We start from the raw sequence: 57,671 nt of genomic DNA on the forward strand, positions 1-57,671 counted from the left end.
AGGTTCCAAATGAATTATACACAGAATGAAAAGATTGAGCAAGTAACAGATTCAACAATGGTTGTCGGAGTTGATATCGGAAGCCAGATACATTATGCAAGAGCTTTTGATAACAGAGGACGCGAACTTACAAAACGTATTTTTTCTTTTCATAACGATCTGGAAGGGTTCAATTCTTTCAGCCTTTGGGCAGAGACACTTAAGACTGAGAATAAAAAGATTGCAGTTCTGATAAGAGACCTGGTATACAGCCGTGACGGGATCATGAAGCAGCACAACATATCTGCAAACAGGATTCAGAGATGGCTTGCAATACATTTCCCGGAATATCTGGGATTATACACACGATTTGATGCAATAAGCGGCCTGACAGTGCTTGAAAAAGCACCATTGCCAAAAGATGTGATCGCACTTGGAGTAAATGGGATCCGAAAGATCTGGCATGATAAAAAGATGCGTGGCAGAGGAGTTACTGAAGATAGGGCAAAGACCCTGGTTGAAGCTGCGCACAACAGTGTTGGACTTGACGGAGGGATTGGAACAAAAAGTGAATTATATATGCTGCTCAGGTTTCCAGCACGGTTTATCTTTGCGGAGAATCGAAGACAAGTACCGTCTGGGCATCTATTGATCTGAAGCAGCGGCAGCTTTTTGATCTGGATTAAAATTTACATAATCTTTATTTGATTATTTGAAAAAACAGTGCTATAGTAAAGTTGGTTCCGGTAAACGGATGATTTATGGATCCCAGAAGAGGACCGGGCGGAACCAAATTACTGTTGACCGGTCAGGATCTGGATCAGGAAAGAAGGAAGAGGGAAAAAATTGCGTAAAAAATCACATATACTGTTAGGCAGATACCTGGCTGACCAGATGTCTGAGGTGTACAGTCTCCAGCAGCACAGAAAAGCGTTTTGCCTGGGCAATATCATGCCTGATCTGAAACCATCGTTTCTCACCACCAGACATGAGTTTTTCGGAACATTCGATCACCTCCAGAATAAGATGAGGGCGCTTGTCGAGAAGAACCCGGAGGAAGAGAATGCCAGAGTATACTGGAGAAGATTCGGTGAGGTCATGCATTATATGGCTGATTATTTTACTTTTCCTCATAACAAAACATACAAAGGAAATCTTGCAGCACATAATTCTTATGAAGCTGAGCTGAAGAACCGCCTGAGAGAATGTATCCTCAGCGGCGCAGCAGACAGCCAGCTGGAAGAAGCGAAGCAGTTTGAAAGCTTTGAGGAACTTGTGGAATATATCCGTGAGCGTCATGCATATTATCTGGAAAGCCCGCGGTGCATTGCCGATGACATCCGTTTTATCCTTCGGGTGTGCTATCAGGTTGTACAGGGGATTTTTCAGCTCTGTGTCAGAAAACAGTTTCATATGGGCGGACAGCCGGCAGTGACTGTCTGACAGTATATAAAAAGCCGCAGTGTGTGAGAGCACTGTGGCTTTTTTACGTTATGGTAAACTCTAAAAAATCTTACAAAAATGTGAATAAAAAGTGAAAAATAGATGAATTGAAGGAGATATCCTACCAGAACAGTTGATTTCACGATTTTCGTATGCTAAAATAAATTGAATTAAACTTTAAGTTATCAAACGGTTTAAGGCAGACCTTTATTATAGGGGAAGTAAAGGGATGTTCAAGGAAAGAAGGGAGCATCTTAATAAATATGAAGAACAAGTACCTGAATAAGTTTTTTTGCATCACGATGTTATCAGCTATGGTACTGGCAGTTCCAACCGGAGTAAAAGCCGCCGAGGAAGCAGATAATGTTGTTGCTGAGGAAGGTGTTTCAGGAGACGGGAGCGAGGTAAGTGAACCGGAACCAGAAGTTCCGACAGAACCGGTGCCGACAGCTGCACCGGAACCGGAAATAACTGCTGCACCTGACCCGGAACCAACTACAGCGCCGGAGCCAACAGATACACCGGCACCTGCGCCGACGGAAACACCGGAGCCAACTGCAACACCTGCGCCGACGGGAACACCGGAGCCGACAGCGACACCTGCACCAACGGCAACACCGGAACCGACAGCGACACCTGCACCAACGGCAACGCCGGAGCCAACCGCAACACCTGCACCGACGGCAACACCGGCCAGGGATGACTCTGCAAAGGTACAGGCGGTGATCCGGAAGATCAAAGCACTGGCAGGCAGAACGATCACAGCAGCAGATAAAGCGGAGATAGATAGCGTACGTGCAGCTTATGAGGCACTGTCTAATACAGAAAAGGCCAAGGTTACGAATTATAAGATCCTGACTGAGGCAGAAGCCAAGCTTGCAGCTGTCGACAAGAACGACAGTGATAACAAAAAAGGCAACAAAAAAGATAACAAAAAAGATGATAGCAGCACGGAAGATAACAAGAATACAGAGATCACAGATGGAAATAACGCCACAGCAACACAGATCGGAGATCCTGTTTATGTGACAAATATGGTATCCAATCTCCATGCGGGCAAGGATTTTTATCTGGATAGTCTTAAGAGCAATTATCATCTGTCCTTCTCCGATGATTTTGCTTCTGTAATGGAAGAGATCGAAAGAGAATATAAAGAGAAGAACAAGCTTACCGATACGGAGAATACACTTCTGGTAAGAAACTGGCAGGATATCCTTGCTGTTTATATTTACGAAAAGAGCAAAGCAGGAGCAACGTCATTTACATTGGATGCATCCTGCAAGGATGATCTGGCAAGGATCTTTGCGGAGATGAACCCCATCGTCAGGGACAAGCAGGATATTACCAAGATATCCTACGGAAATCGTAAGATCAACTACTACATCAAGAAGAACAATATTGCAAAGGAAGACAGAAGCGTCCTTAAGAAATATGTGGAAACAGACTGTAAGCTTCTCTGTGCGGTAGTTACCGCATCCAAAGGCTTTGTCCGTGAAAGTGTGGGAGACAATGTTTCTGAGGATCGTGTAGATGTTATCACCGCAGCGTATTCACTGGTTGGTAAGGTCGGATATTTCTGGGGCGGTAAATCTACGGTGATCGGAGAAGATCCAAGCTGGGGCTCCGTTGAGAAGGTATCTGCAGACGGCAGCAGAAGCTCCGGTACGCTCCGTGCATATGGTCTGGACTGCAGCGGCTTTGTTACCTGGGCAGTGATCAATGGATATAAGGATCAGGGAATGCAGGCAGCAGTTGGAGACGGAACCTCTGACCAGTGGGAGAAGGCCGGTGTTGTCAGCGAAGCAGATGCACAGCCAGGAGATCTGGTATTCCAGAGAGGACCGGAAGCAGGAAGCAACAACCACGTTGGTATCCTGTGCGGAAAGACGGATTCCGGCGACTGGATCGCAGTACATTGTTCCTCAAGCAAGAATGGTGTAACGGTTGGTGAGGCATACAGTGCAAGCTTCCGTTATATCAGAAAGCCATCCTTCTATCAGGATACAACAGCGGAGGAAAATGAGACCACAGCTACAGAGAATGATGTTCTGACAGAGGAGAGTGCAGAAAAGCTCCTCACGGATGTGGTTAGATCTGATGCACTGAAGGATGCACTGGCATCCGGTGATACTGTTTCCAGTGACCTTCTTGCAGATTTTAAGAATAAGGCTTTGCAGGAGGATGAGGAAGAAGATGAAGTTGAGACGCTGACTCTGGATCAGGAGACCATGGACGATGCAGTGGATACATTTGATGATGATGTAGAAACACTGGAAATGGAAAACTAAGGGACAGCGATTGAAGATAAGGGCAGTCTCCCACGGGAGGCTGCCCTTTCTTACAATCGCTGCTTCAGACATAGGACATGATATTATGAAAAAAAGAAATTTCTGCCCCATGGCAGCCGCAGTGCTTACAGCTGCAGTGATCCTTCAGCCCTTTAGCGCTTCGGCAGAGGCACTGGATCAGATCTGCTCCATAGCAAAGAGCATTATTTCAGGCGAACCAAAGGAAGTAGAGGAACTGCGTCAGATGGAGGTTGCCCAGAGCGAAGAAGGGCATCAGGAATATTATTTCAAACAGCTTACGGAAGAAGAGCAGAGAGTATATCGGGAGCTGCTGAAAGGAATCCGTGCCCGGGAAAAGGAGTTTTATCTGACAATCTCCGATGATGACAGTATTGACAGAAGCTATCATGCAGTATTGAAAGACCACCCGGAGATATTCTGGGTCCACAATCGTGAAAAAATCTACAAAACTACGTATTCAGACAGTGATTACTGCGTTTTTACTCCGGGCTATACTTATACAGACGGCGAGATCGATGAGATACAGACGGCGATGGAGCAGAGCTTTCAGGAGGTCAGAGCCCTGATCCCGGAGGATGCCGGTGACTACGAGAAGGTACGCATTGTTTATACGTATGTGATTGACCATACCCAGTATCAGACAGGGGAGGATGATCAGAGCATAGCAGGTGTTTTCTGGAAAAAATCCGCAGTCTGTGCCGGATATGCAGGAGCTGTCCAGTATCTTCTGGAAAGGCTGGATATTCCCTGTATTTATGTGGACGGAAGCACAAAAGGAAGTACAGAGGGTCATGCATGGGATATTGTAAAAATTGGCCAGGAGTATTATTATGTAGATGCTACCAATGGGGATCAGCCGGATTTTCTAAATGGAGATGCCGCACAGCTGGAAGAGCATAAGACGATCATTTACGATTATCTCTGCCCTTTCCCGGAAGAATATGAAAAAACCTATACACCATCGGAAGAACTGACAGTTCCGGCATGTACTGCGAAGGATCTGGATTTTTATGTGCTGAACCAGGGGTACTTTGAAGATTACAGCTGGCAGGATATATATGATTATTGTAAGATGAGACTGGATAATGGCGCGGCTGTTGTGCGTTTCAAGTTTGGCGGTCAGGAAGCTTTTTCCGAAGCCTGCCAGGAACTGCTGGATGATGGCGTGGTACAGAATGTGGCACAGTATTATATGAAACTTCACGGACTTGGTCAGGTGGAGTATCATTATGGAGTGATGGATAATTTTTATACCATATATTTTATTTTCTGAAACATCTTTGGGAGGATTTCCGGAGGTTTTGGAAAGAGAGGAGTAAGTTATGAATATGGATATGTTGTCAAGAGGATTTGACATACTGCAGAGAGCAGGAGGTATGGAACAGATCAGCCAGCTGATGGTGATCGTATACGGAGTGCTCTGTGTCTTCGGGCTTTTGAACTGTATCCTGGGATATCGTATCCTCCGGTTCTGGATGATGATCTTTGGATTTATCATCGGAGCAGGTGCCGGTTTTGGTGTGACCTATATGTCCGGTGTTCAGGATAAAATGGTGATCGTAGGTGCAATGGCGGGACTTGGAATCGTACTGGCTGTTGTTTCGTTTTTGATCTACAGGGCAGGAATCTTTGTACTGGGATTTGGTATCGGAATAACATTGAGTATCTATCTGATCCATCCGACCAGTTCCTTTTCCTTTTTCCTGTGCATCCTTATCGGCGTGGGACTGGGAGTACTTGCCATGCGTTACGCGAAAGGCGTGATCATTGTCGGAACCAGTATACTGGGTGGTGTTCTGGCAGGATTATCCATTGCAAAGATCGCAGGGCTGGCGCAGTTTCCATATGGCGTCGGTATGGCAGCGGGAATTGTGATCCTTGGTATGCTGATCCAGTTCGCCATCAACAAAGACCGATACGATGAGGACGAGGACGATGACGAAGAGGATGACGACGGTGGAGCTCTGCCGGAGGAGACCAGGAAGCCGGCAGGAAGGGACCGTAGAGGAAACGGCCGTGAATACACCTCTGACCGTAACAGGGACGATCGCAGATATATATCCGAAAACCGGGCAGACGATGACCGGGAAAGCCGGGGTGAAAGACGTTCCCGCAGATCATCTGACAGAGAAGAATACAACTCTGACAGAAGAGAAAGAAATTATGCAGACAGCCGAAAGAGATCCGGAAGCGAAAGAAACAGCAAAAGTGGTTACACTGAAAGAAGAAGCACTTCCGAAACCTCCGGCAGAAACAGAACCTCCGGCAGAAATTATGCTTCGGATGACAGAAGAGGCCGCAGATACAGCCAGAGCAGCAGCACCAGGGAACGAAGGAATGCAGGAACGGGAAGCAGATCCCGCTATGCAGATCCGGAGGATCATGAAGAATATGATCGCTTTGATGAGCCGGAAAACAGGGACAGCTATGAAGATTTTGAAAAACTGCAGCAGAAAAGACGCCGGATGGATATTGAAAATATGGCGGATTTTGATGAGCAGGAAGAATATGGAAATTACAGGAATGACCCGGATCTGATGAATGATGAGGATCTGGATGAGCTTGATGAGTGGAAAGACAACTGAGAAAAATCCGAGGAGTGACAGAAATGGGAAAAGAAGCCAAAACAAACGCGATGAGAATGCTGGATCGAAAAAAAGTAAAATATGAAGCAATCGCATATGACTGTGGAGAGTTCATAGATGGGATCCACTGTGCAGACATCACAGGAGCCCCTCATGATCAGTCCTTTAAGACCCTGGTCATGGAAGGGAAAAGCGGCGGCTACTATGTGTTTGTAGTTCCGATCGAGAAAGAGGTGGACCGTAAGGCAGCCGCAAAGTCTGTAGGCGAAAAAACAGTAGATATGATCCATGTAAAGGATCTTACAAAGATCACGGGCTATATCCGCGGAGGCTGCAGCCCTCTTGGAATGAAAAAAAATTATCCGGTGGTGTTTGACCAGTCTGCCGAAAACTTTGATGAGATCTATGTAAGTGGTGGAAGAGTAGGCCTTACCCTGAAGGTACCGCTTAAAGATCTTCTGGATGTAACACAGGGCAAGCTTGCTCCGATCACCATGGAGTAAGCGCATATAAAACAGATAAAAAAACTCCCCTGACTGCCTGTAAAGGCGGAAGCAGGGGAGATTTTTTGTTACAGAAGCATGGGATTTAGTTATCCTGTGCGTCCTCTTCGTTAACCTGGAATACGTGACGCTTCTTGGCCATTTCGTCGCTGGCAAGATACTCGTCGTAAGTGGTGATCTTGTCTACCAGCTTGCCGTTAGGAAGGATCTCCATGATGCGGTTTGCAGTTGTCTGTACAAACTGGTGATCGTGTGAGGTGAAAAGGATCACTCCCGGGAATTTGATCAGTCCGTTGTTCAGTGCTGTGATAGACTCCATATCCAGATGGTTGGTTGGCTCATCCAGGATCAGGATATTGGCACCGGAGATCATCATCTTGGAAAGAAGACAGCGAACTTTTTCACCACCGGAAAGAACACGGACACGTTTTACACCATCCTCACCAGGGAAAAGCATACGGCCAAGGAATCCACGGACGTAGGTTGCGTCCTTGATCTCGGAGTACTGTGTCAGCCAGTCGGTGATAGTAAGGTCGTTATCGAATTCCTGTGTGTTATCCTTCGGGAAATATGCCTGGGAAGTGGTAACGCCCCATTTGTAATTTCCTTCATCCGGCTCCATTTCACCTGTAAGGATCTTGAAGAAGGTTGTGATGGCCTGCTCGTTGGCGCCCACAAAGGCAACCTTATCTTCACGACCAAGAGTGAAGGAAATGTCGTCCAGAACCTTTACTCCATCAATGGTCTTGGACAGATTTTCCACCATGAGGACCTCGTTTCCGATCTCACGGTTCGGGCGGAAGTCGATGTATGGATATTTACGGCTGGAAGGACGCATGTCATCCAGCTGGATCTTTTCCAGGGCACGCTTTCTGGAAGTCGCCTGCTTGGATTTGGAAGCATTGGCGCTGAAACGGGAGATGAACTCCTGGAGCTCTTTGATCTTCTCCTCTTTCTTTTTGTTGGCCTCTTTCATCTGCTTGATCAGAAGCTGGCTGGATTCAAACCAGAAGTCATAGTTTCCGGCATAAAGCTGGATCTTGCCATAATCGATATCAGCAGTATGTGTGCAGACCTTGTTCAGGAAATAACGGTCATGGGATACTACGATAACCGTATTGTCAAAATTGATCAGGAACTCCTCCAGCCATTCGATAGCAGGAAGATCCAGGTGGTTGGTCGGCTCATCAAGAAGAAGGATATCAGGATTTCCGAAAAGAGCCTGTGCAAGAAGAACCTTGACCTTCATACTACCGGTAAGGTCTGCCATCTGTGTATAGTGGAACTCAGTGTCGACTCCGAGACCGTTGAGAAGAGTAGCAGCATCGGACTCTGCTTCCCATCCGTTCATCTCTGCAAACTCACCCTCAAGCTCGCTGGCACGGATGCCATCTTCGTCTGTGAAATCTTCCTTTGCGTAAATGGCTTCTTTCTCTTTCATGATCTGATAGAGTCTTTCATTACCCATGATGACAGTATCTAGAACCGGATAAGCATCATATTTGAAGTGATCCTGCTGCAGGAAAGAAAGTCTCTGACCGGGGGTGATCACAATGTCGCCCTTGGTAGGCTCAAGCTGACCGGAAAGGATTTTGAGGAATGTAGATTTTCCTGCGCCGTTGGCGCCGATCAATCCATAACAGTTACCCTCTGTAAATTTGATGTTAACGTCTTCAAACAGCGCTTTTTTTCCAACGCGCAGTGTGATGTTATTTGCTGAAATCATATCATACCTCTTTTTTCATTAAATAAATATCGTTTCAATTACATACGAAAGCATTACAATCGTTTCCTATTGTACCGTAAACTGAAAAATTTGCAAGCTGTATTTTCCTTTTTTCGGCTAAATAAAGGAAAAACAGGGGATTACTATGAATCACAGGAAAATAATAACCTTTTATTATATAAAAAAATGGGTTATACTGTCGTATGTGGTAATGAAGTATTCCGGGGATATGGATATCCGGCTCTCTGGCACATCAGAAACACCCAGGAACGTGGCAGATCGGATGGAATGCGGAAACTATCATAAATCAGCAGCTTAGTTGAACAGAAGAGAGGTTAAAAATGTTTATCACCAGAGAAAGCGATTATGCGATGCGGGTTATCCGCGCATTGATGTGGGAGCCGCGTTTGAGCGTCAGCGAGATCTGTGAGAGGGAATCGATCACAGCACCCTTTGCATACAAGATACTGAAGAAGCTTCAGAATGCAGGGCTCGTGGAAGGATACCGCGGAGTTCATGGCGGTTACGCGCTGAAGAGAGATCCGGAAGAACTGTCATTATATGAGATATACAGTGCGATCGATCCGGATATGTCCATCATTGAGTGCCTGAACGGCACATATCAGTGTCCAAGGAACGGACAGGACGGAGTTCCCTGCCATGCACATGATGAGCTTCAGGAGATCCAGGATCAGCTGTGGACAATGCTCCGTCGGAAATCCATGAAGGATCTTTTCGGAAAAGAGGAGAAGTGATTCCCGGATGTGAGTTGGGATAAGCGTATGAGATGATAAGGAGAGCAGTTTGGAGAGGAAAAATTCCGAACAGCTCTTTTTTATTTGTGAAAAAGATAACGGCGTTTGTACAGGATAATATACAAAAAACAATGAAAGAAAATGGACATAACTGGGAATCTATGATATAATAACCAATGGAATTTTAGGCCTTCATAAGCCTAAATAATATATTTTTTAACAAACCTTTAAGGAGGAAAAAACAATGGCAAGAAAGATGAAAACCATGGATGGTAACCATGCAGCCGCTCATGCATCATACGCTTTTTCTGATGTAGCTGCTATTTACCCGATTACCCCTTCATCTGTAATGGCTGAGGCTACAGACGAGTGGGCAACTCAGGGAAGAAAGAACATCTTTGGACAGGAAGTACAGGTTACAGAGATGCAGTCTGAGGCAGGTGCAGCAGGTGCCGTTCACGGTTCTCTGGCAGCAGGTGCCCTGACTACAACCTACACAGCTTCCCAGGGTCTTCTGCTTATGATCCCGAACCTTTACAAGATCGCTGGTGAGCAGCTTCCGGGAGTTATCAACGTATCTGCCCGTGCACTTGCTTCCCACGCACTTTGTATTTTCGGTGACCATTCCGACGTTATGGCCTGTCGTCAGACTGGATGTGCAATGCTTTGTGAGTCTTCTGTACAGGAGGTTATGGACCTTACACCGGTTGCTCATCTTGCAGCAATCAAAGGAAAAGTTCCATTCATCAACTTCTTCGACGGATTCCGTACATCTCATGAGATCCAGAAGATCGAGACATGGGACTATGAAGATCTGAAAGATATGGCAGATATGGACGCAATCGCAGAGTTCCGTAACCGTGCTCTGAACCCGAACCATCCATGTCAGAGAGGTTCCGCTCAGAACCCGGATATCTTCTTCCAGGCAAGAGAGGCATGTAATCCATATTATGACGCTCTTCCGGCAGTTGTTCAGGAGTACATGGACAAAGTTAACGAGAAGATCGGAACAGACTACAAACTGTTCAACTACTACGGAGCTGCTGACGCTGAGCACATCATCGTAGCTATGGGTTCCGTAAACGATACCATCGAGGAGACAATCGATTACCTTATGGCAGCTGGCAAGAAAGTCGGTGTTGTTAAAGTTCGTCTTTACAGACCATTCTGTGCACAGGCTCTTATCGATGCAATCCCGGATACAGTTAAGCAGATCTCTGTTCTTGACAGAACAAAAGAGCCAGGAGCTCTTGGCGAGCCTCTGTATCTTGATGTTGTTGCAGCTCTTCGCGACAGCAAGTTTAGCGATGTTAAGATCTTTACAGGACGTTACGGACTTGGTTCCAAAGATACAACACCTGCACAGATCGTAGCAGTATATGAGAACACTGAGAAAGAGAAATTCACAATCGGTATCGTTGATGATGTTACAAACCTTTCTCTTGAGACAGGCGCACCACTTGTTACAACACCAGAGGGAACAACAAACTGCAAGTTCTGGGGACTTGGAGCTGATGGTACTGTAGGTGCTAACAAGAACTCCATCAAGATCATCGGTGATAACACAGACATGTACGCTCAGGCTTACTTCGATTATGACTCCAAGAAGTCCGGCGGTGTTACAATGTCTCACCTTCGTTTCGGTAAGAAACCGATCAAATCCACATACCTGATCCACAAAGCAAACTTCGTTGCATGTCATAATCCGTCCTATGTTAACAAATATAACATGGTACAGGAGCTTGTTGACGGAGGTACATTCCTTCTGAACTGTGCTTGGGATATGGAAGGACTTGAGAAACATCTTCCAGGACAGGTTAAAGCTTTCATCGCTAACCACAATATCAAATTCTACACCATCGATGGTGTTAAGATTGGTATTGAGACTGGCATGGGACCAACACGTATCAACACGATCCTTCAGTCCGCATTCTTCAAACTTACAGGAATCATTCCTGAGGAGCAGGCTATCGAGCTTATGAAAGCTGCTGCTAAAGCTACTTACGGACGTAAAGGTGATGACGTTGTTAAGAAGAACTGGGCAGCTATCGATGCCGGTGCTAAACAGGTCGTAGAGGTTCAGGTTCCGGAGAGCTGGAAGAACGCTGAGGACGAGGGACTCTTCATGTCTCACGCATCCCACGGTGCTCAGGATGCTCAGGACTTCGTAAACAACATCCAGTGCAAGATCAATGCTCAGGAAGGTAACAGCCTCCCAGTATCTGCATTCAAGGATTATGTAGATGGTACAACACCATCCGGAACAGCTGCATATGAGAAACGTGGTATCGCAGTTAACGTTCCTGTATGGGTTCCGGACAACTGTATCCAGTGTAACCGCTGTGCATACGTCTGCCCGCATGCTGCAATCCGTCCGGTTGCTATGACAGCAGATGAGACAGCTAACGCTCCAGAGGGAATCAAGACACTTCCTCTTACAGGAATGAAAGACTATACATTCACAATGACTGTATCCGCTCTTGACTGTACAGGATGTGGTTCCTGCGCAAATGTCTGCCCAGGAAAGAAAGGCAACAAAGCTCTTGAGATGGCTCCGCTTGAAGCTAACACAGAAGAGCAGAAATTCTTCGATTACGGTGTAACACTTCCTCAGAAGGAAGACGTTATCGCTAAATATAAAGAGACAACTGTAAAAGGCAGCCAGTTCAAACAGCCGCTCCTTGAGTTCTCCGGCGCTTGTGCAGGTTGTGGTGAGACACCATACGCTAAGCTGATCACACAGCTCTTTGGTGACAGAATGTACATTGCAAATGCTACAGGATGTTCCTCTATCTGGGGTAACTCTTCACCATCTACACCATACACAACAAACGCTAAGGGACAGGGACCTGCATGGTCAAACTCTCTGTTCGAGGATAACGCAGAGTTCGGTTATGGTATGCTTCTTGCACAGCGTGCGATCCGTGGCGGTCTGAAAGAGAAGATCGAAGACCTTGTAGCTAACGGAACAAACGAGGATGTTAAGGCAGCTGGTCAGGAATGGCTGGATACTTATGCTGTAGGCGCAACAAATGGTGCAGCTACAGAGAAACTCGTTGCAGCTCTTGAGGCTTGCGGATGTGACAAGGCTAACGAGATCCTTGCACAGAAAGACTTCCTCTCCAAGAAATCCCAGTGGATCTTCGGTGGTGACGGATGGGCTTACGATATCGGATTCGGTGGTGTTGACCACGTTCTTGCAAGCGGACGTGACATCAACGTTATGGTATTCGATACAGAGGTTTACTCCAACACAGGCGGACAGTCTTCCAAATCTACACCGACAGGTGCGATCGCTCAGTTCGCAGCAGGCGGAAAAGAGACTAAGAAGAAAGATATGGCATCTATCGCAATGAGCTATGGCTATGTATATGTAGCACAGATCTCCATGGGTGCTGACTTCAACCAGACTGTAAAAGCAATCGCAGAGGCAGAGGCATATCCGGGACCATCCCTGATCATCGCTTACGCTCCATGTATCAACCATGGTATCAAGAAAGGTATGAGCAAAGCTCAGACAGAGGAAGAGCTGGCAGTTAAGTGCGGATACTGGCACAACTTCAGATTCAACCCGGCTGCTGAGAACAAGTTCAGCCTTGATTCCAAGACACCGGATATGGAGAACTATATGGACTTCCTGAACGGTGAGGTTCGTTACAATTCTCTGCAGCGTCAGAATCCTGAGAAAGCTGCAAGACTGTTTGCTAAGAACGAGTCTGAGGCTCAGGCTAGATATGAGTATCTGCAGAAACTTATCACTCTTTACGGAGCAGATAAGAAAGAAGACTAATTATTGATCAATAGTTACTGTTTATACAGTGTGCTTGCTGATTAAGCATTAGGTGACAGGCCTGCGGTGTTTAGCGCACCGCAGGCCTTTTTTCATATACAGGAGAGACATATATGAAGAGAATTTTTTCGAAGGAGAAATCCCGGAAAGAGAAAAAAGCAGATTTTTATATTCTGTATACGATTGTTTTTGCGGCGATCTCGCTGTTTATTTACAGTTGTTTTTATTTCAATGGAAAATCCCTGATCTGGAGTCATGACGGTGTTCCGCAGCACATCAATGCATTGGCCTATTATGGAAAATATCTGCGGAATGTTCTGCAGACGCTGGTGACGGAGCATAAGCTTTCCCTTCCTATGTGGGATATGCATATCGGATACGGTTCCGATATCCTTACAACACTTCATTATTATGCGATCGGTGATCCGCTGACCTTACTGTCCGTTTTTGTACCGGAAAAAGACACAGAGATCTTATATGAGATTCTGATCTTTCTCCGCATTTATCTGGCGGGTATCACATTCAGCATTTACTGCTTTTACCGCAAGAATCCCAAACAGGCCACATTTCTTGGAAGCCTTGTTTATATTTTTGCAGGATGGACCATTTATGCGTCCATGAAGCACCCATATTTTTCCAATCCCATGATCTATCTGCCGCTGGTCCTTATGGGAATTGAAAAGATTTACAAAAAAGAAAAGCCATACTTTTTTATCTGTGCGACGGCTGTAGCGGCAATGTCTAATTTTTATTTCTTTTATATGATCAGTATCTTTATGGTGCTGTATGCAGCTTTCCGGTATTTTGGAATATTCCGCAAGCGTTCAGTAAAAGATGTATTTCAGTGGTTCCTGAAATTTGCTGGCTTTTATCTGGTCGCACTTATGATCGCTGCACTGATCTTTTTACCTGTGGTCATGACTCTGTTTGGAACAGAGCGCTTTCAGGCGCAGAATTATGTGCCGCTGTTATATGACCGCATTTACTACGAAAAATATCTCGGCTGCCTGATCGGCGAAAATATGATCCAGTGGGGAGTTGCTGGATATTCCGCAGTCGCAATGGCAGGCGTGTTTGTGATCTTTTCCAAAAAGAAAAAATATACGGGACTGAAGCTGGGCTTTGTGCTTCTGAATCTGTTTTTGCTGATCCCCTTTGCAGGTCATGTACTGAATGGATTTTCATACGTGTCCAACCGATGGATCTGGGCGTATGGAATGCTGATCGCATATATCCTGGTACAGGCATATCCGGAACTGTTTACGCTGGGCATCAGGGAAAAACGACGGATATTTGTGATGCTGCTGATATATGGCGTGCTGGCACTGTTTTCAGAATCCGCCCGTACGGAACGCAATATCATGGCACTGATGATGCTGGTCCTGGCTGTGTTTACAGTGGTTTCCTACGGAAACGTATTTACACAGGGAAAATATCTCTGTGGAATGATCGTGGCCGTGCTTGTGACAAGCATCCTTCTGAATGTTTCATACCAGTATTCTTACGAAAAAGATTATCTGTCAGAATTTGAGGAAAAGGATCAGGCGCTGGAGAAGCTTCAGTCCGGACCGGACAAAGCAATCCGGTCAATGGACGATTCAGCGGTTACCAGATATGATCAGTACAAAACGGGCTCTTATGTAAACACTGCAATGTATATGGGAACCAACAGTACTTCCTATTATTTCAGTGTGGCCAATGGAAATATCAGCCGTTTCTTTGATGAGATGTATCTGAATACCCCCTGGGATTATCATTACAGCAGCCTGGACGGACGGAGTATCCTGGATCGTCTTGCCTCGGTGAAATATTTTGCCATCAAAAAAAGCGGATATGGGTATCTGCCATACGGCTATGACAGTGAAGCAGCAGTCACAAAAAAATACAGGATCTACGAAGACGAGGATTCCCTTCCTCTTGGTTATACCTATGATTCCTGGATCTCCAGAGAAAACTATGAAAAGCTTTCCGTGACCGAAAAGCAGCAGGCGCTCCTGCAGGGGGCAGTTCTGGAGGACAGCAGTCTTCCTGAGACAGACCTCACCTTTGACGATAAGAAAGCAGATTTTACACTGGAAGCAGGAAAAGGCTGTAAGATCAAAGACGGAAAGATCATTGTGGCCAAAGAAGGAGCAACCGTACAGATCGGATATCAGGGAGAGCCGGAGGCTGAGGTTTATCTTGTGGCAAAAAATCTGGATTTTAATGCCTATTCTCCACGTGCAGTGGTCAGTGATAAAAAATGGGATTCCATGACAGAATATGAGAAGAATACTGTGCGTTATGAAGACAATAACTGGCGCTACTGGAAAGAAAGCAAGGAATCAGCAGTGGATGTTTCGCTGGGCTCCGTGGACAAGACTATCCGGATCTTTACAGATAAATACAACGGCTACAGCGGAAGACATAATTTTCTTCTGAATATGGGATATAAAAACTATTCTGCAGGAACTATGACACTGACATTCTCCATGCCGGGAGAATATACCTTTGATGATCTGTATGTGGTATGTCAGCCCATGGCTTCTGTTGAAGAACAGACAGAGGAGCTTGGAAAAGAAAGTCTTCAGAATATCAAAACGGAGACAAATTGCATTCGTGGAGATATCACAACCACTTCCGATAAGATCCTGGTATTTTCCATTCCCTACAGCGCAGGCTTTACCGCCTATGTAGATGGAGAAAAAACAGAACTTGTGCAAGCAAACAGTATGTATATGGGACTGGAATTAAAAAAAGGCAGGCATACGATCGCACTCAGATATTGTACACCGTATATTGTGCCCGGAATGATACTGACGGTGCTTGGCCTGATCCTGTTTGCCGGGATCGTAATATCTTACCGGCGCAAGGGAAAACAAAAAGAAAGGGGAAAACAGGAGAAATGAGCCGATTATCGGTAGTTTTGCCTGCCTGTAACGAGGAACCGATGGTGGAGAAAACCTGCCGGACTCTCAGAGAGCTCCTGGGGCAGGCCGGGATCCGTTATGAACTGGTCCTGGTAGATGACGGTTCCTCTGACGGGACCTGGGCAGCCATAGAAAAAGTATCCAGGGAAGATAAAAATGTGACAGGTGTGCATTTTTCCAGAAATTTCGGAAAAGAAGCAGCAATCGTGGCCGGCCTTGCACAGGCATGCGGAGATGCGGTGGCAGTGATGGACTGTGACCTGCAGCATCCGCCGGAAATCCTCTTGGAAATGTACCGGCTCTGGAAGCAGGGCTACGAGGTTGTGGAGGGCATCAAGAAAAACCGGGGAAAAGAAACTCTTTTTCACAGAAAAAGTGCCGGATTTTTCTATCGGATCATGTCCCGTGCCACCGGCTTTGATATGGAAAACGCTTCCGACTTCAAGCTGCTGGACAGGAAAGCGGTGGAGAGTGTTCTCGCCATGCCTGAGCGCAGCATGTTTTTCCGGGCGGCATCATCCTGGATAGGCTTCAAAAGCATCTCCGTACCTTTTGAGGTGCAGGAGCGTGAGGCCGGAGAATCCAAATGGTCTGCAGGAACGCTGATCAGCTATGCGTTTCGGAATATCGTGGCATTTACAACACTTCCGCTGCAGTTTGTAACAGCCGGTGCTGTGGGCTGCTTTGGGTGCTCCCTGCTCCTTCTGGTTTATTCTCTGGTCCGGTATTTTTCCGGGCATGCGGTGGAAGGCTATACCACACTTCTGATCGTGATGCTTTTTATTGGAAGTGCTGTGATGATGAGCCTTGGGATCATCGGATATTATATCGCCAGGATCTATGAGGAAGTAAAACGTCGTCCAAGATATATCGTATCAAAGATCATACGAGGAGGAGATACCAATGAAAAAGTGGATCCTTAAATTCTATGAAAATGATGTGATCCGTTATATTTTCTGGGGTGGTTGTACGACTCTCGTAAATCTGTTAAGCTTTTATATCATGAGGGCAATGGGAATTCCACTGATGAGTGCCAACATCATGTCGATCATCCTGGCGATCCTGTTTGCCTATGTTGTGAATTCCAGATTTGTATTTCATGACCGCTGTGAAACATGGAGGGATCATATACGGCCCTTTCTGAAATTTATAAGTGCCCGTCTGGTGACCATGGTCATTGAGGTAGGTGGCGTATGGCTTCTGGCGGAGATCCTGGGATTTCGGGATATGTTTGCAAAATTCTGCACACAATTTATCGTGCTGGCGTTGAATTATATCTTTAGTAAATTTATTATTTTTACCACAGGTAAAAGGATTGGAGGTAGCAAATGATGACTTTGGATGAGGCAGTGAAGAAAGTCCGCCCTCTGGATGAAAAGGCTATGGAGGGGGCGAGAAAGAGATGGGACAGTATTGCAAAGCCCCTGCATTCTCTGGGAGAGCTGGAGAATATGCTGACACAGATCGCCGGTATCACAGGTACTCCGGAGGTACGTGTGGAAAAAAAAGCAGTGGTTGCCATGTGCGCGGATAACGGAGTTGTAGAAGAGGGGGTGACCCAGACCGGACAGGAAGTGACGGCTGTTGTGGCTGAGAATTTTCTGGAAGGGACTACTACCTGCTGTGTGATGTGCCGTCAGTGTGGAGCAGAGCTTTTTCCTGTAGATGTGGGAATGGTCACAGATACAAAGGTCCGTACAGATCTTAAGGTTGCTTATGGGACCAGAAATATGACCAGAGAGCCGGCAATGACCAGAGATCAGGCGATCCGTGGCATCGAAGCCGGAATTGCCATGGCAGAGGAGCTGAAGGAAAAAGGCTATCAGGTTCTTGCAACCGGCGAGATGGGCATCGGAAATACTACCACCAGCAGTGCGGTAGCAGCTGTGCTTCTCGGAAAACCGGTGGAAGATATGACCGGACGTGGTGCCGGATTGACCAGTGAAGGGCTTGTCCGGAAGATCAATGCGATCAAAAAGGCGATCGCCCTGAATAATCCGGATCGTTCAGATGCCATTGACGTCCTGGCAAAGGTAGGTGGACTGGATATTGCAGGAATGGCAGGAGTATTCATTGGAGGAGCAGCACTTGGAATGCCGGTTGTCATGGACGGATTTATTTCCTGCGTATCTGCACTGATCGCAGTAAAGATCTGCCCGCAGGTAAGTGATCATATCCTTGCGTCTCATGTATCCAAAGAGCCTGCAGCACAGCTGCTCTTGAAGGAGCTTGGCAAGGAAGCGATCATCCACGCCGGCATGTGCCTGGGCGAGGGAACCGGAGCTGTGGCACTGTTTCCGATGATGGATCTGTCCTGTGCAGTATATAATTCCATGAGTACCTTTGGTGATATCAATGTAGAACAGTACGAGGAGCTGAAATAATATGCTGGTTGTTGTAACAGGAGGCAGCGGAAGCGGAAAATCTGCTTTTGCGGAAGAAACCGTACTTTCCTTTGGCGAAGCCAGAAGGATCTATATCGCCACCATGCAGGCTTTTGACGAAGAAAGCCACAGGCGCATCCGCAGACACCGGCACATGCGTGCAGGAAAAGGCTTCGAGACAATTGAAAGATATACAGAGCTGGATGAGCTGCTCATCCCGAAGGACTGCGTGGTCCTTCTGGAGTGCATGTCCAATCTGGTTGCAAATGAGATGTTCCGGGAAGGCGGCTTCCACCCGGAGGTGGCAGAAAAGATCACAGAAGGAGTGAAAAATCTTCTTTCCCAGGCAAAGCATGTGGTGATCGTCACCAACGAGATCTTTTCAGACGGGATCCTCTACGAGGAAGAATCAGAACAGTACAAAAAAGAGCTGGGACAGATCAACCAGAAGCTGGCAGAGATGGCAGAAGAGGTTGTGGAAGTCGTATACGGGATCCCTGTATGGCATAAAGGAGGAAAGGAAGCATGAAAAGTTTATGGAACAGTTTTAAGGCAGCCTTTGCCATGTTTTCAAAGATCCCCATGCCCATGGTGGACTGGAAGAAGGAAAACATAAAATATATGATGTGCTTTTTCCCCTTTGTGGGTACTGCCATCGGCATCCTGACCTGGCTTGCAGGAGGGATCCTCGGAGTGCATGCAGCTCTGGAGCCATTTTTTCTCGCTGTGATCCTTACTGTGATCCCGGTATTTGTTACCGGCGGCATTCATGTAGATGGGCTTCTGGACACGTCAGATGCATTAAGCTCCTGGCAGGAACGCACAAGGAGGCTGGAGATCCTGAAGGATTCCCATGCAGGTGCATTTGCCATTATCACAGCCTGTGTATATTTTATCCTCTGGCTGGGAGCCTGGGATCAGCTCCTTGGAAATTATAACGGGATCTGTATCATGAGCCTGGGCTTTATGATGTCCAGATGTCTTTCCGGGATCGGTGTGATCACATTTCCCAAGGCAAGGACAGACGGGACTGTGGCAGAATTTTCCAGAAATGCGTCAGAGATCGCAGTGCGAAATGTTCTTATCACGATGTTTGTGATCCTTGCAGCGCTGATGATATGGGTAGATCCGGTCCTGGGTGTTCTGGCAGCTGTCAGCGCACTTCTGGTATTCTGGTGGTATCACTATATGGCTTTGAAATATTTTGGAGGGACCACAGGTGATCTTTCCGGATTTTTCCTTTGCATCTGCGAGGTTGTGATGGCACTGGTGCTTGCTTTTGGTGGCACGTTTAATCTGTAATGAAGATTTGGATGAGGTAAAAAAGATATGGAAATGATAATCGGAGGCGCATATCAGGGAAAAGCTGCCTATGCAAAAGCACAGTTCCCGGATGTGGACTGGAAATTCGGAGGAGAGATCACAGAAGAGGAGCTTCTGAAGGCAGCGGGTGTTCTGGGATTTCAGGAATACATAAGAAAAGCTCTGAAGGCAGGAGAAGATCTCACCGGCCTGGCAGAAAAGCTGACACAGCAGGATCCGGATGTGATCCTTGTCAGTGAGGAGGTAGGCTACGGGATCGTTCCGGCGGATGCTTTTGAACGGCAGTACCGAGAAGCTGTTGGCCGGGTGTGCACTGCACTGGCTGCAAAAAGCAGCAGGGTCACAAGAGTGGTATGCGGGATCGGGACGGTGCTGAAGGATGATTAGATTATATCTGATACGACACGGACAGACACCCGGAAATAAGCTTCAGCGTTATATCGGAACAACGGATGAACCGCTGAGCACGGAGGGAAAGGAATTTCTGGAAAAGCTGACCTATCCCATGCCGGAGGCCCTTTATGTAAGTCCGCTCTGCCGCTGTGTGGAAACTGCGGGGATCCTTTTTCCAGGAAAAAGCTTTCATATTATCGAAGAGCTTTCCGAGTGTGATTTTGGAGAGTTTGAGAATAAAAATTATAAAGAGCTTTCCGGAAATCAGGATTATCAGAGGTGGATCGACAGCAATGGAACGCTTCCTTTTCCGGGAGGAGAAAGTCGAGAAGCGTTTAAGTGCCGGAGCCTTACTGGATTTCAGAAGGCTGTCACACAGTGTATCCGTAACAACATAAAGACAGCGGCTCTTGTGATACATGGCGGTACAATCATGAACATTATGGAAGAATATGCGGACAGACCCAGGGCTTTTTATGAATGGCATGTAAAAAACGGCGGCGGTTATCTGGTAGAGCTGGAGCCTGCGCTGTGGCAGAAGGGACGAAGAGAGCTCTGTGTCCGTGAAGCATATATGGAGGGTTAAGTTATGAATGAACAGAAGATCAGCTGGAAACGCAGTGACTTGAAATGGCGCGGAAAACAGGCATTCAAAAAAAATTACTGGTCAGCAGTGCTGGTAAGTCTGGTGCTGGCTATTGTGATGGCAACCGGCGGAAGCGGTGCGGCCACTGGCAGTGCCGGAAATGTGGTAAGTCCGGACTACGGTGTTACAACGTATCGTTTGGGTACGGATATCAATGGTGTTACTTCTTATGTCAGCCATGTATTTCGCTCCCCACTGGCAGTGCTTTTTGCACTTCTGAGTGCCAGTGCCGTGGTAGCTGTGGCTCTGATCGGAATTCTTTTTCATTTCTTTGTGGGAAATGTTTTGGAGGTAGGCGGAAGAGATTTTTACATTGAGAACCTTTATTCTGTACCCGGGCCCGGAAAGCTCCTCAGTGTATTTCGTTCCGGGAATTACGGTAATATCGTAAAAACCATGTTTTTACGGGACCTGTATCTTGTATTGTGGACGCTGCTTTTTATTATTCCCGGAGTGGTAAAATCCTACGAATATAAGATGATCCCTTATCTTCTTGCGGAATATCCGGATATGAGCACAAAGGAAGTATTTGCAAAAAGCCGTGAGATGATGAACGGACAGAAGATGGATACCTTTATCCTGGATCTTTCCTTTATTCCCTGGTCTGTCCTTTCGGCAATTACGGCCGGGATCGCGGGACTCTTTTATGTATCCCCGTATAAGGATGCAACCTATGCGGAGCTTTATGATACTCTTGCGGCAGGAATGCCGGGAAACGGACAGCAGGTGTATGAAGATGAAAACAGCGGCATATACGGATAAAATGATCCTTGTGAGAGGCGGCGGAGATCTGGCCACAGGAGTGATCCACAAGCTTCATCAGAGTGGCTATCAGGTCCTGATCCTGGAATGTGACCGTCCAAGTGCCATCCGCCGTCATGTGGCTTTTTGTGAAGCTGTTTATGACGGAACTGCAGAGGTAGAAGGCGTTGTGTGCAGGAGGATCACGGAGAACGATATCCGGACCCAGTGCAGGAAATGCTGGGCACAGGGAGAGATCCCCCTTCTGACAGATACCCATGGAAAACATATCCGCGAACTGGAGCCGGAGGCAGTGATCGATGCCATCCTTGCAAAAAAGAATCTTGGGACAAGCAGGGATATGGCACCACTGACTGTGGGACTTGGCCCAGGCTTTACCGCAGGGGAGGATGTGGATTACGTGATCGAGACCATGCGGGGCCATAGCCTGGGAAGGATCATAAAAAAAGGCAGTGCCCTGCCGAATACCGGAGTGCCGGGACTGATCGCAGGGATCGGAAAGGAACGTGTGATCCATTCACCGGCAGCCGGTAACATGAAAAACATCTGTCAGATCGCAGATCTTGTTGAAAAAGACCAGGTGATCGCCATGGTAGGTGATACGCCGGTGAAGGCTACCATTTCCGGCGTGATCCGGGGACTGATCCGGGACGGCTACCCTGTTTTTGAGGGAATGAAGATCGCGGACATCGACCCAAGGGCAGAACAGAAGAAAAACTGTTTTACGATCTCAGACAAGGCGAGGTGTATCGCAGGGGGAGTTCTGGAGGTGCTGCTTTCCTGCGGAGTGCTTCCGGGAACAGAGAAAGCTGTGAGGAATGAGAATCTGTGACCGATACAGAGCCTAGTGTCCCTGAAAGAAGTTAGAAGATAAATGGAGTGTGTCATGAAGAAAAATGAAAAAGCGCTTACTGTGGCATTCACAGGAGGCGGCGGAAAAACCAGTCTGATCCTTGGACTGGCAGAAATATTTTCCGGACAGGGAAAACGTGTGATCGTGACCACAACCACGCATATGGCATGGGAACCGGAACGTCCTTTTGCGGAGGCAGAGGACATTCCGGGAGCATGCCGGCTTATAGAACAATACGGATACGTCATCGCGGCTCATCACAAGGCCGGGCAGCCAAAGATTTCCGGCCCCGAAAAGGAGATCCTGGAAAAGCTGCCCGGCTTTTGTGATCTTCTTCTTGTGGAAGCTGACGGATCCAGGCGCCGACCCCTTAAAGTGCCGGCTGTTCATGAGCCGGTGATCCCTTCTTTTGCAGATGTGGTAGTAGGAGTGATCGGTCTTGACTGCATCGGCAGAAGGATCTGTGATACGGCACACCGTCCGGATGATGTGGCGGGATTTCTGGGAAAGCGTACAGATGAGCCTGTGACATGGATGGATGTGTGGAAGATCATCCGGTCTGAAGACGGATTGCAAAAAGGCGTGGACGGGCGAAGATTTCTTGCGTATCTGAACAAGGCAGATATTCTGGAGGATCCCTGTGTGGTGGAGAAGCTTATGGCACAAGGTCAGGAGTCTGGGATCATGATGATCTGCGGAAGCCTGCAGAGAAGTGTAAACAGCTAGTACAGCGAAAATTAAGTTTCTGCTATATTGACGCAGGATGATTTCTTCATCTGCAAGGCGGAGGAATGAGGCGTAGCGGTGGCTACGACGATTGACGACAACGCAGCAGATGAAAAATCAGGCAAGTCAATATGGCGGTTACTTAATATTCGCTGTACTAGAATCGAAAGGAAGTGGAGCGGTGATATGAAGCTGGGACTGATCATGCTGGCAGCAGGAAACAGCCGGCGGTTTGGAAGCAATAAGCTGCTGTACGGGATAGACGGAATGCCGATGTACAGGCATATCCTCCTGGAACTGAAAAAAGTGAAAGCAGCACTGGAGGAACAGGGGCACAGGTGTGAGATCACAGTTGTCACACAGTATGAGGAGATCGCGCAGGAAGCAGAGAAGCTTGGCGCGCGGTTTCTTTATAATCTGCATCCGGATGAGGGGATATCTTCCTCACTGAAGATCGGGCTGCGGGTCAACCGGGAGATGGATGCTTGTTTGTTTACGGTGGCAGATCAGCCGTGGTTGCGGTGGGAGACGGTTTTTGGACTGGTGGATGTGTTTTTGAGAGATGGGAAAGGGATCGCCTGTGTGGAGCATGATGGGAAGACCGGGAATCCCTGTGTCTTTTCGAAGAAGTATTATGGGGAGCTGATGGAACTTTCCGGTGATGTCGGAGGGAAGAGGGTGGTTGTGGCACATCGGGGGGATGTGGTTGTGATGAAGGTGGAGGATGGACGGGAGATGGTGGATGTGGATTTTGCGGACGGACGCCGGTGAGGTACCGTCTGGTTTGGGCTGGGCTTCGTCGGGGGCTGGCTTCTAAGGCGCTGGAAATCTGCTAAAACCGCTGAAAAAAATCCAGAACTCGCTCCTGCGTCGCTCAAACAGCTGGATTTTTTCCAGCAACGCAGATTCCCACCGCCTAAGAAGCGCACCCCTCCTGCAGAGCCAGCCCAAACCAGACGCTACCTCGCCGGCTGACGTGCGAAGGAGTGGAGGGCTAGAGTGAAGGCGTGAGTTTAAAGAATATAGCGAAAAGAGTTGCTGACGTGCGAAAGGGGAGATAGGCTAGAGTGAAAGTGTGAAGTTTGTAGAAGCAGAGCATCGATGATGAAAGCACCGGCTGATGTGTGAAATCACCGTGTCTGAGACAATTTTCACTTATACAAAAGCCAGCAGGGAACCGCCCTGGCGTAGTGGGATGTTCTGCAGGAGTCCTGCTGATTCTTAGGTGGTGTGGTTTCTGCGTTATTCCAAAAAGTTCTGCTGTCTGAGCGGCTTGACGCGAGTTCAGAACTTTTTGGAATGGTTTTAGCAGAAGCCGCAGCACCTTAGAAGCCAGTGGACGACGAAGCCCTTCCCGCTACGCCAGGGCGGTTCCCTGCGTACGTTCGTTATTATAATATAGATATTTCCTACATAAAGTGATTCTTAGCCGCTTCTTCCTCAGCCAGACGAACCGTCTCACCGGAAGGATTGGAGATCACTGCTGAAGCTACGATCTCACAAGGCGGGTTCCCTTTTACACTGTCAACGGCAGCCGTAACAGCAGATACATCACCAGTCAGAAAAACAGTGGCATGACCACCACACTTCGTCTGCCAGGTAAGAAAAGAAACATCAGAAGTCTTCAGCATCTGGTCGATCACCAGGATCGCATTACTGCTGCCAACAACCTCAACTAAACCAAAAGCACCATAATTCATAAATCCGTCGCCCCCTTTATTTATTGATCGTCATCTTCAGTGCGATCTCAGTATCCTCAGAAGGAGAAGCGATCACAGTATGAGAAACAACCTTACCAAGAGGTTTGGCTGCCTCCAGCGCAACCTCCATAGCTGCATTAACGTCAGAAACAGAACCACGCATCTTGACACAGGCGCCACTCTTCAGACGGTTACGTTCAACACTCTGGATCCTGACATTGGCTGCTTTGGAAGCAGCATCAAGAGCGACAAAACAGGCAACCAGGTTATCCAGCTCAAAAACACCTACAGCCATGCCCTTATAATTATTATCCATAAAAATACCTCCATGCGGAATAGATTCCAGTAATGTGGTTTCTTGACCGGTTTTACGTGGAATCATTACCGTTTTTATGGATTTATTATAACTTTTTTAGACAAAAATAGCAAGAAATAAATACACAGATAACAAAGTATTACTGAGAACGGAGTGAACAGTAGTTCATGAAGAGAACAGCAACGCAAAGTTTACTTTGGACGCCGGATATAGTATATTAATTAAATAAGAAATAGCAGGAAGGTGTAAAGAAATGCAGATACATCAGACAGACTTTTCAACAGGAAATGTCTATCGTAACATTATGGAAGTGGCTGTGCCGATGATCATTGCACAGATCCTAAACCTCCTTTACAACATTGTAGACCGGATCTATATCGGAAGGATTCCTGAGATCGGAGCCACTGCACTGACAGGAGTGGGACTGTGTTTTCCTATTATCACCCTGATCACCGCATTTACCTATCTTTTTGGAAATGGAGGAGCACCGCTTTGCTCCATGGAACGGGGAAGAGGAAACCGGGAAGAAGCAGAAATGCTCATGGGAAACACCTTTGTGATGCTGATCGGCACAGGAGTGATCCTGACAGCCATTGGCCTTATCTTTTACAGACCGATCCTCTATGCCTTTGGCGCCAGTGATGTAACCTTTTCCTATGCGGCAGACTACATAAGGATCTATCTTCTGGGAACCCTGTTTGTGATGATCACTCTGGGAATGAACCCGTTTATCAACAGCCAGGGCTTTGGAAACACAGGAATGCTCACGATACTGATCGGTGCTGTACTGAACATTCTTCTGGATCCCCTGTTTATCTTTGGGATGCACATGGGAGTCCGGGGAGCGGCTTTGGCGACTATCATTTCCCAGTTCTGTTCCGCCATCTGGGTTTTACGCTTCCTTACAGGAAAAAAGGCGATCCTGAACCTGAAAAAAAGCGCCATGAGGATCTCCTGGAAAAGAGTGGGCAGTATCGTAAGCCTGGGTATGTCCGGTTTTTTTATGGCATTTACAAACAGTCTTGTGCAGGTGGTATGCAATGCCACACTCCAGACCTGGGGTGGTGATATCTACGTTGGTGTCATGACAGTTTTAAATTCTGTCCGTGACGTTTTCACCATGCCGGTCCATGGGCTTACTACAGGTGCTTCTCCGGTCATGAGCTTCAATTATGGAGAAAAAGCATACGACAGAGTCAAAAAAGCAATTAAATTTATTACAGCTGTCTGTGTGATCTATACCCTGGTAGGCTGGGGAATCCTGAAGCTGCTTCCGGAATTTTTTATCCGGATCTTTAACAGCGATCCCGGGCTTCTGGAAAAGGGAGTTCCCGCCCTTCATATTTACTTTTTCGGCTTCTGCTTTATGGCATTGCAGTTTACCGGGCAAAGCGTGTTCGTAGCACTTGGAAAGGCAAAAAAGGCCACCTTTTTTTCTCTGCTCCGAAAGGTAGTAATCGTAGTACCGCTGACGCTCCTGCTGCCTCATGTGAATGGCCTGGGAACAGACGGCGTGTTCTGGGCGGAACCGGTTTCCAACCTTGTAGGCGGCTGTGCATGCTTTTTCACCATGCTGGCGACGGTACTGCCGGAGCTGAACAAACGTAAGGCATAAGACGGGCCGGATAAAGGTTTGCGGGAAATTTTGATATGTGTTAGAATGGACAGGATGATTTTTCTGCAAACTAAGCAGAAATCTTAAGAAGGGCCGGCGTATAGCCGGACAGGAATGAGAGGAAAATATAATGGCTTTATTTCAGGCATTTCGGGCAGTAAGACCTGCTTCGGAAAAAGCAGAAAAGGTGGCTGCACTTCCCTATGACGTAGTCAGCAGAGAGGAAGCGAGAAAGATCGGGGAAAAAAATCCGGAATCTTTTCTCCATATAGACCGTGCGGAGATGGATTTGGATCCGGAAACCGATCTTTATGATCCGAAGGTTTATCAGAAGGCAAGGGAAAATCTGGATCGTTTCCAGAAAGAAGGGATCCTGATCCAGGATGAGAAACCGAACTATTATCTGTATGAACTGATCCGTAAGGGAAGATCCCAGACCGGGATCGTAGGTGTCAGCTCCATTGATGATTACATGAATGGTGTGATCAAAAAGCATGAGCTTACAAGAGAGGATAAGGAGCAGGACCGCATCCGTCATGTGGATGTCTGTGATGCCAACACAGGCCCTATTTTTCTGGCGTGCAGATATCCGGCAGAGCTTCTTACTCTTATGGAAGAATGGAAAAATGCACATGCTCCTGTGTATGATTTTACTTCCGATGATGAGATCACACATCGTGTATGGGTCGTAGATGAGGAAGAAAAGATCCGGACTATACATAGTCTTTTTGGCGGGATCTCCTCTATCTATATTGCAGATGGCCACCACAGAGCAGCCTCCGCAGTAAAGGTGGGACAGAAGAGAAGAGCGGAGCATCCGGATTACACCGGAAAAGAAGAATTTAACTTTTTCCTGTCGGTGGTATTTCCGTATGACCAGCTGACCATCCTTCCGTATCACAGGATCGTAAAGGATATCAAGGGTATGGAACCCAAAGCCTTTATTGGAAGCATGAAGTTTAATTTTGAGCTGATGGCAATGCCGGGATTTCCATGTAAACCGGTGGAGAAACACTGCTTCGGGCTGTATGTAGACGGAGAATGGTTCCATCTGAAGGCATATCCGGATATCTATGCGGGTAAAGACAGCGTAGGTCAGCTGGATGTATCTATTCTTCAGGATAAGGTCCTGGGTCCGGTTCTGGGGATCAGTGACCCGCGTACCGATGAGAGGATCCGCTTTATGGGAGGAAACCACCGGCTGAAGGATCTGGCAGCAGCTGCAGATGAGACAGGAGGAGCTGCCTTTGCCATGTATCCTACATCCATGGAGGAGCTGATGACGATCGCAGACGAGGGTAAGCTTATGCCGCCAAAGAGCACCTGGTTTGAACCGAAGCTCCGCAGTGGCCTTTTTATCCATAAGCTTTCAGACTGATGCCAGAGGCTTTATAGATTTTTAATAAAATGGTCAGGAAAATCTTAGGAAATCACTACAGATTGCTCACATTTGTCCGGTAAGATACAAGTATATGCTGAGCAAACGCGAAAGAGGGGTTTTCATGACAAACGAACAGTATTACGATTGTATCCAGCCATATCAGAACGCATGTCAGATCATGCGCGCCAAGCTTGAGGTGCTCAACGGAAGCCTGTATCAGAAGTCTTCCGTATCTCCGATCCACAATATCCAGGAACGGATTAAATCCAAGAAGAGCATCGAAAAGAAGCTGGAGAAGCTGGGACATTCGGACAGTGTGCAGAACGCCAAGGATCATCTCCGGGATATCGCCGGGATCCGTGTGATCTGCTACTTTATTGATGATATATACAATCTTGTAAATGCGCTGAAGCGGCAGAGTGAGCTGATCTTTATCAGGGAAAAGGATTACATACAGAATCCCAAGCCTAACGGATACCGCAGCTTTCACGTGATCATTGCAGTTCCGGTGTATTATCTGGATACCATGGAGTATTTTCCGGTGGAGATCCAGCTGAGGACGATGACCATGGATCTCTGGGCAAGCATGGAGCACCGTGTCTGTTACAAGAAGCTTCCGGAACATAGGGATGAGCTTGCGGAGGCCTTCTGTCAGTATGCAGATATCCTTGGAAAGATCGAGGAACAGTTTGAAGCCTACAATGAAACAGGAATGCTGGAGGAGATCACACCTGCCCAGATTACTGAGAATTCGACGGAGGGATAGGAATGGAGATCGAAGAGGAATTTATATCCGGTTTCTGCCGTACCATGAACGGGGGCGAAACCGTCTGCTGTGAGTATACACGGCAGGAGGACAGCAGCAGGAAGCTGACCTTTATGGACTGCGCGCATGAAAGATGTGTAAACACAGGCGCCTGTGAGATCTTCAAACAGGCCCATGAGCTGGAGCAGAAATAAAAGATCAAAGAAAAGAAAACAGTGAAAAAGCAATAATGATAAAACAGCAATAATAATAAAACAGCAATTATAAAAAATCACAGAATACAGGAGGAGTGCGTATGAAGCACACAGTAGATGCAATGGGGAAACAGTGTCCGATCCCGGTTGTGATGACCAAGAAGATCCTTGACAAGGCTGAGCAGGGAGACGAGATCTTGATCCTGGTAGACAATGAAACAGCAGTAAACAATTTGAGCAGACTTGCCGGAAGTACCGGATGCAGCTTCGTATCCAGAAAAACAGAAGGTGGTTACGAGATCAATATGACAGTAAAATCTGATCCTGCTGCAAGAAGCCAGGCAGAGCCTGAGATCGTCTGCACACCGGCTGTTCCGCAGGGAGATTATACCGTTGCCATCACTTCCGATAAGATGGGAGATGGAGATCCGGAGCTTGGCGGGATCCTGATCAAGGGATTTGTGTATGCACTGACACAGCTGGAGACACCGCCGTCAGTTATGCTGTTTTATAATGGCGGAGCCAGACTTACCGCACAGGATTCACCATGTATCGAAGACCTTAAGACCTTACAGGAGCAGGGAACAGAGATCCTGACCTGCGGAACTTGCGTGAACTTCTACGGACTGAAGGAACCGGCAGTGGGAACCGTAACAAATATGTATACCATAGCGGAAAAGCTCACAAAAGCAGGAAAAGTGATCCGTCCGTAAACAGAGAAACATATAGAAACAACAAAAGTATATAGAAACTTACAGAAGCAGACAGAAACAAATAGAAATATACAGAAATGCCGCAGAGCCATTTTGAAGCCTGCGGCATTTCTGACATCCAGTTGGTATCTGGTTGATATCCGGTTATGAGCAAGCAACGAAGCGGATCGGGAATATCCGCCTGACTTAGCTCCGAACTTACAATTCCACATCAAGCTGCTGCTGCCACTCAAAATGTGATTAAACATACTCACATCGAGATAATGCGGATTCTCACGAATACCGCTTACTGTTTCTTTGTGTATGCTTTTGAGTAACCGGAGTTATCTCTACTCACAGATCCTAAGTACACTCCACAGTCGTTAATTCCCGAAATAGCCTTCGGTACATACTTACGTTTGCGGGATCATGCAACTTCGTAAGTCTCTGCATCTCTCAGATTCCGTGCTGCATTGAGATCTCTGTCCTCAATATATCCACATGTGCATCTGTAGATCCTGTCTGAAAGTTTCAGATCTTTTTTAATACAGCTGCAGCAGTGGCAGATCCTGGAAGATGGATACCATCGGTCAACTACTCTCAGTTCGATTCCATATTCAGCACATTTTGTTTTCAATTTTGTCCGGAATTCATAGAATTTCTGGGACGCAACTGCTTTTGAGAGATGCCGGTTCTTCATCATCCCGGATATGTTCAGATCCTCAATCGTCATATGAGACGGCTTGGTTTTCACTATCTCAGATATTACCTTGTTGATATGATCTGTACGGATATTTTCTATCCGATGATGAAGTTTCTGTACTTTAAGCTTTTGTTTGCATATATTTGCTCTTTGAGTGGTCTCCCCTTTCTTTAAGTTCTCATATTTACGGGAAAGCTTTCGCTGTGCCCGTCTTAATTGTTTCTCAAGTTTTCTAATCCGTGCTGTTTTATTGATATTTCTGTATACAGTTCCATTTGATACAACTGCAAAGTCTTTCAGCCCCAGATCAATTCCAATCCCATCAGTGAAATTTCCATCTGCTTCCGGAGCAGGTATATCGACAAGTGCAGACACATAATATCTGCCTGCTTTCATGGAAACTGCCCCGCTTCGGATCACATATCCATCCTTAGAGGTCGGAATGTAACCTTTTTCTTTCAGCCTTATCCAGCCAAGTGTTGGGATCTTGATCCTGTGACGTTCACAGAGACAGTCTTTGGGATTATTCTTTACAAAATACATTTTTACATCAGATCTTCCTTTTTTCTTATATCTCGGGAAACTACTCTGATGATGAAAAAATCTTGAAAAAGCGGTACAGGCATTTTCGATTGCATTCTTTACCGATTTGGAACTGACTTCTCTGATCCAGAAATATTCCGGATGCCTTGGAAGGTATTCATTGTTCAGCCATACACTGAACGACTTGCCGCTCATAAATCTTTCACCGGCATCATAACGTTCTTTATTATGAAACAGGTAGAAATTATAAATATATCTGCATGTGCCGATTGTCTTATGTATTTTGATCTTCTGCTCTTCTGTAGGATCGATCTCTGTCTTGAAGCTCTTCAGCAATCTCCTCATCCTTTTCTATCTGTTTTTTATACTTACGAAGTCCATATAATCTACAGGAAAACACATGAAGGATGGAAATAATATCCTGTACAAGTTCTTCCTGTGGTGACAGTTCTTCATTGTTCACCACCAGTATCATTGTGTGGAATTTCATGCAGAATCTTTCAAACCAGTCGTATCCAAAACGGATAAATCTGTCTTTATGCGTGATCACTATGGTTTTGACCTTCTGCTCCATGACTTCGTCCAGTAATCCATTCCATTTCTTGCGGTTATAATTAAGTCCGCTTCCATAGTCTTCAATGCACTGGTCTACGATCATTCCTCTGGCATTACAGAACTGACGCAGAAATGCTGTCTGATCTTGAAGATCATCCCTTTGGTTTTTGGTAGATACTCTTGCATAAATAACAACTTTTCGTTTATCATGTTCTATATTTATACCTTTAAATTGAAGATACTGGTCATATGTGTAATAACGTCTGTCTGTTGGAGTTCGGTTTGCTTTTAAGATTCCCTCTCTGTCCCATCTCTGAAGCGTTTTTACAGAAACACCTAATAATTCCGCAAAATCTTTTGGTTTATAATTTGTGATATTTGATGTGTCCATAATATACCTCCATAAGTATATTTAAACACATTTAATATCTTTTTGCAATATATTTAGTTACTTATATCATCCTCCTCAATATGATGGCGCTTTGCATAGCCGGTAAGCATCAGTGTCAGTGCACCGTCGCCGGTCACGTTGCATGCGGTACCGAAGCTGTCCTGCAGTGCAAAGATGGTAAGCATCAGTGCAGTGCCGGAGCTGTCGAATTTCAGTATTCCGGTGATGATGCCAAGGGATGCCATGACGGTTCCTCCGGGAACACCGGGAGCTCCGATGGCAAAGATACCCAGAAGAAGGCAGAACAGAACCATGGTACCCGGCGTGGGAACGGAGCCGTACAGGATCTTCGAAATCGCCATACAGAAGAAAACCTCTGTCAGGACGGAGCCACAGAGATGGATGTTTGCAAACAGAGGGATCCCGAAGCTGACCAGATCCTTACGGAGTGGTTTTGCCTTGGAGGCACACTGCAGTGCAACGGCCAGTGTGGCTGCAGATGACATGGTCCCTACGGCAGTCAGATAGGCAGGACCATAATGGCGGACAACCTCCAGAGGATTTTCTCCGGAATAGATTCCTGCAAGGATGTAAAGAAGCGCCATCCAGATAAAATGTCCGGCCAGGACCAGTACGATGATCTTCAGAAAAACAGGCAGCTGTCTGGTAATGGTTCCCTCGTAGGCAAGGCCGCAGAAGGTAGTGCCGATAAATAACGGAAGAATGGGGATGATGATCCGAGCCACCAGAGAAAGAACGATTTTCTGAAATTCATCCAGGAGCCCAGTGATCAGCTTCGCCTTTGTCCAGGTGGCGGCAAGTCCCAGCATCATTGCAAAAACAAGAGCACTCATAACGGACATGATCTGCGGGATCTCCAGCTCAAAGATCACCTCCGGCAGCCGCTTCAGTCCTGCAGCATAGGAATGGATGGACAGATGTGGAATGATGAGAAAGCCAGAGGCTGTGGAAAAAAGCGCTGCGCCAACAGAGGAGCCGTAAGCGAGGACAACCGCAACACCCAGCATCAGCGAAGCATTTTTGCCAAGCCTGGTAATGGACGGAGCGATAAATCCCAGCACGATCAGCGGCACGCAGAAGGTAATGAGCTGGCCCAGAATGTACTTGATAGTAACTGTGATATTAAGAACTGCCATAGAGATTCCGTTGGTGCTGTACCGGTTCAGGATAAGCCCGGCTATGATCCCCAGGATCACAGCGACCAGCAGCTTAAATGGCAGACTGTTGAAAAAAGATGTTTTTTTCATTGGAAAACCTCCTCGGATAGTATAAAATAAAGCCAGAGTTTATTATAAAGGTATTTGATAAAAATCACAAGGAGGATGAAATGATTTATCTGGATAACGCGGCTACAAGCTTTCATAAGCCGGACTGTGTGCTACGTGCTGTGGTGGAAGCCATGCAGCATGCAGGAAACAGCGGAAGGGGCAGCAGCAGCGAAGCAATGGCAGCCTCAAGGCTTATTTTCAATACAAGATGCCAGATCGCGGAGATGTTTGACGTATGGGGACCGGAATGTGTGGCCTTTACATCCAATGACACGGAAGCGCTCAATATCGCCCTGCAGGGAACACTTCATCCAGAGGAGGGAACTATCCATGCGATCTGTACGGAGATGGATCACAACAGTGTGCTCCGTCCGCTGTACCGCCTGGAAAAAAAAGGCATGAAGCTTACGATCCTGCCGGCAGACCGCAAGGGACGGATCTCCCTTACGGAGCTTGAAGCAGCCATCCGTCCGGAGACGAAGGTGATCGTCTGTACCCACGCTTCCAATCTGACAGGAAATCTCAATGATATCCATGCCATCGGTGCGATCGCACAGAAGCACCAGAAGCTTTTTATTGTGGATGCTGCCCAGACAGCAGGAGTATTTCCGATTTCCATGAAAAAAGATCATATAGATATTCTTTGCTTTTCCGGACATAAGGGCCTTATGGGACCCCAGGGCACAGGCGCCATCTGCGTTCGGCCGGGGGTATCTGTGGAGCCTCTGAAGGTAGGCGGAAGCGGCGTCCTCACCTTTCAGAGAGAGCATCCGCAGGATATGCCGGAGACACTGGAGGCAGGCACCCTGAACAGCCACGGGATCGCAGGTCTTGGCGCAGCCATCAGCTGGATTACCGAAATTGGAACAGAACAGATCCGAAAAAGAGAGCAGCAGCTGATGTGGCGTTTTTATGACCAGGTAAAGGAAATTCCGGGAGTTACCCTGTACGGAGATTTTTCCAGGGAAGAACGCTCCCCTGTGGTGACTCTGAATATTGCAGAGATGGATTCGGCAGAGGTGGCCATGATCCTTGATGAAGAGTACGGGATCAGTGTAAGAGCCGGCGGCCACTGTGCACCGCTGATGCACAAAGCACTGGGAACCGAAAAAACAGGAGCTGTCCGCTTTAGCTTTTCTTATTTTAATACGGAAGAAGAGGTGGACACTGCTGCCGGGGCGGTAAAGGAGCTTGCCGCGGAATAAACAGCGAAAGACGGACAGAAAGGACACAGAGAATGTATCAGACAATATATGATGTGGTAGAAAAAAGAGGGCGTGTAAAAACAGGAATCCTCCTGAACGGAGAGGATGCCGGGCTGAAATATCTTTTGGAAGAAAGCAGCTTTTTTTATCCGAAGAGAGCAGAAAGAAATAAAGAAGCAGAAGAATTCCTGAAAGCTTCCGTGGAAGCAGCTGTGGAAACCGGCGTTGTGAAAAACGGAGACCGGGAGATATTTGTGGAAACCTACGAGAAGAATCCCAGGCTGATCATACTGGGTGGCGGCCATGTTTCTCTTCCGGTAGCAGAGATCGGCAGGATGCTGGGCTTTCATGTAACAGTCATGGATGATCGGGAGGAATTTGTGACGGATGAAAGATTTCCCATGGCAGATGAGAGGATCTTTGGAGAGTTTGATACCCTGTCCGACAGGATCCCTCCCTATGAAAATGCCTACTATGTAGTGGTGACACGAGGCCATCTGGGAGATTCCGCCTGTGCAAGAGCGATCCTTAAGAGACCCTTTGCATATTTCGGAATGATCGGAAGCAGGACAAAGGTGCGGATCACCAGGGAAAAGCTCCTGAAAGAGGGCTTTACGGAGGAACAGCTGGATCAGATCCATGCCCCCATCGGACTTCCCATCGGAGGACAGATGCCGGCGGAGATCGCCGTGAGCATCATGGCAGAGATCGTGCAGGAAAAGAACCGGCATTTCCGCACCTACTGTGATGAGGAGGTGGAGGCAGCAGTACGCCGCAGGACACCGGGAACCATGGTTACGATCATCGAGAAGAAGGGCTCCTCACCAAGAGGAACCGGGAGCAAGATGTTCGTATTCCGGGACGGAAGCACGGCAGGAAGCATCGGCGGCGGGAAAGTGGAGTTTGAAGCCGGAAAACACGCAGTAAATATCCGAAATACGGAAACAAAGGTTTACGAGCTGGGACAGGGGGCAGGAGATCTGGGGATGATCTGCGGCGGAACTGTCCGGGTGCTTTTTGAGCCGGTAAATATGTGAAAGAACCGGCCAGGACTTGCATAATATTGCAGAATCGTGTATATTGGACGCAGAGAATTTTTTACCGGCGTATAAGGAGGAATCAGATAAAATGAAGAAAAAATGTATTATGGCTTTGATAATAGGCGCGGCTTTCCTTGCACAGGGCTGTGGATATGAGGAAGGAACCGATGCAGTGGTAACAGTAGTAGATTCCACACCGACGCCGGAGCCCACAGAGAAGCCGAAGGCAACTGCAACACCTACACCGGAGGCAGCAGCAGATTCCACAGCAGACGGAGCAGCAGCGGCAGATTCCACCACAGCCGGGGCAGCAGATCCCTCAGCACAGACAGCAGCTACGGAGCAGACCCCAAGCGGCATCAACGTACAGGCTCAGGATGCCACCTACTATGCAGTGGAGGGTGTGAATTTACGTTCTGACGCCAATGCAGAGGCAGAGTTTGTGGCAGGTGTCCTTTCCGGAGAATCCCTGAAGTGTACCGGTGTCTGTGACAATGGATGGATCCGTGTGGATTATAATGGACAGACCTGCTACGCATCCGGTGACTATGTCAGCACAACACCGCCGGTAGGAGCAGTGGCGGCAGATACTACCGCAGAAGATACTACCGCAGAAGCAGCACAGTAGAGCACAGACTACAGGCTTTGACCAGATCAGGGAAATCCTGATCCTGCTTCAATTGCAGATATCTCCTTGATATAATAAAAAACAGGCAGCTGTATCCGATGAAATACATCGATACAGGCAGCCTGTTTTTTTGTTTCGGCATATAGTCCGTTCAGAACACAAGGATCATACCAGCGGATCGTACCCGCAGATCATTCTGGATAAACAAGACGGTCCGGTTTGATATCGTAGAGAACCTCGTTCAGGAATTTCTTTGCCAGATATTTTGCCATGCCAAGGTTCATATCCAGATAATTTCCGCAGTCCTTGGGAGAAGCTCCCGGGATCTCACCCTCAAAATCGCGGATAAATTCAAACATCTCGATCATCAGCGGAACGATATCTCTGGATTCATAATCCCCGTTAAGAAGAAGATAATTTCCGGTACGGCAGCCCATAGGACCCCAGTAAATGACCTTCGGGCCAAACTCCTTATGGTTCCGCAGGAAGGTAGCTGCCAGATGCTCCATGGTGTGAAGCTCGGCTGTGTTCATAACAGGCTCCTCATTGGGAGAAGTCATACGGATATCGAAGGTAGTGATCACCTGATCTCCAACCGGATCCTTACGTGAAACGTATACGCCAGGCTGAAGCTTGATATGGTCAATGGTAAAACTTGTGATCTTTTCCATGTTGATTCCTCACTTTCTTATATGTACGGAGTCCATAATAAGCTCCATACATGATTTTAGCAGAGAACCGGAAGAGATACAAGGCAAAACAAAGGGAATCCTGCACCTGGTTCCGTGCAAAGTTGACTTTATGAAAAGATGATGTTAAACTGAGAAAAGCTTACAGGGGAAGAGTGAAAAGCTCACCTGAAAATGCCGGAACAGGCGTTTTCGGGATCTGATAAGGAGGACTTATAAATATGAAACGTAAGGTTTTAGCCGTATTATTTGCGACAGCTCTTACCGCAGGAATGCTTTCCGGATGCGGAAGCACAGACAGTACTTCTGACAAAGCAGACCAGAAGGAAGAATCTCTGGAGGAAGAAACCTCAGAAGGACAGACAGGCGTAGATGAAGAGACAGCAGCCAATGCAGTATCCGAGGAGGAGGCTGAGGCGGCAGGCTTTTCAGACCATGAAGAAAGCGCCGATGATCAGGAGGCTTCCGGTGATGCAGAGGACACTTCACATGAAACCGAAGCTTCTGCAGACAGTACAGAGGATACAGACAGCGCAGACGGAGAATTTTCCGATGGTTCCGAGGATGCACAAATGGCAGGAACAACTGTGATCGATACCAGCCAGCAGCTGATAGGAACCCATCATGCTGCCATCACCGTAAAGGATTATGGCGAGATCGATGTAGAGTTGGATGCAGACACCGCACCCATCACAGTCACAAATTTTGTAAAGCTGGTACAGGACAACTTTTATGACGGTCTGACCTTCCACCGGATCATTGACGGATTTATGATCCAGGGCGGAGATCCAAACGGAGACGGAACCGGCGGAGCAGAGGATACCATCAAGGGCGAATTTTCCAGCAATGGAGTGAAGAACGATATTTCTCATGTAAGAGGAACCATTTCCATGGCCCGCAGCACAGATCCGGACAGCGCAAGCTCTCAGTTCTTTATCGTACAGTCCGATTCCACACATCTGGACGGCGACTATGCTGCATTCGGACACGTGACCTCTGGGATGGACATTGTAGATCAGATCTGCAAGGATGCCAAGCCGACAGACGGCAACGGAACCATTGCAAAGGATCAGCAGCCGGTGATCGAGAGTATCCGTATGGTTGACTGACAGGAGGGAGAAGGATGCTGAAAGGGAAAACAGTGCTTCTTGGCATCACAGGAAGTATTGCTGCATACAAGATCGCATATCTGGCAAGTGCATTACATAAGCTTCATGCAGATGTCCATGTACTGATGACAGAGAATGCAACGAACTTTATCAATCCGATTACATTTGAAACACTGACCGGGAATAAATGCCTGGTGGATACCTTTGACCGGAACTTTCAGTTTCAGGTAGAGCACGTATCCATTGCCAAGAAGGCAGATGTTGTGATGATCGCACCGGCCAGTGCAAACGTGATCGGAAAGCTGGCCAACGGCCTTGCGGACGATATGCTCACCACTACGGTAATGGCCTGCAGGTGTCAGAAGATCCTTGCACCGGCCATGAATACCGCCATGTATGAGAATCCTGTGGTACAGGACAATATCCGGAAGCTGCAAACCTACGGATATGAGGTGATCACACCGGCCAGTGGCTACCTGGCATGTGGGGACACCGGAGCCGGAAAAATGCCGGAGCCGGAAACCCTTCTGGAATATATCCTGAAGGAAGCCGCCTTCCAGAAAGACCTTGCCGGCAAAAAGCTCCTGGTAACGGCAGGACCTACCCAGGAGGCCATCGACCCGGTCCGCTGTCTCACCAACCATTCATCCGGAAAGATGGGATACGCCATTGCAAAAATGGCCATGCTCAGAGGAGCGGAGGTTACGCTGGTAAGCGGACCTACTGCCATTGAGCCGCCCCTTTTTGTGAAGGTCGTACCTGTGACATCTGCCAGAGATATGTTCGAGGCAGTCACCGGTTTAAGTGATGAACAGGATATCATCATCAAGGCTGCCGCAGTGGCAGACTACCGTCCGAAGCAGGTCAGCGAAGACAAGGTTAAGAAAAAAGACGATCAGGCTTCCATAGAGCTCGAGAGGACAGACGACATTCTGAAATATCTGGGCCAGCACAAAAAGCAGGGCCAGTTCCTCTGCGGATTTTCCATGGAGACCAGAGACATGCTCCGTAATTCCAGAGCCAAGCTAGAGAAGAAAAACCTGGATATGGTGGCAGCCAACAACCTGAAGGTAGAAGGCGCCGGATTCCAGGGAGATACCAATGTCCTGACTCTTATCACACAGAACGAAGAAGTGTCACTCCCGCTTATGAGCAAGGAGGATGCAGCGTTAAAGATCCTGGATAAGATCCTTCTGCTTACCACAAAGGCAGAAGCATAGCTACAGAGCCGGTCAGAGAGCCGGTTTTAACAACGAAAAGCGGAACAAAAAGATCACCGCTTTCCATCACCGTATTGTATCCGCAGAAAACGCCGGGAAATGCTGTATTTCCGGAAATATTCACAGAGCGGAACGGTAACAAGGAGGAGAAGAAATGAAAAACAACAGATTTACAACAGCGCAGCTTACATTACTGGGCCTGATGGCAGCAATCCTTCTGCTGATGGCCTACACACCACTGGGATATCTGAACATCGGGCCACTGGCCATTTCCTTTAATGTGATCCCGGTAGCCATCAGTGCAGTCGTCCTTGGACCCGTAGGAGGAGCCGTGGCAGGTGCGATCTTCGGCCTGACCAGCTTTCTCCAGTGCATAGGAGTAGGCGGCTCCAGTGCAATGGGAGTTGTGCTTTTCGGTATCAATCCGGTATTTGCCTTTATCCAGCGCTTCATCCCACGTCTTCTGGACGGTATCTGCCTCGGATATATTTTTAAAGGCATGCGAAAGGTCAGCAATACCTATGTGGCATGTGCAGTAACCGGATTCTTTTCCGCATTCCTGAATACACTGTTCTTCATGACAGCACTTGTAGGACTGTTCGGAAATACCGATTATGTAAAAAATCTGATGGGCGGTCATAACATCATCATCGGCTGCTGTCTCATGGTAGGGATCAACGCAGTATGCGAAATGATTTCCTCCACAGTGATCACAGGAGCAGTGGGAGCTGCACTTTCCAAGGCACATCTGATCCCATCCGCACAGATCAGCCGTGAGAAGACAAAAGCATAAAGACAGGGAAAATAAAATTATGATATTAGCAATTGATATTGGAAATACCAACATAGTCGTGGGCTGCATCGATGATCAAAAAACATACTTCATCGAGAGACTTGCTACCGTAAGAACAAAAACAGAACTGGAATATGCCGTAGACCTGAAAACCTTACTGGAAATCTACCACATCAAAAAGGCAGACATAGAAGGCTGTATCATTTCATCTGTAGTCCCGCAGATCACCAACATTGCCAAGCTGGCAGCAGAAAAGATCCTCAAAAAAGAAGTCATGGTCCTGGGACCAGGAGTAAAAACAGGTCTGAACATCATGATGGACAACCCCGGACAGCTGGGCGCGGATCTTGTGGCAGACGCTGTGGCTGGATTAAATGAATATCCGGTTCCGTTTATTGTGATCGATATGGGAACCGCCACTACAGTTTCGGTTGTCAACAGCAAAAAGCAATACATTGGCGGAATGATCCTTCCTGGCATCGGAATATCCCTGGATGCACTGACAGCCAGAGCATCCCAGCTCAGCGGGATCAGCATCGATGCCCCGAAGCATGTGATCGGGCGCAATACCATCGAATGCATGAAAAGCGGCGTGCTCTACAGCAACGCAGCAGCCATCGACGGGATCATAGACCGGGTGGAAGAAGAGCTTGGTGAGAAAACAACCGTGATCGCAACAGGCGGTCTTGCAAAAAAGATCATTTCTCACTGTAAGAAAGAAATCATTCTGGATGAGGACCTTCTGCTCAAGGGACTCCTTGTGATCTACAAAAAAAATAAATAAAAACAACAAAAAAATCAGCTGCCGGTGCAGGAAACACCTACCGGACAGCTGATTTTTTTACTGCGCAAATGCTCTGCGGAAATCCTCAGGCACAGGTGCCAGGAAGCACATAGGCTCCCCGGTGATGGGGTGTGCAAATTCCAGCTGGAAGGAATGCAGGGCCTGGCGTCCGATCCGGTCAAAAACCGGATGATACAGAAAATCCCCCGGCAGCGGACAGCCGATATACTTCATATGCACCCGGATCTGATGAGTCCGCCCCGTATCCAGATGCAGCTCCACAAGAGCATATCCATTGCTGACTGCAAGACGCTCATAATGAGTCACGGCAGCCTCCCCACGCTCAAAATTAACCTCCCTTGTGATCACAGAAGCATCCATTCTCGCAACAGGAGCGGAGATCGTCCCCCTTTCCGGCGGGATCCCGTCAGTAAGTGCAAGATACGTACGTCGGATCTGGCGCTGCTTCATCTGGGCAGAGAGAAGAGCCCCGCTCAGAGGGTTCTTGGCAAGCACCAGCACCCCGGTGGTATCCCTGTCCAGCCGGTTGATGCAGCGGTAGACAAAAGTCCTCCTCTGCTGCTTATAATACCAGGCAACACCGTTGGCAAGCGTATTCTCGTAGTTCCCTGCAGAGGGATGCACAGGCATATCAGCAGGCTTGTTCAGCACAAGGATATCCTCATCCTCATACAGGATATCCAGAGGCAGCGGCACCGGAATAATGGAAGGCTCCGATCCGTCCCCGGCCTCCTCCGGAACAAGAATCCGGAGAACATCCCCCTCCCTCAGGACCGTTCTGCCAAAAGCCGGCTCCCCATTCAACAGGATCGCCTGCTCCGCCCGCTTCATAGTAGTCAATATATGTTTGGAAAAACCCTTCTTCCGAAGAAACCCAAGAACATTTTCCCCGGACTCCCCGGTTGAGATCGTATAGGTAATAATTCTCTGCATAGAAAAAATCCTTTTCTGAAATTTAGCAGGCCGAAAGCCAGATTGCGCGGCCTGCGGGTATAGTATAGCATTTGGAAATGGAAATGTCGATTAGGCATAAAAAAAGAGCTGGTACAAGAGGAAACATCCTTGGACAGCTCATGGATTATGGGATTTGTGTCGCTTATTATCTTCATTAGTCACAGACCAAAAAAGATATATTTTACAGCCATATGTAAGGATACCATTGATATTTTCCTTTGTCAAGGCGTGCCAAAGACATGAAGCATGCTAATAATGTCGTTTTTTAAGCATCATATGCAGTCGTTTTCTATCAAAAAGTGAATAAACAGTCTGATAATCATCGAAATCTAACATTAGTGGTCACAAAAAGTGGTCACTTTTTTCTTGCGTAAATCCGCATAAAATCAATACTTTTCAAGCTTTTTTCCTTTTTCTTTCCAATTATTAGTGGTCAAAATCGTGGTCAACTGTGCCGAAAAAAGCAGCATTTAACAGTGTTTCAAGCTCTTTTTCGCTAATGAAGATATTAAGCGATACCTGACAGCAGAAAGAGATGCCATGAAAACAGGATACAGTATCAAAACATGGAAAATGCGGCTCTTTTGTCCGGAAAAGCAGATGATCGAAACAACCGAAGCCCTGTATCGGGAAGCCGTAGCCTTTTACTATGAGCTCCTGAAAGAAAGCGAAGAGCTCTGGACCGAAAATCTGCTAACCATTCAGGGACATCTGGAAAAACTCACTGTTCCCGGAAGAGACGGAAGAGAACCAAAGTACATCCCGCCAGGCGGAAAGCTCCCCGTTTACTTTCGGAGATCTGCCATGAACAAAGCTGCAATGGCAGTAAAGACCGCAGCAAGCGCAGAAAGCTTCCCCGAAAAGATCGATGCCAACATTACCTTTTTCAAGGGAATGTACAGAGACCTGACAGACACCTCCGTAGTGCTGAAGCTCTGGAACGGAAAGAAATGGATTTGGGTACTCTGCGGACTTACAGGACGCCCCTTCCCCAAGGAAGCAGCGATCCTTTCACCGACACTGGTCCATGAGGAAAAATGGCTCATGTTCCATGTACCTGTCAAGCAGGAAAACTCCGATGCCCGGACAGCAAAGGAACGAATGCAGGAAGGCGCCAGAGTATGCAGCGTCCGCTTTACCAATACGGACAGCTTTGCAGTATGCACAGTTCTGGATGAAGAATCCAGGCAGTTGGCTGTAAAAAACTGCAGAGGTGGAAATGCATACCGACATCATTGCAAAGCTTTGATGAAAAAAGTAGAAGCATCCAGGGCATTTACCGATAAAGACAACGTCAGTCAGCCAAACAGGAAATATTACATGCATCTCAAGCACCTGAATGAACATTATGCACATCAGGTCAGTAAGGAGATCATAGATTTCTGCAAAGAAAAACACACCGGGATACTGGTACTGCCGGAGTATGATGAAGATTTTTCCAGGATATCCATGTACAGGAGTGGCAACTATTCGCCCCTTCACTTAAGTATCCGCATCCGGAATTATCTGAAATACAAAGCCTGGGCAGAAGGAATCCTGGTACTTGAGCTGCGCGCCGACGGAACAGAAAAGCAATGTTCCATCTGCGGAGCCACCGGAAAAAAACAGGGCAGCATGTTCATCTGCCAGAACGGCCATCAGGTCAACCGCTTCCTGAACGGCGCCCGAAACCTGGGCCGTAAATGTCAGGAAAGCTTCCGGAAAAACAACAAACCAAGTTAATAAGCGGCAGAAATGCCTCTTATATATAAATGCTGAGTGATCAGCAAGAGAGGAAGCGCCAATGACGCCTCCTTTCCGGTTGAATACCGCCAGGCGGCCCAACGCAGGCGTCGCCGAAGAACTGTGCCCTTTGGGTGTGGGGTGTATTCGAAGTTATAAGAATGAAGAGTAGTTAAAAATATATTTATGCGTATAACATACGGGTTTGTTGAACTTATATATCTAAAAAGCCTGCAAATGAGAGATATATTTCTTATATAAATGCTGAGAAGAGAGTTATGAAAAAAGGTAATACTAAAAAATTCTCATTCCGATGTATACATAAATATTTTTGGGAGATAAAGGAGCTAGAGAACATGAAAGTATGTTTAGTAGGTTCATCAGGTGGTCATTTAACCCATCTTTATATGTTAAAACCTTTTTGGAAAGATAAAGAGCATTTTTGGGTAACATTTGATAAAGAAGATGCGAGAAGTCTCTTAGAAGGAGAAAAAATGTATCCTTGCTATTATCCAACCAATCGTAGTCTAAGAGCACTTATTAAAAATACGAAAATTGCATGGAAAGTACTTCATAAAGAAAAACCAGATCTAATCATTTCGTGTGGCGCAGCTGTGGCTGTTCCTTTCTTTTATCTTGGAAAGAAGATGGGCGCAAAACTGGTTTACATTGAGGTGTTTGATCGTATTGATAAGCCGACAATGACCGGCAAGATGGTTTATCCCATTGTAGATAAGTTTATTGTGCAGTGGGAAGAACAGAAAAAGGTTTATCCGAAAGCAATTAACCTGGGCAGCATATTTTAGGTAGGGGACGAAAACGATGATTTTTGTGACGGTAGGAACACATGAACAACCATTTAATCGGTTGCTCAAAAAAATAGACGAATTGAAAAAAAATGGAACAATTCAGGATGATGTGATTATTCAAACGGGATTTAGTACATACAGGCCCCAATGTTGCCAGTGGAGTAAATTACTCCCTTATCAGCAGATGGTCAAAAATGTGGCAGATGCTCGTATTGTGATTACCCACGGAGGACCAGCGAGTTTTATTATGCCACTGCAGATTGGAAAGACGCCGATTGTCGTGCCACGGCAGCATCAGTTCAATGAGCATGTCAATGATCACCAAGTGGAGTTTGCGCGTAATGTGTCAAAACGTATGGGTACGATTATTGATGTAGAAGATATTGAAACGCTAGGAGATATTATAACAAACTATGACAAGATTGTTGCTGGGATGGGTCATGGCATGATCAGCAATAACGAGAAGTTCAACGAGGAACTGGAAAAGCTGGTAGGTGAAATGTATGGAAGATGAGATGATAGCTAAAGTATTAGTAATAATGGCAACATATAATGGAGAAAAGTATTTACAGGAGCAACTAGATAGCATTTTACGGCAGAAAAATATTCAAGTCGATATTCTTGTAAGGGATGATGGTTCGAACGATAAAACAAAAGAAATTCTTGAGTGCTATTCAAAAAACAATAAGTTGAATTGGTATACAGGAGAGCATTTAAATGTTCAAAAAGGTTATTTTGATTTGATGAAAAAATCTGCAAAATTCGAGTGGGATTATATTGCTTTTTCTGATCAAGATGATGTTTGGGATACGGATAAATTATATATTGCAGTGCAATCGTTGAAATCAGTAAATAGAGGAATTCCGGCATTATATTATTGTGGGCAACGATTGGTTGATAGAAACCTAAATTTCTTATCAAATCATGAATTGAATGATAAAAGAACATTGATAACCAGATTTATTCTATCTGATTTTGCAGGATGTACAGGTGTTTTTAATAGAGAATTATTGAATGCAGTAATTCAGTATGAGCCACAGTATATGCTAATGCATGATACATGGATTCTTAAAGTGTGTCTTTGCTTGAATGGAAAAGTATTTGTTGATACGAAACCGCATATGAGCTACCGACAGCATGGAGGAAATACAGTTGGTTTGGGAAGAAGTTTACCTGCGTATTTTAAACAGGTGAATCAATATTTGAACGAATACAATGTTGAAGCACAGATGCAAGAACTTCTAAAAGGCTATGGAAATATAATGGTACCTGAATATGCGACATTGGCAAAGCAAGTATGTGGATACAAAAAATCATTCAAAGCTAAGAAAAGTTTGTTGAATAAGAGATATATAAATTTTTATAATAAAGGGTTGAATCTGACATACGATATCAAGGTTCTCCTTAATAAATTGTGAGGGAAATTATGTTGTTTAGTATTGTTGTACCAGTATATAACGTTGAAAAATATATTGAAGATTGCCTGGAATCGATAATTTATCAAATCGATGATGAAAAAAACTATGAAATAATTTTGGTGGATGATGGGTCTACAGATAGAAGCGGATCGCTTTGTGATGAATATCAGAGAAGACATCCAAACTTAATAATGGTATATCACAACACAAATCATGGCCTTTTATGGACACGACGTTTTGGATTTAAGCAGGCGAAAGGTGATTATGTTATAAATTGTGATTCAGATGATTTGCTTGAGGATGAAGCACTTGTAAAGTTGAAGAAGATTGTAAAAAAATATAAATATCCTGATATCGTCATTTATAATCACAATATTTATGATGGAAAAAATAAAACAATTGCATTTAAAGATATTTTTACTAGTAATAAGGAGTGTATTGTAGAGAGAAAAGACGTTTTAAAAGAATTTCTCTGCTACCACAGTATTGTGAGTGTGTGTGGAAAAATGATTAAACGAGACTGCATTGATGTGGAGAAAAAATATCAGCAATTTGGACGAATCAGCACAGGAGAAGACACATTGCAGTCAATTGAATTTTTTAGTAATGCAAAAACCTTTGTATATCTAAATGAGACTATCTATAATTATCGTTGTGGGTCAGGAATGACGGGTAAGTTTGATGGAAATTATTATTTTACATTTAAAAAAATCTTTGAAGAAATCGAAAAACAGAGTGGAAAGTGGGAAGTTCCAAACTTTGATGAATTGTTTGCTATAAAAGTATTGCAAACGGCTGGGCGGGCAATTACACAGTCGCGCTATAATCACTGGAAATCCATGAGAGAACAGGTAGAATACTTGAAAAAAATTCGTAAAGATGGAATGTTCCAGGAAAACACAAAGTACTTAGATGTAGTGAGAAAAAAATTGCAGAAGGATCACTATATTTTGCTAAAATTATTGAAGAATAATTTAAATATAATAATTGTTTTGCTTTTAAATATAAAAAATGTGACGGATAAAAATAATTAATAAATATAGGAGTTACAACATGGAAAAAGTATTATCTTTAAGTATTGCTGCATATAATGCGGAAAAAGATATTGCAAATTGTTTGGATTCATTAATTCGCTCCAATGTACTTGAACAGTTGGATATTATTGTAGTAAATGATGGCTCAAAAGATCATACAGCAGAGATTGTCCAGAAATATGTAGAAAAATATGGAAATTCCATTCGATTGATAAATAAAAAAAATGGAGGACATGGTTCAACAATTAATACCAGTATTAAATATGCTTGCGGAAAGTATTATAAAATTTTAGATTCTGATGATTGGGTAAATAGTGAAAATTTAAATAGACTTGTAGCATTTTTAGAGAAAACAGATACAGACATGGTATTAAATCCTTATGATGAGATTGAATATAATACCAGAACAAAAACAAGGCAGATGAATCCTTGGGACAATGAGGTTAGTTATGAAGAAGTTCATGGATTGGAGGAATTGGACAAAGTTGTATTATACATGCATTCGCTTACATTTCGTAGAGAAGTAATCCAGAAAATGGGGGCAATTATTGATGAAAATTGTTTTTATGTAGATATGGAATATTGTATATTTCCACTTTTGCATATAAATTCTTTTGTATGTTTAGATTATCCTGTTTATCAGTATTTACTTGGTTCTCAGACACAGAGTATGAATATGGAAAATATGATTAAACGCCGAGATCAGCATCTAAAAGTAACTGAACGACTGGTTTCATTTTATAAAAAACATGAGGATGATTTGAATATCAAGGTGAAAGAAATTGTTATATTGAGAATTAAATATGCGATTTATAATCAATATGTAATTTATCTACATATGTCTCCTAAAGAAGCTATAAATGAAATTAAAAGATTTGACGAATGGTTAAAAAAACGGAATAAAGAGTTGTATAACGGACCTAAAGGCAAAATTATGGAATTTATTAAAATTAACAGAAAAACTAACTATAGTTTTTTTATACCAACTACAATTTTGTTTAAGAAGATTGGAATGCTTAAGTAGTCGATTTTTTTTAATCAGAGTTATTGGAAAAAGGTAAATCAGAGTAGGATGATATGAAAAAATTAATAAAGATTAATAAAGAAACTTTATATTTAGTAGGATATTTTCTCATGGGATTATCAGCAGTGGTAATTGGAAATTCATATCTGTTTGGAGCTAATAGATTTCAAATATGTGAAGTGGTACAGTACTTATCAGCTGTGATATTTTTATGGTCTTTCTGCATCGATAAATATAAAATCTTTGATTTTGTGAGTGCTTTTCTATTTGGAGTTGTAATACTTATATCAGCAATTATCATGCATGATATTACTTTTGCGTTATATGGAATATCCATTGTTACATCTCTTCATATTGATGTACGTAAAATTGTGAAGAGTAGTGTGATAAATAATGCTATCTTTTTATGCATAGTTATTATACCAGCTTTGTTGGGGTTCATACCGGATGATATTTATTATCATGAAAATATGAAAGCACATTGTTTGGGATTTGCATATTATTCAAATGTTCCATGTATTATTTTAATGGAAACGTTTGCAATTTATTGGCTTATTCGGTCTAAAAAGATGGAACGATTGTTCTTGATTTTAAGTTTACCTGTACATATCTTGGTATATAAAGTATGTACAGTACGTTTGGAATTCTATGTATATATTATTTTCATGTTGTTTGTTTTGATATTAGCAAGCATAAACGTTAATAAGCAGCATAAATTTATGACCTGTATTGCTACGTTTATGTATCCGCTTGCGGCAGCATCAGTAATTTTAGCATCTTTAAAATATAAGAGTTCTGCAATTATATCTGCGTTCAATGTAATGGTTAATTACAGGTTGAAATTTAATCTGCAAGGTTTTGAGCAATATGGAGTAAATTTGTTAGGACAGAGAATAAAGTCTAACCAAGAATATATAGATCAAAATTTTGTTAATCATTATTTTTATATAGATTGTGGATATGTTTATATGCTCATAGGATATGGATTGATTTTATTTGCAATAATAATGTTTTTGTATACTTATCTTTCTCATTATGCTATGAAAACGAACAATATTAAATTAATTAGTTGGTGTTTTGCTATATGTGTTTTTTCAGTAATTAATAATATTATGTTTAATACAGCATTGAATCCATTATTAATTTTAGGAATAAAATTATTGTTATCCAATAAGATTACGGATGAGAAAAGAGAAGGGATGCCAAATAGAGTGGTTACAAAACAAAGACGGATCAAGATAAAACTTTGATAACACTGAGAATATTTAGAGATTAGTTTTTATAAAACACAGATTGAAAGCTAAACTTTAATTTTTTAGAAATTGAAATTTATGAAGGAATCATAACATATGGCAAGTCATAAGAAAATGATGCAAACCAGCATAAAAAAAAATTATATATATAATACGATATATCAAGTGCTCTCTTTAATCACTCCATTGATCACTGCACCATATATTTCCAGAGTGTTAGGTTCTAGCGGAGTTGGAATTTATAGTTACACAAATTCAATAGTGACGTATTTTACACTATTTGCAGCTTTAGGAACAGCTTCTTATGGACAGCGAGAAATAGCAATGCATCGTGATGATCCGGAAACATCTTCTAAATTGTTTTGGGAAATTGAAATTCTTTCACTTACGACTACAGCAGTATCATTAATAGTTTGGATAGCATGGATTTTTATTTCAACACAGTATACAGCAATTTATAGTGTACTGACTTTATCAGTTTTGGCGGTTGCGTTTGATATATCCTGGTATTTTGGAGGATTTGAAAAATTTAAATATATTGTTATTCGAAATACTTTGGTCAAAATCACAGGAATTATATTACTGTTTCTTTTTGTAAAAAAAGAAACCGACATATTCCTGTATGTAGGCATTATGGCTGCCACAGGATTGATCGGTAATATTTCTATGTGGACTTATCTTCCTAAATTATTAACGAAAGTAGAGTTTAAAACGCTTCATCCATTCAAAATCCATTTAAAGCAGACGTTCGCATACTTCATACCTACAGTTGCAACATCTGTTTATACTGTGTTAGATAAAACAATGATTGGCGCAATTACTAAGTCTGAAGAATTAAACGGTTATTATGAGCAGGCGACAAAAATTATCCGTATGATAGAAAGTCTGCTTTTTTCTTTGAATACGGTAATGGTTTCCAGACAATCGTATCTTTTTGCCGAAGGTCGGACAGAAGAAATTAAGGATAAAATTAATAAAAGCTTCGAATTTATTTTTGCGCTTGCGGTTCCAATTATGTTTGGAATTTGGGGAGCTGCAAGGAATTTTGTTCCATGGTTTTTTGGAAATGGTTATGAACCGGTAGTTACGCTTCTGTATTTAATGAGTCCATTACCGTTGGTGATCTGTATTAGCAATATTATGGGGTCGCAATATTTAACCCCTTCAGGTCAGCGTGCTAGAAGCTCCAAAGGAATTATTGCGGGAGCAGTAACCAATTTTTTGCTGAATCTGGCATTGATTTATAAATATGGTGCAAATGGTGCTACGCTTGCAAGCGTTGTGGCAGAGTGTGTCATCAGTGCTATTTATGTTCACATGAGCAAGGGATTTATAAATTGGAAAAAAATTTTGAATGTTCTTTGGAAGAAACTGATTGCTGGTTTTGTGATGTTTTGGGCAGTATTGTTTATAGGTGGAAACTATCAGGGAAGTATAAGCATTTCTGCATGTCAGGTCATATTTGGCATGGCATTATATGGAATTATGTTAATTGTGTTAAAAGATAATGTTATTTATGATGCTTTGAAAATCATAAGAAGAAGGAAATAATACTTGAAGATATTTCTATAGCATATTTTATGCCCGGAAGAGTGGAGGAATAAATACTAAAATGGTTGATTTAAATATAGAGTTGCCAGATGGATTTTTAGATGAGGAAGTCAGATGTGGATATACGGTAGCATCAAAGATGAAAGAGGTCTGGGCGGTTGAATTAGATATTACTGCGAAAATCATAGAAGTCTGTGAAAAATATAATATAAAGATTTTTAGTGATGGCGGAACAACCCTTGGAGCTGTCCGGCACAAAGGATTTATCCCATGGGATGATGATATTGATTTTGAAATGGACCGTGAAAATTATAATAAACTGTGTGAGGTTGGAATGAAAGAATTTAAATATCCGTATTTTTTTCAGACCGAATATACAGATCCAGGTTCTTTGCGCGGACATGTTCAGATCAGAAGAACTGATACGGCAGCTATATTGGCAAATGATACCAGGAAAAATATAAAGTTTAATCAAGGTATATTTGTAGATATATTTCCATTTGATAATATCCCGGATGATGCAGAAGAAGAAAAAGCACTTCGGAAAAAAGTTGCCATGTTGAAGGAAAAAGCTTATAAAACCAGCCTGGTCTGGAGTGATTTTGCATCATCAGATAGCAAAATAAAACAGTTGATAAAGACATTATATTATCCACTTTATAAACTAAAAAGCAAGAGTTCTCTGTATTATTATAAAAAAATGGAAGAGGCGGCAGTAAGCTATGATTCGATAATCTGTGAAAAAAAAGGTCCCTTATCATTATCTCCATTGAATACAAAGTTTTACAGATATAAAGATGATTTTGATAAATGTGAAATGATGGATTTTGAATTCTTAAAAATACCAGTACCAGTTAATTATCATGCTATTTTATCGCGGACATATGGTGATTATATGAAATTTGTTATAGGTACTTCGCTACATGGAAACGTTTTCTTTGATACAGATAAATCATATACAGAATATACAAATAGATAGAAAGAGAAAAGGTGAGATAGTGAACAGATATTTGTTTGAAGTTTTATGTTTCATTGAGAAAAATGGAAAAAAGGAATATGGAATCAGAGAAATATCTGATGCGATTCAGATTTCGGGGAATACTGTATCTAAAAGTTTGCAGGAAGCCAAAATTTCTGGGTATATTGAGGGAAAACAGATGCTTTCTATAACTTCAAAAGGTATAGAAGCACTTGAACCCTATAGAGTTAAAAAGGCGGTTATTATGGCAGCGGGGTTTGGAGCAAGAATGATGCCTGCTACCGCTGACAGACCGAAGCCCATGGTAACGGTTAATGGCAAACGAATTATAGATACGTTGCTTGATGCGCTGGTGAAGGTTGGTATTAAAGATATTGTAATAATAAGGGGATATAAAAAGGAACGGTTTAATGAAATTCTTGAAAAATATCCATTTGTGCGTTTTATAGATAATGACCGGTATGATAAAGAAAATAATATATCTTCAGTGATCTTAGCTTCGAAAGAGATTAATAACGGTTATCTTTGTGAAGCGGATCTATATATTACAAATCCAGAGGTGCTTAGAAAATATCAATATGTATCTAATATTTTAGGTTCCTATTCACTGGAGACAGATGATTGGTCATTCAGACTTAAAGATGGTTATATTTCGGAATATCAAAAGGGTAATACCTATTGCTATAATTATTATGGTATTTCCTACTGGACAAAGGAAGATTGTCAGAAACTAAGATCAGACTGGGCTGAAATATATAAAGACAATAAAGGCGTTTTCTGGGAGGAAGTTCCTTTAATTCTCAAAAAAGAAAATTATAAAGTAGAGATAAGACAATGCAATAAACAGGATATTATGGAGATAGATAATTATTATGAACTTGCTCAATTGGATGAAACATATAGATAAGGATGATTGATATGAATATAACGATAGTAGGAGCAGGGAATATAGGGACTCAATTTGCTGCTCATTGTGCAGAAAATGGGCACAAGGTTGTAGTTTACGGCTCAAAACCGGAAAAAATAAACAAACTTTTAACAGTTGTAAATGAAGAGAATGAAATTATTCATCGTGGAATCATTGAGAAAGCAACAGATGATGAGAAGGAAGCATTTTCCAATGCTGATCTGGTCTTTGTGACCATGCCTGCTACACTGATGCGGCTGAATGCACAGAAAATAGAGCCTTTTGTTAAACCAGGGCTGAAAATATGTATTGTTCCGGGCACTGGTGGTGGAGAGTGTGCATTTTATGGATGTATTAAAAAAGGTGCTACAGTTTTCGGGGTACAAAGAGTGCCAAGTGTTGCCCGCCTTACTGAATATGGAAATACTGTAAAGGCAATTGGATATAGAGATGAAATGTTTGTGGCTGCGATACCACATAAAGAGACGGGAGAATGCTGTAAGATAATTGAAAATATTATTGGTATTAAAACAACGCCACTTCCTAATTATTTAAATATTACACTTACTCCTTCGAACCCTATTCTCCATACCACGCGGCTCAGAAATTTGTACGGAGATTGGAAAAAAGGGGTTGTCTACAAGAAAGTTCCCCTTTTTTATGAAAACTGGAATAACGAAACGTCAGAGCTTCTTATCGCCTGTGATACAGAGGTTCAGCAGTTATGCAAGACGTTGCCGTTTAACTTATCCTATGTAAAATCATTGTGTGTTCATTATGAAAGCCCGACTGCAGAAGCGATGACAAAGAAGATATCGGGAATTACCGGATTTAAGGGACTGACAAGTCCAACGATAAAAGTAGAAGGGGGATATATCCCTGATTTTAATTCAAGATATTTTACCGCTGATTTTTCATACGGGCTGGTGATTTTAATACAGATCGCGGAGTATGTAAATCTTGATGTGCCTAATATGAAGGAAACCCTTCAGTGGTATCATGATCTTGTAGGTGAGAGAGAGGAATATAATTTCAAAGATTACGGAATTAATACATATCAGGATTTTGTGGATTTTTATTCACTTTAATAGTTGCGAAAATGTAAATAAAAGTGATGCTGCAGTTTCATACCTTGTTGAGAAGAGCATATAACTGCGGAAATGATTAAATTGGGTGAAGATATATTACTTCTTGATTTTGTAAACATATCATCAGCAAACTGATTCTTTTCTGACTTTTATACAAGACTTAATGTAAAAAATGAAGGCAGCAATGAAAATCCATATTTGTGCAAAGAGCATTAAAGCGGCAGAGAAAATATACTCAAATCAGTTATGAGATGGATATTTTGCAAAATAACGCATGAGAGGAAGAAGAGTTAATGAAAAAAGATGAATTCAATATATTAAATAGTTTTTATAATGGTAGCGTTGGACGAATTAATTGTTCTTCTGATTTAGACGTTAAAAAGTCATTACAAAAACAAGAAGTTTTTAATTATTTAATACAAGCGGGACTGATAGCGAAAAATGGATCTAAAATCACTGCTACTGGGCTTGAAGCTTTGGAACCATATCGTGTAAATAATGCTGTGATTTTAGCAGCTGGTGCATCTACTCGTTTTATTCCTTTATCTTTGGAACAACCTAAGGGCTTATTTGAAGTAAAAGGAGAAAAGCTGATTGAAAGACAGATTCAGCAGCTTCAAGATGCCGGAATAAAGAACATCACGATTGTGCTTGGATACAAAAAAGAAATGTTTTATTATTTGGAGGACAAATATGGAGTTAATTTTATAATAAATGAGTCTTTTAATATAAAGAATAACATAGAAAGTTTGTACCTGGCAAAAGAAAAACTGAGAAACACGTATATATGTGTAAGTGATAGCTATTTTGTTGAAAGTCCTTTTAATCAGTATGAGTATCAGACATTTAACGCAGGGATAAGTATTAAGAAAAAAACGAATGAGATGTATGTTGATACTGATGAAAATGGAAAAATCATTATGATGGAAAAAAACAGGAATTCAGGAAAAGTATTATTTGGACATTCGTTTTGGAATGAGGATTTCTCGAACGCTTTTATTAAACTTATGGAAGCAGACAGGACTGTCGGAAAGTATAATCGGAGTTTTTGGGAATGGATGGTTAAAGATAATCTGAATAATCTGCCATCATTCTATTTTAAAGAATATGAAGAAGGAAATATTTATGAATTTGACTATTTCGAGGATTTGAGAAGGTTTGACAGCCAGTATCAGGGACATACACATAGTGAAATTATCCGTAATATTAAACTTATTTTCAGATGCGATGAAGAAGATATCGTGAATTTTCGCAATGTAAGTGAGGGAATGACAAATACATCATTTATTTTTGAAATTAATGGTGTGGATTACATATACCGTCATCCCGGGGATGGGACGGACAGCATTATTAGTCGTAAAAATGAAAAAAATTCTCTGATTAAAGCAAAAGAAATAGGGATTGATCCTACTTACATTTATGCTGACATTAATGAAGGATGGAAAATATCAGTATTCGTATCAGAATTCAGAGAACCGGATTATAATTCGTTTAAGGATTCAAAAAGAATTATAAGTGTACTCAGAAAACTTCACGGTTCGGGTATTAAAGTTGATTATGGGATGGAACCATGGAAAGATTCATTGGAGATTGAAAAACTACTTCGAAAAAAAGCCCCGGAATGTTTTGAAAAAAATGAGAAATTAAAAAGGAAGATCGAATTACTTTATAAAAAGACTGTTGGTGATGGGGTCGAAAAATGTTTTTGTCATGGTGATACCTATAAACCTAACTGGATGATTAAGCCAGACGGTAATGTAATACTTATTGACTGGGAATATTCAGGGTATTCTGATCCAGGAATCGATGTTGGATATTATATTGTTGACGCAATGTATGATTTCGATGAAGCGGAACGCTTCATAAAAGAATATTTACAAGATAGTTATACTGAGAAGAGGTATTATCATTTTTGGGCATATACGGCTATTATTGCTTATTATTGGTACGTATGGGCATTGTATCGGGAATCCTGTGGAGCAGTTATGGGAGACGCTCTTATTAATTGGCGAGATATGGCAGAAAAGTATGCAGATCATATTTTAGACTGTGAAGGAGAATGATATATGAAAGAGAATAAATTGGTTCGAGTACTTGGATTAAAAGAATCTATCAGCATGACGATAGGAACTGTAGTAGGGGTAGGATTGTTTACTTGTGGCTCAGCACAAATTGGCTTAGTGGGATCGTGGATTATAGGATTTACATTTATAGCATTGCTGATTTCAATTTGGCCATGCCTTATTTATGGAGAGATGTCCGCTGCGTTGCCCTGTGCAGGAGGAACATATAATTACGCAAAACGAGGATTAAACAGGGTTTGGGCCAATATGGCAGGATGGCATTATATCATTTCAGTTGTAGCAATTGGTGCAGGAGAGACACTTGCATTTGCTAATTATTTTAAAATTCTATTGGAACAATTTAATCTTAACATTGCATGGCTGGATTCTCGCGTAATTGCGATTGCTCTTGTAGCTGTTTTTTTAATATTAAATTATCGAGGAATTGAACAATCCGGGAAGGCGCAGATAGCATTTATGTTTTTTTTCTGGGGCTGTTCTGTTTGTTGGTTTTTGTACATGATTCCCAAAATACATATAGAATATTTTGGCGGTATTGCAATGAATAGTCTACCACCTTTTAATGAGATGATGTATATCTTTGGACTTGTATGGTGGTGCTATACAGGATTTGAAACTTGCGTATCTATGGGAGCAGAGACGAAATATCCGCAGTATACGTTACCCAGAGCTCTTAAGATCTCTGTATTTTTAGTATTTGCGTTAAATGCATTATTCCAGTGGTTTCTTGTTGGACTTGTTCCTAAGAAATTTTATGGTGTTTTGGCAGTGGCAGATGCGCCTTACGCTGAGGGATTAAAGGCTGTTGGATTAGTCGGATTTCCAATTATACTTTTATGTATTGGTATCGCATTTGGCGGAGATTTATCTACAATTAATCCAGGTATCGCGGCACCAGCTAGATATATTTATACAATGGCAGAAGATGGAGCCCTTCCGTCGTTTCTTAGCAAGATTCACCCTAAGTTTAAAACGCCGTATGTGGCTATAATAGGCGTTGGGCTTATTAACTTTATTTTGATCGCAACAGGATCTATAAATTATATTGCTTCCGTTTCATTGATTTCATTAGCTATATGTTATATGATTGGCTGCTTATCCTATATAGGACTTCGTAAAAGTTATCCGGATATGAAAAGGCCATATAAAGCTCCTTTAGGCGTATTAGGCTGTTTGGTTACTATTGTAATATATTGCTTTATGTTACTCTTTGCTGATAAAGTTGCCTTACTTACAGCAGGAATTATTACAATAGTATGTATTGTATTTTATTATGTATATACACATAATAAGGGACATCAGATGCTTTCAATTGAGGAAGAAATTGGTGATATTGAAGAACCAGATGTTTTAACTAAAGAAAAAATGGATAGAGAATATAATATTTGGAAGATTATTACTATAATAGTAACGATAGTTGCCTTGGGAATATACATTATTCCGATGTTGTTTTGATTATTGTGATTTTATCAAGTTCTGTCTTTTTTAATTAATATGATTCCAGATGTTATTTTTAAGAAACAGCAAAATTCAGGTATTGAGAATCAAAAATGATTATTATTATAGTTGTCAATGGTGAGATCGTGATGATTTTAGCTTTAAAATTACAAAATATGAGGAGTGAATGATAATGTATGATTATTTGGTAGTGGGCTCCGGCTTATACGGTGCGATTTTCGCTCACGAAGCAAAAAGATTAGGAAAGACAGTTCTTGTAGTGGACAAACGGCCTAATATTGCAGGAAATGTCTATACAGAAAAAATTGAGGGAATCAATGTGCATAAATACGGTGCGCATATTTTCCATACAAATAATAAAAAAATATGGAACTATGTCACACAGTTTGCGGAGTTCAACCGTTTTACAAACAGTCCGGTTGCAAACTATAAAGGAGAGTTATACAGTCTTCCTTTTAATATGTATACCTTTAATAAAATGTGGGGTGTTGTGACTCCGGAAGAAGCTGCTGAGAAGATTGAAGAACAGAGGAAAGAATCGGGGATTACAAAGCCTGAGAATCTGGAGGAGCAGGCAATTTCGTTGGTTGGACGTGACATTTATGAGAAACTGATCAAAGGTTATACGGAGAAACAGTGGGGACGTGACTGTAAGGATCTTCCTTCGTTC

At 43.9% G+C, this 57,671-nt stretch carries 53 protein-coding genes and 1 pseudogene (1 of these 54 running past the window's edge); 46 read left to right on the forward strand and 8 right to left on the reverse strand.

Annotation, left to right across the window (positions count from 1 at the left end):
• The 6 genes and pseudogenes from LKD46_RS07545 to ybaK form a co-directional block, all read left to right on the forward strand.
• Window positions 1-636 (forward strand): annotated as a pseudogene (locus tag LKD46_RS07545) (hypothetical protein); the annotation flags it as partial.
• Window positions 637-825: 189 nt separating this feature from the next.
• A complete protein-coding gene (locus tag LKD46_RS07550) occupies window positions 826-1,422 on the forward strand; it encodes a zinc dependent phospholipase C family protein (protein WP_022426477.1) in 597 nt (198 codons plus the stop codon).
• 263 nt (window positions 1,423-1,685) lie between these two features.
• Entirely contained in the window at window positions 1,686-3,710 is a 2,025-nt protein-coding gene (locus tag LKD46_RS07555) for an NlpC/P60 family protein (RefSeq protein ID WP_110102185.1), read from the forward strand.
• Between the two features lie 85 nt (window positions 3,711-3,795).
• On the forward strand, window positions 3,796-5,004 hold the full coding sequence (locus LKD46_RS07560) for a transglutaminase domain-containing protein (protein ID WP_227573977.1): 1,209 nt from the start codon (window positions 3,796-3,798) through the stop codon (window positions 5,002-5,004).
• A gap of 49 nt (window positions 5,005-5,053) precedes the next feature.
• Window positions 5,054-6,316, forward strand: a complete 1,263-nt coding sequence (locus LKD46_RS07565; protein WP_118368372.1) for a TMEM198/TM7SF3 family protein — start codon at window positions 5,054-5,056, stop codon at window positions 6,314-6,316.
• A 23-nt stretch (window positions 6,317-6,339) separates the two neighbouring features.
• The gene (ybaK, locus tag LKD46_RS07570; protein ID WP_022426473.1) at window positions 6,340-6,819 is read left to right on the forward strand and encodes a Cys-tRNA(Pro) deacylase; all 480 of its coding nucleotides are present in this window, start codon (window positions 6,340-6,342) and stop codon (window positions 6,817-6,819) included.
• Between the two features lie 85 nt (window positions 6,820-6,904).
• Here ybaK and LKD46_RS07575 read toward each other — a convergent pair whose 3' ends face one another.
• Complete coding sequence (locus LKD46_RS07575; RefSeq protein ID WP_015524746.1) at window positions 6,905-8,545, reverse strand: ABC-F family ATP-binding cassette domain-containing protein; 1,641 nt, start codon at window positions 8,543-8,545, stop codon at window positions 6,905-6,907.
• 341 nt (window positions 8,546-8,886) lie between these two features.
• On the opposite strand from LKD46_RS07575, the gene LKD46_RS07580 reads away from it, so the two are divergent.
• From LKD46_RS07580 to LKD46_RS07645, 14 genes are all read left to right on the forward strand, one after another.
• Window positions 8,887-9,300, forward strand: coding sequence for an RrF2 family transcriptional regulator (locus tag LKD46_RS07580; protein ID WP_015524747.1), 414 nt, complete (start codon window positions 8,887-8,889; stop codon window positions 9,298-9,300).
• Window positions 9,301-9,544: 244 nt separating this feature from the next.
• Window positions 9,545-13,090, forward strand: a complete 3,546-nt coding sequence (gene nifJ, locus LKD46_RS07585; protein ID WP_110102189.1) for a pyruvate:ferredoxin (flavodoxin) oxidoreductase — start codon at window positions 9,545-9,547, stop codon at window positions 13,088-13,090.
• A gap of 113 nt (window positions 13,091-13,203) precedes the next feature.
• Window positions 13,204-15,978, forward strand: coding sequence for a YfhO family protein (locus tag LKD46_RS07590; protein ID WP_110102191.1), 2,775 nt, complete (start codon window positions 13,204-13,206; stop codon window positions 15,976-15,978).
• Window positions 15,975-16,922: a glycosyltransferase family 2 protein gene (locus tag LKD46_RS07595; protein ID WP_015524751.1), complete on the forward strand. Its 948-nt coding sequence runs from the start codon at window positions 15,975-15,977 to the stop codon at window positions 16,920-16,922. Before LKD46_RS07590 ends, LKD46_RS07595 begins: the two co-directional genes overlap by 4 nt.
• On the forward strand, window positions 16,903-17,331 hold the full coding sequence (locus LKD46_RS07600) for a GtrA family protein (protein WP_110102193.1): 429 nt from the start codon (window positions 16,903-16,905) through the stop codon (window positions 17,329-17,331). The genes LKD46_RS07595 and LKD46_RS07600 overlap by 20 nt, the downstream gene beginning before the upstream one ends.
• Window positions 17,331-18,383: a nicotinate-nucleotide--dimethylbenzimidazole phosphoribosyltransferase gene (cobT, locus tag LKD46_RS07605; protein ID WP_110102334.1), complete on the forward strand. Its 1,053-nt coding sequence runs from the start codon at window positions 17,331-17,333 to the stop codon at window positions 18,381-18,383. The genes LKD46_RS07600 and cobT overlap by 1 nt, the downstream gene beginning before the upstream one ends.
• 1 nt (window position 18,384) lies before the next feature.
• The gene (locus LKD46_RS07610) at window positions 18,385-18,912 is read left to right on the forward strand and encodes a bifunctional adenosylcobinamide kinase/adenosylcobinamide-phosphate guanylyltransferase (protein ID WP_110102194.1); all 528 of its coding nucleotides are present in this window, start codon (window positions 18,385-18,387) and stop codon (window positions 18,910-18,912) included.
• On the forward strand, window positions 18,909-19,685 hold the full coding sequence (locus tag LKD46_RS07615) for an adenosylcobinamide-GDP ribazoletransferase (RefSeq protein ID WP_110102196.1): 777 nt from the start codon (window positions 18,909-18,911) through the stop codon (window positions 19,683-19,685). Before LKD46_RS07610 ends, LKD46_RS07615 begins: the two co-directional genes overlap by 4 nt.
• A 27-nt stretch (window positions 19,686-19,712) precedes the next feature.
• A complete protein-coding gene (locus LKD46_RS07620; protein ID WP_110102197.1) occupies window positions 19,713-20,093 on the forward strand; it encodes a bifunctional adenosylcobinamide kinase/adenosylcobinamide-phosphate guanylyltransferase in 381 nt (126 codons plus the stop codon).
• Complete coding sequence (locus tag LKD46_RS07625) at window positions 20,086-20,685, forward strand: histidine phosphatase family protein (RefSeq protein WP_110102199.1); 600 nt, start codon at window positions 20,086-20,088, stop codon at window positions 20,683-20,685. The genes LKD46_RS07620 and LKD46_RS07625 overlap by 8 nt, the downstream gene beginning before the upstream one ends.
• Before the next feature lie 3 nt (window positions 20,686-20,688).
• Entirely contained in the window at window positions 20,689-21,507 is an 819-nt protein-coding gene (locus LKD46_RS07630) for a DUF975 family protein (RefSeq protein WP_110102201.1), read from the forward strand.
• Window positions 21,476-22,339 (forward strand): selenium-dependent molybdenum cofactor biosynthesis protein YqeB, encoded by an 864-nt coding sequence (gene yqeB, locus LKD46_RS07635; protein ID WP_330409180.1) that lies wholly within the window; start codon window positions 21,476-21,478, stop codon window positions 22,337-22,339. The genes LKD46_RS07630 and yqeB overlap by 32 nt, the downstream gene beginning before the upstream one ends.
• Window positions 22,340-22,393: 54 nt before the next feature.
• Window positions 22,394-23,086: a selenium cofactor biosynthesis protein YqeC gene (yqeC, locus tag LKD46_RS07640; RefSeq protein ID WP_158526414.1), complete on the forward strand. Its 693-nt coding sequence runs from the start codon at window positions 22,394-22,396 to the stop codon at window positions 23,084-23,086.
• 78 nt (window positions 23,087-23,164) lie between these two features.
• Window positions 23,165-23,857 carry a nucleotidyltransferase family protein gene (locus LKD46_RS07645; protein WP_199579954.1) on the forward strand — a complete coding sequence of 231 codons (693 nt, stop codon included), beginning with the start codon at window positions 23,165-23,167 and terminating at the stop codon, window positions 23,855-23,857.
• A 638-nt stretch (window positions 23,858-24,495) separates the two neighbouring features.
• Here LKD46_RS07645 and LKD46_RS07650 read toward each other — a convergent pair.
• Window positions 24,496-24,786, reverse strand: coding sequence for a BMC domain-containing protein (locus LKD46_RS07650; protein WP_021651696.1), 291 nt, complete (start codon window positions 24,784-24,786; stop codon window positions 24,496-24,498).
• Between the two features lie 16 nt (window positions 24,787-24,802).
• A complete protein-coding gene (locus tag LKD46_RS07655; protein ID WP_015524766.1) occupies window positions 24,803-25,102 on the reverse strand; it encodes a BMC domain-containing protein in 300 nt (99 codons plus the stop codon).
• Between the two features lie 253 nt (window positions 25,103-25,355).
• Here LKD46_RS07655 and LKD46_RS07660 point away from each other — a divergent pair, with 253 nt between their 5' ends.
• The 5 genes from LKD46_RS07660 (at window position 25,356) to yedF (ending at window position 29,771) form a co-directional block, all read left to right on the forward strand.
• Window positions 25,356-26,717 (forward strand): MATE family efflux transporter, encoded by a 1,362-nt coding sequence (locus tag LKD46_RS07660; RefSeq protein ID WP_110102207.1) that lies wholly within the window; start codon window positions 25,356-25,358, stop codon window positions 26,715-26,717.
• A gap of 130 nt (window positions 26,718-26,847) precedes the next feature.
• A complete protein-coding gene (locus LKD46_RS07665) occupies window positions 26,848-28,095 on the forward strand; it encodes a DUF1015 domain-containing protein (RefSeq protein WP_110102209.1) in 1,248 nt (415 codons plus the stop codon).
• Window positions 28,096-28,219: 124 nt separating this feature from the next.
• Window positions 28,220-28,864, forward strand: a complete 645-nt coding sequence (locus tag LKD46_RS07670) for a GTP pyrophosphokinase (protein WP_110102211.1) — start codon at window positions 28,220-28,222, stop codon at window positions 28,862-28,864.
• Between the two features lie 2 nt (window positions 28,865-28,866).
• Window positions 28,867-29,058 carry a hypothetical protein gene (locus LKD46_RS07675; RefSeq protein ID WP_015524771.1) on the forward strand — a complete coding sequence of 64 codons (192 nt, stop codon included), beginning with the start codon at window positions 28,867-28,869 and terminating at the stop codon, window positions 29,056-29,058.
• A gap of 101 nt (window positions 29,059-29,159) precedes the next feature.
• Window positions 29,160-29,771: a sulfurtransferase-like selenium metabolism protein YedF gene (yedF, locus tag LKD46_RS07680; RefSeq protein WP_015524772.1), complete on the forward strand. Its 612-nt coding sequence runs from the start codon at window positions 29,160-29,162 to the stop codon at window positions 29,769-29,771.
• 406 nt (window positions 29,772-30,177) lie between these two features.
• Here the strand turns inward: yedF and LKD46_RS07685 are convergent, their stop codons facing one another.
• The 3 genes from LKD46_RS07685 to LKD46_RS07695 all read right to left on the reverse strand — a co-directional run bounded on the left by LKD46_RS07685 (window position 30,178) and on the right by LKD46_RS07695 (window position 33,210).
• A complete protein-coding gene (locus tag LKD46_RS07685) occupies window positions 30,178-31,341 on the reverse strand; it encodes an RNA-guided endonuclease InsQ/TnpB family protein (RefSeq protein ID WP_110102212.1) in 1,164 nt (387 codons plus the stop codon).
• Window positions 31,271-31,927, reverse strand: a complete 657-nt coding sequence (locus LKD46_RS07690; RefSeq protein WP_173741318.1) for an IS607 family transposase — start codon at window positions 31,925-31,927, stop codon at window positions 31,271-31,273. Before LKD46_RS07690 ends, LKD46_RS07685 begins: the two co-directional genes overlap by 71 nt.
• A gap of 68 nt (window positions 31,928-31,995) precedes the next feature.
• Complete coding sequence (locus LKD46_RS07695; protein ID WP_022426826.1) at window positions 31,996-33,210, reverse strand: dicarboxylate/amino acid:cation symporter; 1,215 nt, start codon at window positions 33,208-33,210, stop codon at window positions 31,996-31,998.
• Between the two features lie 80 nt (window positions 33,211-33,290).
• Here LKD46_RS07695 and LKD46_RS07700 point away from each other — a divergent pair, with 80 nt between their 5' ends.
• The 3 genes from LKD46_RS07700 (at window position 33,291) to LKD46_RS07710 (ending at window position 36,104) form a co-directional block, all read left to right on the forward strand.
• A complete protein-coding gene (locus LKD46_RS07700; protein ID WP_110102214.1) occupies window positions 33,291-34,436 on the forward strand; it encodes an aminotransferase class V-fold PLP-dependent enzyme in 1,146 nt (381 codons plus the stop codon).
• 32 nt (window positions 34,437-34,468) lie between these two features.
• Entirely contained in the window at window positions 34,469-35,473 is a 1,005-nt protein-coding gene (locus LKD46_RS07705; RefSeq protein ID WP_110102216.1) for an XdhC family protein, read from the forward strand.
• 91 nt (window positions 35,474-35,564) lie between these two features.
• A complete protein-coding gene (locus LKD46_RS07710; RefSeq protein WP_110102218.1) occupies window positions 35,565-36,104 on the forward strand; it encodes an SH3 domain-containing protein in 540 nt (179 codons plus the stop codon).
• Window positions 36,105-36,295: 191 nt separating this feature from the next.
• Here the strand turns inward: LKD46_RS07710 and LKD46_RS07715 are convergent, their stop codons facing one another.
• A complete protein-coding gene (locus tag LKD46_RS07715) occupies window positions 36,296-36,775 on the reverse strand; it encodes an S-ribosylhomocysteine lyase (protein WP_110102220.1) in 480 nt (159 codons plus the stop codon).
• Window positions 36,776-37,014: 239 nt separating this feature from the next.
• Here LKD46_RS07715 and LKD46_RS07720 point away from each other — a divergent pair, with 239 nt between their 5' ends.
• The 4 genes from LKD46_RS07720 to LKD46_RS07735 all read left to right on the forward strand — a co-directional run bounded on the left by LKD46_RS07720 (window position 37,015) and on the right by LKD46_RS07735 (window position 40,699).
• Complete coding sequence (locus tag LKD46_RS07720; protein ID WP_110102221.1) at window positions 37,015-37,902, forward strand: peptidylprolyl isomerase; 888 nt, start codon at window positions 37,015-37,017, stop codon at window positions 37,900-37,902.
• Between the two features lie 14 nt (window positions 37,903-37,916).
• The gene (coaBC, locus tag LKD46_RS07725; protein ID WP_015524779.1) at window positions 37,917-39,122 is read left to right on the forward strand and encodes a bifunctional phosphopantothenoylcysteine decarboxylase/phosphopantothenate--cysteine ligase CoaBC; all 1,206 of its coding nucleotides are present in this window, start codon (window positions 37,917-37,919) and stop codon (window positions 39,120-39,122) included.
• 154 nt (window positions 39,123-39,276) lie between these two features.
• Window positions 39,277-39,915: an ECF transporter S component gene (locus LKD46_RS07730; protein ID WP_015524780.1), complete on the forward strand. Its 639-nt coding sequence runs from the start codon at window positions 39,277-39,279 to the stop codon at window positions 39,913-39,915.
• Between the two features lie 19 nt (window positions 39,916-39,934).
• Complete coding sequence (locus LKD46_RS07735) at window positions 39,935-40,699, forward strand: type III pantothenate kinase (protein WP_021651710.1); 765 nt, start codon at window positions 39,935-39,937, stop codon at window positions 40,697-40,699.
• Window positions 40,700-40,756: 57 nt separating this feature from the next.
• Here LKD46_RS07735 and LKD46_RS07740 read toward each other — a convergent pair whose 3' ends face one another.
• Entirely contained in the window at window positions 40,757-41,653 is an 897-nt protein-coding gene (locus LKD46_RS07740) for an RluA family pseudouridine synthase (protein ID WP_227573978.1), read from the reverse strand.
• A 561-nt stretch (window positions 41,654-42,214) separates the two neighbouring features.
• On the opposite strand from LKD46_RS07740, the gene LKD46_RS07745 reads away from it, so the two are divergent.
• The 14 genes from LKD46_RS07745 to glf all read left to right on the forward strand — a co-directional run.
• Window positions 42,215-43,396 (forward strand): zinc ribbon domain-containing protein, encoded by a 1,182-nt coding sequence (locus LKD46_RS07745; protein ID WP_227573979.1) that lies wholly within the window; start codon window positions 42,215-42,217, stop codon window positions 43,394-43,396.
• A 356-nt stretch (window positions 43,397-43,752) separates the two neighbouring features.
• Window positions 43,753-44,202, forward strand: coding sequence for a PssD/Cps14F family polysaccharide biosynthesis glycosyltransferase (pssD, locus tag LKD46_RS07750; protein ID WP_118753112.1), 450 nt, complete (start codon window positions 43,753-43,755; stop codon window positions 44,200-44,202).
• Between the two features lie 16 nt (window positions 44,203-44,218).
• Window positions 44,219-44,719 (forward strand): glycosyltransferase, encoded by a 501-nt coding sequence (locus LKD46_RS07755; RefSeq protein ID WP_227573980.1) that lies wholly within the window; start codon window positions 44,219-44,221, stop codon window positions 44,717-44,719.
• A complete protein-coding gene (locus tag LKD46_RS07760) occupies window positions 44,709-45,623 on the forward strand; it encodes a glycosyltransferase (protein ID WP_227573981.1) in 915 nt (304 codons plus the stop codon). Before LKD46_RS07755 ends, LKD46_RS07760 begins: the two co-directional genes overlap by 11 nt.
• An 8-nt stretch (window positions 45,624-45,631) precedes the next feature.
• A complete protein-coding gene (locus tag LKD46_RS07765; protein ID WP_227573982.1) occupies window positions 45,632-46,657 on the forward strand; it encodes a glycosyltransferase family 2 protein in 1,026 nt (341 codons plus the stop codon).
• A 19-nt stretch (window positions 46,658-46,676) separates the two neighbouring features.
• Complete coding sequence (locus LKD46_RS07770) at window positions 46,677-47,681, forward strand: glycosyltransferase (protein WP_227573983.1); 1,005 nt, start codon at window positions 46,677-46,679, stop codon at window positions 47,679-47,681.
• Between the two features lie 53 nt (window positions 47,682-47,734).
• Complete coding sequence (locus LKD46_RS07775) at window positions 47,735-48,931, forward strand: hypothetical protein (protein ID WP_227573984.1); 1,197 nt, start codon at window positions 47,735-47,737, stop codon at window positions 48,929-48,931.
• Window positions 48,932-49,030: 99 nt separating this feature from the next.
• A complete protein-coding gene (locus tag LKD46_RS07780; protein ID WP_227573985.1) occupies window positions 49,031-50,485 on the forward strand; it encodes a flippase in 1,455 nt (484 codons plus the stop codon).
• A 61-nt stretch (window positions 50,486-50,546) separates the two neighbouring features.
• Window positions 50,547-51,464, forward strand: a complete 918-nt coding sequence (locus LKD46_RS07785) for a LicD family protein (protein WP_227573986.1) — start codon at window positions 50,547-50,549, stop codon at window positions 51,462-51,464.
• A 19-nt stretch (window positions 51,465-51,483) separates the two neighbouring features.
• A complete protein-coding gene (locus LKD46_RS07790; RefSeq protein ID WP_227573987.1) occupies window positions 51,484-52,371 on the forward strand; it encodes a sugar phosphate nucleotidyltransferase in 888 nt (295 codons plus the stop codon).
• 11 nt (window positions 52,372-52,382) lie between these two features.
• On the forward strand, window positions 52,383-53,459 hold the full coding sequence (locus LKD46_RS07795) for an NAD/NADP-dependent octopine/nopaline dehydrogenase family protein (protein ID WP_227573988.1): 1,077 nt from the start codon (window positions 52,383-52,385) through the stop codon (window positions 53,457-53,459).
• A gap of 293 nt (window positions 53,460-53,752) precedes the next feature.
• On the forward strand, window positions 53,753-55,522 hold the full coding sequence (locus tag LKD46_RS07800) for a phosphotransferase (protein WP_227573989.1): 1,770 nt from the start codon (window positions 53,753-53,755) through the stop codon (window positions 55,520-55,522).
• A 3-nt stretch (window positions 55,523-55,525) separates the two neighbouring features.
• Entirely contained in the window at window positions 55,526-56,998 is a 1,473-nt protein-coding gene (locus tag LKD46_RS07805; RefSeq protein WP_227573990.1) for an APC family permease, read from the forward strand.
• Window positions 56,999-57,173: 175 nt separating this feature from the next.
• Window positions 57,174-57,671, forward strand: the start of a protein-coding gene (gene glf / locus LKD46_RS07810; protein WP_330577343.1) for a UDP-galactopyranose mutase. Its footprint extends 618 nt past the window's final position; the window shows 498 of its 1,116 coding nt (coding positions 1-498); its start codon is at window positions 57,174-57,176; its stop codon lies off the right edge, out of view.

The organism is Blautia fusiformis (assembly GCF_020686995.1).
GTDB classification, from domain to species: Bacteria; Bacillota; Clostridia; order Lachnospirales; family Lachnospiraceae; genus Blautia_A; species Blautia_A fusiformis.

Bases quoted from the DNA above. Each gene is read 5' to 3' on its own strand.
- LKD46_RS07715 (WP_110102220.1), bottom strand. From the start codon at position 36,775: ATGGAAAAGATCACAAGTTTTACCATTGACCATATCAAGCTTCAGCCT.
- LKD46_RS07580 (WP_015524747.1), top strand. From the start codon at position 8,887: ATGTTTATCACCAGAGAAAGCGATTATGCGATGCGGGTTATCCGCGCA.
- ybaK (WP_022426473.1), top strand. From the start codon at position 6,340: ATGGGAAAAGAAGCCAAAACAAACGCGATGAGAATGCTGGATCGAAAA.
- LKD46_RS07785 (WP_227573986.1), top strand. From the start codon at position 50,547: ATGGTTGATTTAAATATAGAGTTGCCAGATGGATTTTTAGATGAGGAA.
- LKD46_RS07575 (WP_015524746.1), bottom strand. From the start codon at position 8,545: ATGATTTCAGCAAATAACATCACACTGCGCGTTGGAAAAAAAGCGCTG.
- LKD46_RS07615 (WP_110102196.1), top strand. From the start codon at position 18,909: ATGAAAAGTTTATGGAACAGTTTTAAGGCAGCCTTTGCCATGTTTTCA.
- LKD46_RS07775 (WP_227573984.1), top strand. From the start codon at position 47,735: ATGAAAAAATTAATAAAGATTAATAAAGAAACTTTATATTTAGTAGGA.
- nifJ (WP_110102189.1), top strand. From the start codon at position 9,545: ATGGCAAGAAAGATGAAAACCATGGATGGTAACCATGCAGCCGCTCAT.
- LKD46_RS07625 (WP_110102199.1), top strand. From the start codon at position 20,086: ATGATTAGATTATATCTGATACGACACGGACAGACACCCGGAAATAAG.
- LKD46_RS07740 (WP_227573978.1), bottom strand. From the start codon at position 41,653: ATGCAGAGAATTATTACCTATACGATCTCAACCGGGGAGTCCGGGGAA.
- coaBC (WP_015524779.1), top strand. From the start codon at position 37,917: ATGCTGAAAGGGAAAACAGTGCTTCTTGGCATCACAGGAAGTATTGCT.
- LKD46_RS07755 (WP_227573980.1), top strand. From the start codon at position 44,219: ATGATTTTTGTGACGGTAGGAACACATGAACAACCATTTAATCGGTTG.
- LKD46_RS07800 (WP_227573989.1), top strand. From the start codon at position 53,753: ATGAAAAAAGATGAATTCAATATATTAAATAGTTTTTATAATGGTAGC.
- LKD46_RS07670 (WP_110102211.1), top strand. From the start codon at position 28,220: ATGACAAACGAACAGTATTACGATTGTATCCAGCCATATCAGAACGCA.
- LKD46_RS07770 (WP_227573983.1), top strand. From the start codon at position 46,677: ATGGAAAAAGTATTATCTTTAAGTATTGCTGCATATAATGCGGAAAAA.
- LKD46_RS07710 (WP_110102218.1), top strand. From the start codon at position 35,565: ATGAAGAAAAAATGTATTATGGCTTTGATAATAGGCGCGGCTTTCCTT.
- LKD46_RS07665 (WP_110102209.1), top strand. From the start codon at position 26,848: ATGGCTTTATTTCAGGCATTTCGGGCAGTAAGACCTGCTTCGGAAAAA.
- LKD46_RS07685 (WP_110102212.1), bottom strand. From the start codon at position 31,341: ATGAGGAGATTGCTGAAGAGCTTCAAGACAGAGATCGATCCTACAGAA.
- LKD46_RS07630 (WP_110102201.1), top strand. From the start codon at position 20,689: ATGAATGAACAGAAGATCAGCTGGAAACGCAGTGACTTGAAATGGCGC.
- LKD46_RS07795 (WP_227573988.1), top strand. From the start codon at position 52,383: ATGAATATAACGATAGTAGGAGCAGGGAATATAGGGACTCAATTTGCT.
- LKD46_RS07600 (WP_110102193.1), top strand. From the start codon at position 16,903: ATGAAAAAGTGGATCCTTAAATTCTATGAAAATGATGTGATCCGTTAT.
- yqeB (WP_330409180.1), top strand. From the start codon at position 21,476: ATGAAGATGAAAACAGCGGCATATACGGATAAAATGATCCTTGTGAGA.
- LKD46_RS07610 (WP_110102194.1), top strand. From the start codon at position 18,385: ATGCTGGTTGTTGTAACAGGAGGCAGCGGAAGCGGAAAATCTGCTTTT.
- yedF (WP_015524772.1), top strand. From the start codon at position 29,160: ATGAAGCACACAGTAGATGCAATGGGGAAACAGTGTCCGATCCCGGTT.
- LKD46_RS07675 (WP_015524771.1), top strand. From the start codon at position 28,867: ATGGAGATCGAAGAGGAATTTATATCCGGTTTCTGCCGTACCATGAAC.
- LKD46_RS07730 (WP_015524780.1), top strand. From the start codon at position 39,277: ATGAAAAACAACAGATTTACAACAGCGCAGCTTACATTACTGGGCCTG.
- LKD46_RS07700 (WP_110102214.1), top strand. From the start codon at position 33,291: ATGATTTATCTGGATAACGCGGCTACAAGCTTTCATAAGCCGGACTGT.
- LKD46_RS07660 (WP_110102207.1), top strand. From the start codon at position 25,356: ATGCAGATACATCAGACAGACTTTTCAACAGGAAATGTCTATCGTAAC.
- LKD46_RS07705 (WP_110102216.1), top strand. From the start codon at position 34,469: ATGTATCAGACAATATATGATGTGGTAGAAAAAAGAGGGCGTGTAAAA.
- LKD46_RS07695 (WP_022426826.1), bottom strand. From the start codon at position 33,210: ATGAAAAAAACATCTTTTTTCAACAGTCTGCCATTTAAGCTGCTGGTC.
- LKD46_RS07650 (WP_021651696.1), bottom strand. From the start codon at position 24,786: ATGAATTATGGTGCTTTTGGTTTAGTTGAGGTTGTTGGCAGCAGTAAT.
- LKD46_RS07620 (WP_110102197.1), top strand. From the start codon at position 19,713: ATGGAAATGATAATCGGAGGCGCATATCAGGGAAAAGCTGCCTATGCA.
- LKD46_RS07565 (WP_118368372.1), top strand. From the start codon at position 5,054: ATGAATATGGATATGTTGTCAAGAGGATTTGACATACTGCAGAGAGCA.
- LKD46_RS07805 (WP_227573990.1), top strand. From the start codon at position 55,526: ATGAAAGAGAATAAATTGGTTCGAGTACTTGGATTAAAAGAATCTATC.
- LKD46_RS07655 (WP_015524766.1), bottom strand. From the start codon at position 25,102: ATGGATAATAATTATAAGGGCATGGCTGTAGGTGTTTTTGAGCTGGAT.
- LKD46_RS07735 (WP_021651710.1), top strand. From the start codon at position 39,935: ATGATATTAGCAATTGATATTGGAAATACCAACATAGTCGTGGGCTGC.
- LKD46_RS07760 (WP_227573981.1), top strand. From the start codon at position 44,709: ATGGAAGATGAGATGATAGCTAAAGTATTAGTAATAATGGCAACATAT.
- LKD46_RS07745 (WP_227573979.1), top strand. From the start codon at position 42,215: ATGAAAACAGGATACAGTATCAAAACATGGAAAATGCGGCTCTTTTGT.
- LKD46_RS07780 (WP_227573985.1), top strand. From the start codon at position 49,031: ATGGCAAGTCATAAGAAAATGATGCAAACCAGCATAAAAAAAAATTAT.
- pssD (WP_118753112.1), top strand. From the start codon at position 43,753: ATGAAAGTATGTTTAGTAGGTTCATCAGGTGGTCATTTAACCCATCTT.
- yqeC (WP_158526414.1), top strand. From the start codon at position 22,394: ATGAAGAAAAATGAAAAAGCGCTTACTGTGGCATTCACAGGAGGCGGC.
- LKD46_RS07720 (WP_110102221.1), top strand. From the start codon at position 37,015: ATGAAACGTAAGGTTTTAGCCGTATTATTTGCGACAGCTCTTACCGCA.
- LKD46_RS07765 (WP_227573982.1), top strand. From the start codon at position 45,632: ATGTTGTTTAGTATTGTTGTACCAGTATATAACGTTGAAAAATATATT.
- cobT (WP_110102334.1), top strand. From the start codon at position 17,331: ATGACTTTGGATGAGGCAGTGAAGAAAGTCCGCCCTCTGGATGAAAAG.
- LKD46_RS07595 (WP_015524751.1), top strand. From the start codon at position 15,975: ATGAGCCGATTATCGGTAGTTTTGCCTGCCTGTAACGAGGAACCGATG.
- LKD46_RS07560 (WP_227573977.1), top strand. From the start codon at position 3,796: ATGAAAAAAAGAAATTTCTGCCCCATGGCAGCCGCAGTGCTTACAGCT.
- LKD46_RS07555 (WP_110102185.1), top strand. From the start codon at position 1,686: ATGAAGAACAAGTACCTGAATAAGTTTTTTTGCATCACGATGTTATCA.
- LKD46_RS07590 (WP_110102191.1), top strand. From the start codon at position 13,204: ATGAAGAGAATTTTTTCGAAGGAGAAATCCCGGAAAGAGAAAAAAGCA.